Source organism: Caballeronia eucalypticola (assembly GCF_047608185.1).
Taxonomy (GTDB): domain Bacteria; phylum Pseudomonadota; class Gammaproteobacteria; order Burkholderiales; family Burkholderiaceae; genus Caballeronia.
This window is the reverse complement of record NZ_JBLKRU010000041.1, coordinates 1-57,671: the sequence shown is the minus strand read 5'-3', so window position 1 is coordinate 57,671 and position 57,671 is coordinate 1. Positions and strand designations below refer to the sequence as shown.

The following is a 57,671-nucleotide window of genomic DNA, read 5'->3' as shown; positions in this document are numbered from 1 at the left end:
TCGACATGGTCGGCATGACGCGCGCGCACATGACAGACCCGCACATTGTGCGCAAGATTATCGAGCGCCGCGAAGACGACATTCGACCGTGCGTTGGCGCGAACTATTGTCTCGATCGAATCTATCAGGGTGGCGCGGCGTACTGTATCCACAATGCCGCCACGGGCCGCGAAACCACCATGCCGCACGACATAAAACGTGCGCCGGTCAGGCGCAAAGTAGTGATTGTCGGGTCCGGTCCTGCGGGACTCGAGGCCGCCCGCGTGGCCGGTGAGCGAGGACATGAGGTCGTCGTGCTGGAGGCGACGAACCACCCCGGCGGCCAGATCCGCCTGACCGCGCAGAACGCGCGGCGCAAGGAGATGATCGGCATCATCGACTGGCGGATGTCCCAATGTGAGCGACTTGGCGTGACGTTCAAGTTCAACACGTGGGCGGAGTCGGCGACCGTGCAAGCTGAAAACCCGGATGTGGTGATCGTGGCAACCGGGGGAATGCCCCGCACCGACGTTTTGCGCGAAGGAAACGAGCTGGTGGTATCGACATGGGACATCATCTCCGGCGACGTCAAGCCCGGCGCGAACGTCCTGATCTTCGACGACGCCGGTGACCATGCAGCGCTGCAAGCTGCCGAGGTGATCGCGCAAGCCGGAGGGAAGGTCGAGATCATGACGCCGGATCGCTCGTTCTCGCCCGAAGTGATGAGCATGAACCTCGTTCCATATATGCGATCGCTTCAGACGCTGGACGTGACGTTCACTGTGACCTACAGGCTCGCTTCGGTGCATCGTGACGATAACGGCCTTGTCGCGGTCGTGGGCAGCGATTATGGCGGCGTCCGCAAGGAGCGACGTCACGATCAGGTCGTGGTGAATCACGGAACGATTCCCATGGACGATTTGTATTTCGAACTAAAGCCGATGTCGAGCAACCTCGGCGCCCTCGACTACGACGATCTTATTGGTGGGACGAAACAGTCACGCAAGTCCAACCCGGAAGGCGCCTTCCAGCTTTTCCGTATAGGCGATGCGGTGTCCGCACGCAACACGCATGCGGCCATCTACGACGCGCTTCGTCTGGTCAAGGACCTGTAGCTGAGACGGCGGTTTCGTCAAGGTTTTAACCGGCTTTTATAGTGATATGGATAACTAATGAAGATTGGTTATCGTGGAGTCGTGCGTAAGCTGCGGGCGCGTCAAGCTATTACGCAAACGCTTCAAAACCCGGCTAGTCACACCGCGCTAAATCGGCGTTTTTGATACCTTGACATATGGTTCCACGTGGGACTAATCTGAAATCATCGGTGATCGGACAACAAGTCGATAGAGGATGGACGTAACCATGGATCGTGATGCGAGCCTTCCCGGCCGGACCTTGCAACGTCCTCGCGATGGTCGTGAGTATCGAGAGGATCAGGCCGTCAAGGGGCATCGGATCGCGCCTGTCGACCGGACGCTGATTGAACGGTTTGAGGGCATCGACCGGCGCTCGCTTCGCGCATATCGTCTCGAAAGAATTCGCGCGCAACTGCGTTCGAATGATTACGGCGGGATACTTCTGGCGGATCCGTTGAACATCCGTTACGCCACCGACACGAACAATCTAGGGCTTTGGGTCATGCATTCCCCGAGTCGTTATGTGTATATCGCTACAGACGGACCGGTGATCCTGTTTGACTTCACTAGCAGCCAACACAACAGCGAAGGCATTGAAACCATCGACGAGATACGTCCAGCCATTCCTTGGCTGTATTTTCTTGCCGGTCCGAGAGTCGAGGAAAAGGCTACGTTATGGGCCAGGGAAGTGGCCGATCTGGTTTTCACCTATGGCGCCGGTAATCGAAGGTTAGCGGTTGATCGCTGCGATCCCTGGGGCGCGGAGCGCCTCAAGGCACATGGCATCGAATTGTTCGACGCGCAGCCGCTTACGGAGCAAGCGCGGCTGATCAAGTCGCCGGAGGAGATCGCGCAGCACGAGGTGTCCATGGCCGTATGCGATCTGGGTATATCGCGCATGGTCGAGTCGCTTCATGCCGGTGTGACCGAGAACCAGTTGTGGAGCATCCTGCATGAGACGAACATCGCACATGGTGGGGAGTGGGCCGAAAGCCGCTTGCTGAATTCGGGGCCGCGCACCAACCCATGGTTCCAGGATGCAACGAACAGGGTGATCGAAGCGGGTGACATGGTTTGCTTCGACACGGATATGGTCGGGCCGGGCGGCTACCTGTCCGACATCTCCCGAAGTTTTGTTTGTCCAGGTCGGACCATGTCAGCAAGGCAGGGAAATCTTCTTGGCTTCGCGGAAGACCAGATCATGCACAACGTGGGTCTGCTTCGCGCGGGACTGTCGTTCCGCGAATTCGCCGAACAATGCTGGCCGGTTCCGGAGCGTTATGTGCATAACCGATACATGATGATGCTTCACGGCGTCGGGCTGGTGGATGAATATCCGAGTGTCGCCTATGCCGTCGACTTCGATGCATGGGGATACGACGGAACCTTCCAGGAAAACATGGTTGTGTCGGTGGAGAGTTATATCGGCGAGCAGGGCGGTAAAGAGGGCGTCAAGCTTGAAGAGCAAGTGCTGATAACAGCGAACGGGTCAGTTGTCCTCTCGCAAAGTCCGCTTCTTGGTCGTCAATACTCGTCATGAGCGAAGCCCTTCCTCGCGTGATTGATGCCGACGCGGTGCTGGCCCGGGCTTCCCCAATTGCACTGATCGATGCAATGGAAATGAAGCATCTGGAGGGATACGAAACCGTTGGGCGACTTCATACGGCAAGCTTGAGGGATGATCGGCCGAGTGCCGAGTTGCTCGTCTGGGTAGGGGCACGACCGGACGGATCGATGGGCGCAAAACTCGTCTCGATCTCCCCCGATAACGGTCAATTGAATGAGCCTTCGCCTACGTATCATTCGGCGTTCGCATTGGTCGACCGGCTGGATGGGCGCTTCAGGTCTTTCATAGTGGGTGAAAGCTTTACCCGATGCAAGACTGCGGCTGATTCGGCACTCGCGGCGCGGTACCTCGCTCCGGTCAGCCCGATGAAACTGGTCGTGCTCGGCGCTGGCGCTCAGGCCAGGACTCATCTGACTTACCTGCACGCGGTTTGCCCGACCATCGAACGGATTGCCGTATGGAACCGGAACCGAGATCGCGCAGAACAGTTGATAGCGGAGCGTTTTCTGCCCGTCGATTTTCATGTGTCGAATGACCTCGAGGCAAGTGTTGCGGACGCTGACATCGTGGTGTGTCTAACCTCGTCCTCTACACCCGTGCTCGATGGCAAGTGGCTTAAGCCCGGGTGCCATGTCGATCTTGTCGGCGGTTTCACCCCGGACATGCGCGAGACGAACGACACCGCCATTCTCCGGTCGAGCATATTTGTGGACCATCTGGGGCTCACGGCCGAGCATTGTGGCGACATAGTTCAACCGCTGAAGAATGGAACCATCACGCTGTCGGACATACGAGGAGACCTCTTTGATTTGTGCAGGAAGGAGATTCCGGGACGGCACGACCCGCAGGAAATTACCCTGTTCAAAAATGGTGGCGGCGGTCATCTGGATCTAATGGTGGCGGAATGGTTGACTGACTCCTTTCATTGAGAGTCGGGAGCGCATGGCCCGCTGTCAGTCTAGATGGGGCCTGTATATGGCTTCGCCCGGTTGTTGAATTGAAGGATAAGAAAATATGGTTAGTACAGTTGAGGATAGTCAGGAAACGGAACTGAAGGCATCCGATAGCGCGATTAATACTCAAGACGTGTTCGCCGCGGTCGTCACGAACGGGCCGATCAGCGACGCATGGCGCTTCACGCTCTGGTCGAACTACTACACCGAGCCATGCTTTACAGCGATGAGTCGTGACTTCGACGTCGGCCGTGACGAGTTTAATGTGCTGAGCTGCCTGAGTTCCTATGGTCCGATGGCAGCCAAGACAATTTGCGACGTGACCGGCCGTCCAAAAAACAGTATCAGCCGTGCGGTGACGCGACTCAGCGAAAGAAAAATGATTCGGCGCAAGATCAATCCGCTTGACCGGCGTGAGAGCTCACTCATCCTGAACGAGAGCGGGCGGAAGCTCTACGAACGTGTGGTGCCGGTTGCTATCGAGAGGCAGTCGGCCATGCTGAGCGGGTTGAGCTCATCGGAGCGCGCATTGCTCGATCAAGTGCTGAACAAGCTGATGCAGTTTCGCCATGAGTGGTGAAGGCGTGGAGCGAAGCCCACGAAGAGCCCACGAACAGTTGATTCAATTTGTGCACTACATGGTGCGAAAGCATCACTTGAGGTCTGTTTTTTGGCTTAGTCAAATGGTCTGGCCGTGCATCTATATAAGCCCCAGGCGACCGCGACCGGTTTCGCACGAAGTTCACGGAGTGAGTTCCATGAATAGTATTGCTTCTCCCTTTCTAGAGTCCGGGCCGGCCGCCTCGCAGCGCGCGGGGCTAACGGGCGAGCCGATACTTTGCGTTGAATCGGTGAGCAAGACATACGGCACGCACAGGGTCCTTGCGAACATCAGCTTTCAGATGCAAGTCGGCGAGGTCATCGCGATCATTGGCCCCAGCGGTTCCGGAAAAAGCACATTGCTTCGGTGTATCAATCAACTCGAGCCGCCGAACGAAGGCAAGGTGACAATCGGAGGCGTAACGATCGACGCTGGGAGCCCAGTCTCCCGACGGGACCTAGTCGCATTGCGCCGGAAGATCGGCATGGTTTTTCAGTCCTTCAACCTGTTTCCCCACCTCTCCGTGCTGCGCAACGTCAGTCTTGCGCAGGAACGCACCATGGGCCGCTCCAGAAAAGAGGCGGACGCAAGATCAATGGACCTTCTCGCCCGCGTTGGTCTGGCAGGCAAAGCGGGCCAGTATCCCGCGCGGTGTTCCGGCGGGCAGCAACAGCGGATCGCGATTGCGCGCGCGTTGGCTCTGGAGCCGGAAATCATGTTGTTCGACGAACCCACTTCCGCACTGGACCCGGAGTTAGGCCTCGAGGTGCTGGCCGTCATGAAGGAGCTTGCTGTATCGGGCATGACGATGATCGTCGTCACTCACGAGATGCATTTTGCAGAGAACGTTTCGGATCGCGTGATCCTGATGGCTGAAGGTCACATACTCGAGGAAGGACCCAGTGCCGAGATCATGCGCGCTCCCAAGACCGAACGCGCGGCCAAATTCCTTAGCGCAGTGAGGGACCGGTAATGATCATGGATCTCACCGCAATCCTGAAGGGCGTGCCGTGGACAATCGCGCTCACCCTTGCGTCGTTCATTCTGGGCGCGCTGCTCGGATTGCCGCTTTGCGCAATGCGCCTTTCGACTACCGGCTGGTTGCGGCTTACGTCGACGGCAATTGTTGTGTCCTGCCGGTCAATTCCACCCATCGTCTGGCTCTTCTTTGTGTTCTTTGGCATTGGCAACGGCCTCATAGCCATGAGCCCGTTTACTGCCGCGGTGGTGGGCCTCGGCTTGGTGACCGCCGCCAACATGTCCGAGATCTATCGAGGCGCGCTGACCGCTATTCACCCGGGACAATTCGAAGCGGCGAAGGTGTTGAACCTGACGCGGAGCCAGCAGTTTCGCGACGTCGTTCTGCCGCAGTTGACGAGGATCGCATTACCGTCCGGTGCTACCTATCTTATCGGCCTGCTAAAGGACTCAGCCGTCGCGTCGACCATCGGCGTGACTGATCTGGCCTACCAGTCGTATCACATTTCTCAACAGACTTTTCGCGGGCTGAGCGTCTACGCGGCCGCGGCGCTTCTTTACATCCTCCTGAGTTTGCCGATCGCGTGGCTGTCGCGCTGGGCCGATGTTCAATTGCGTTCGAGGGTATCGAGATGATGGAGCTTCTCAACCTTTGGAAGGGCTGGCTTCCGGAGCTCATTGACGGTTATGGCCTCTCGCTCGAAGTGACCGCCCTAAGCCTCGCGATAGGCATTCCGTTAGGGCTCGTACTCGCGCTTGCGGTGCCGGCCAAGTCGAAGGCGATCAGGTTCCCCGCGTTGACGTTCGTTGAAATCGGCAGAGGAGCGCCCGTTCTTATCCTGCTCCAGTTCGTCTATTTCGGCTTGCCGACGGCGGGCCTTACGTTGTCATCGTTCGCGTCGGCAGTGGTTGCGCTCGCGTGCTGCACCGGCGCCTATACCAGCGAGATCATCCGCGCGGGATTCGAAGCCGTCCCGTATGGGCAGAAAGAGGCTGCGTTAGTGATCGGACTCAACGGCCTCGACGCACTGCGCTTCGTGATCGTTCCTCAAGGTCTTAGGGTTGCGCTTCCCGCGCTACTCGGGTTTTCGATAATGATGCTTCAGGCAACGTCGCTCTGCTTCACGATCGCGCTTCCTGAACTGGTCAGCCGGGCATCGAATATCGGGTCCACGACGTTTGAATACATGCCGGTCCTGATCCTTGCCGGCTTGATGTTCGCTGTCATCTGCATTCCCGCAACGCTGTTTGTTTCCGTACTTGAACGAAGATTGGGACGTCATGCCGTTCGATAGATTCGCTCCGTCTTTGCCGCTTAGCTGCCCGTGAATATCCCTCCACTGAAGCCACGATAGGAAAACGACATGAAAACGTCCGAACAATTCTTCAGGAGACTCTGCGCCGGCCTCCTTTTGTCCTGCGTCACCTATTCCGCCTTCGCGGATCAGTGCAAGCCCGCTCATACGTTTCCGACCATTACGTCCGGCACTTTATCGGTGGCAGCATGGGTATTTCCTCCGTATTCGATTCCGGCGGGCAGCACGGATATTGGTGGCGTTGACGGCGATATCGTCAAGCTCATCGCGGCGAAGGAATGCCTGAAGCTTTCGATCAGCACGGTGGATCCGGCTGCCGTCATTCAGTCGGTCGTGTCGGGGAAAGCGGATATAGGAATGGGCGACTGGTACCGGACGGCTGACCGCGCGAAGGTCCTTGGGCTTAGCGGCCCGATGTACCTCGATCAGATGGGCGTCATCTCCAAGGACGGTATCGACACCATCGCCGGTTTGCAGGGCAAGCGCGTGGGATCGGTTCAGGGTTATCTCTGGACGGGCGATCTCCAGAAGGTACTCGGCAGTTCGCTGACCCTCTATCCTAATCCGGTCGCCATGGCGCAGGATCTGGCGGCTGGCCGGATTGACGTCGGGACGGACAGCTTCGCTGTTGCGCAATACGATCAGAAGACGGGGGGTTATGTTTCCATCAAGATCATGCCGGTGAAGCCGGACCCCAGGGTCCCGGCATCGGTTCAGCCGGGCCAGACCGCATTTCCGTACACGAAGTCGAATCAGGCCCTGGGCGATGCGCTGAGCGCGGACATTGCTGAGCTGCACAAGTCTGGCGATATCGCGCGAATCCTGAAGGCGCATGGTCTGGAGCCCTCAGCAGCCGATGTCGGTCAACCGCGGCTGGTTCAGTGACCCATGCCCCGTACTGAGGAGAGGCAATGATCAACACAGGCATGCGAGTCGCGTTGGGTCCCGATGTGAAGGGCTCGCATTTTCTCGATGCGACTGCCCTTCAGTGGCAGCCATCGGATACGCCGGGATTCGATATTGTGACGTTGTTCGAGAATTCTTCGACCGGCGAGTCCACTGTTTTGATGCGGGTTGAAGCCGGTGCGAGAGCGGGGTTGCACAGTCATGATTTGCTAGAGGAGATCTACGTGCTCGACGGTGAATTTTCGGATGAAGACCGTACTTACTTGCGTGGGCAGTATTGCGTGCGTTCGCCGGGCACGCAGCATACCGCTGTTTCAGAACAGGGATGCATAGTTATGCTGATCTATCGGAATACTGCGGCAGCGTTGATCTAATCATGCCGATACCGGACTCATCCATGGCTGGTCTTGGCGTAATCGGAACGGGACAATTCGCTTCGTATTTTATTACGGCGCTGCGTCGAGGTGGGTACGACGGTAAGGTCTTGCTCTCGCCGCGCAATGCCGGGATCGCCAGCACGCTGGCGCGAAATCGGCATTGCGTGGTGGCTGCGTCAGCCGAAGAGGTGTTGGCGGGCGCCGACGTGATCCTCCTGAGCGTGAGGCCGGAACAGGCTAAGACGGCGTTGGCGAATTTGCGTTGGGAGCGTCGGCACATCGTCCTTTCCGCAATGGCAGGTATCCGCCTCGACGAGCTTCGCGCCATGCTGCCGGAAGTGGAGGGCGTGCATCTCATCATGCCGGGCAGTTACATCGAAATAGCGCCGGGTCCTATCCCGCTTTATCCGCTAGCGCCGCGACTCATGCCGTTGCTCTCTTGTGCTGGCAATGTCGTTGCGTTGCCAAGTGAGGCTGCGTTTAACGCGGCAATAATTTCCGTATGCGCGTCGACTTGGATATACGACCTTGCTCACGCGCTTGCGGTTGAACTCGAGCGGCATGGGCTTGAGCCCGACGCTGCTCGTGCGCTGACCCTCGGTAATATCGCGGGGCCGGCCAGCTTTGCCTTGGGCAAGCCGGAGAAGGGTCTTCTTGAACTCTCTGCGGGCATTGCGACCGAGCGGACATTTACCAAGACCGGACTCGATTATTTGAAGGCAGGTCACTTCGACGCCCCATGGAAAGAAGCCATTGCACAGCTTGCGGAAATGCTAAACCTACCCGCGTGACGGCTCTGGTGCTAGGGTATCAATCTGCAGCTGCTTGAGGGTATGTGAAGACGGCTTAAGGGAAATATGCAAAAGGAACGACTCGCAAACGCGAGTCGTCGGGTTACAACCATGTGGAGTGAGTCGTGAGTTCTAAGGTCGTTATAGTTGGCGGCGGGGTCATTGGAAGTTCCATCGCCTATTTTCTGCGTGCTTCGGATCCGACGGTTGACGTGACCGTCATCGAGCGCGACCCGAGCTATGCGAAGTCGTCGTCGGCACTGTCGGCCGCATCGATCCGGCAGCAATTCTCCACGCCGCTTTCCATTCAAATGTCGTTGTACGGCATCGATTTTCTTCGCGGTATTGGGGACATTCTTGAAGTCGACGGGTTCAAGCCGGCAATTGATCTTCACGAAGGAGGTTATCTTTTCCTTGCTAGCCAGGCAGGCGACGCAACGCTTCGTGAAAACCACGCGTTGCAGAGGAAGCTTGGCGCGGACATCACGCTGATGGCGCAAGACGCGTTGCGCGCGAAGTTTCCCTGGCTGAATGTCGAGGACCTCGTTGCCGGCGCGTTTGGCGAGAGCGGAGAAGGGTGGTTCGACGGCTATGGCCTTGTGCAGGCACTTCGCAAGAAGGCACAGTCGCTCGGCGCACGCTACGTGGCGGCGGACGTGACAGGACTGGTGCGGGACGGCCGGCGCGTCACGCATGCGGTGGCGAGCAATGGCGAGCGTTATGCCTGCGATACGGTGGTTAATGCAGCGGGTGCCTGGGCACGCAAGGTATCGGAAATGTTGGGTATCGACATCCCTGTTTTTGCGCGGCGGCGGAGCATCTTTAATGTGTCGTCGCCTGCGCGATTGGAACACTGCCCTTTGCTGATCGATCCGACCGGGGTCTATTTTCGCCCAGAGGGGAGGACCTATATTTGCGGTACGTCGCCGACCGCGGATAATGACCCGGATGACCTGCCGCTGGACGAAGTCGACCACGCGATCTTCGACGATGTCATCTGGCCGACGCTCGCACATCGTGTTCCGGAATTCGAAGCTCTGCGCGTTGAAAACTGCTGGTCGGGCTATTACGAGTACAACGTGCTCGACCAGAATGCGATTATTGGCTATCACCCGGACATCGAGAATTGTGTCTTCGCAAATGGCTTCAGCGGTCACGGACTACAGCAAGGACCGGCGACCGGGCGTGGCGTGAGCGAGTTGATCCTGTCCGGAAAATACACTTCGCTCGACCTGTCGTCGCTGAGCTGGGAGCGGGTACTGGAATGCCGTCCGATCGTTGAAAAGAACGTCGTTTAGCGCGATGCGTTTCGGATTTCAATGGATCGAATTAACGAAGCGAGTCGCGGCTAAATCTTTATTGTGACCAGCATAGAGGTTAATATTCAGTGGTCAGGCAGCGTTGGCCGCGTCAAACTCGACCTAATTGATTTCGGAAAATATGGAAACGGTAATGCCTGGTTTGAAGGAACTACTGGCGCAGCGCGAAGCGCTTCAGCGGGAATTGGAGCAGGCGCGGGAGCAGGAAGCAGATCGCGCGCTGCGCGAGATCGTCGCGAAAATGACGGAATATAAAATCTCCCTGCAGGAGCTGATCGGTACCAAGGCTCATGCCCGGTTGATCCCGCCGGTCCCGAACGCCAAGTACCGCGACCCGGCTACCGGGGCGACATGGAGCGGCCGGGGACGGACGCCGCAATGGATTGCAGACAAGAACCGCGACGATTTCCTGATTCAGCCGTCGCTGTTTCGGGGTCAGTGAGAGTTTTCAGCGACGATTTTCACTGAAGTTTCAGCGAAGGCCACGTCCGAAAAGACGCCGGCCTTCAGCTCTGCTTTGGCGGTGCGAAACATTGGTACAGGATGCCGTTAATCCAATGCAGGCGATTCCTGTCCTAACGGTGCAGCTACATCACGACGCGTCTCGTCCTTCTTTTCTCCTGCAACTTCTCCGTGGTCTGAGCGAACACGTCCAAGCAGTACAAATACCAATACCGCGGCACCCAAGGTCAGGATAATCGCAACCCAAAGCAGCTTCTTGAACGCGAGATCATAGGCGAGCAGCAAGTGCGCGTGATCGAAACCCGAAAGGATTGCCCCAGCTTTCGCCAGCGTTCCAGCGGCAAGTTGCGCCGCGCCTGACGCCAGGGTGTCCGGATTCTGATCCGGCCTGATGTCAGTCAGGGTTTGCCGGGCGAAGAACGCCAGCAACGAACCTACAATGGCCATGGCGGTGCTATCGATCGAAACGCGCAACGCGCCAAAGATACCAACGGCCATTCCGGCTTTATCGCTAGGGACGACGCTGACCGCGAGGTTATCCATCAAGCCCCACGGAATAGCAGCACCCAGGCCAATCAGAAGCAGATCCACTCGCATCAAAATGCCATGATCTCCTAGCGGCACCTGGGCGAGCAGAAAGAGCCCCCCGACCGAGATGAGCATGCCTATGCCCGAAAGAATGCCAACCGGAATAAATCGGGTGAGCATTGCCGAAAGGAACGGGACGATGAGCAGCGGCGCGGAAAAATACAGCATCAGTATCCCGGCATCGAGGGCATTGAGCCCTTCAATCCCGATAAAACGCAGCGGCAGAATCACGAGCAACGCAATATAGGAATATGCAGTCGCGAGCGGCAGAAGCTGCGCGCCCACGAAGCGCGGATAGCGGAAAAGGCTGAGATCAAGCATGGGATTCAAGACTTTCGTCTCGATCACAACAAAAACGACCAGTACCACACCGCTCGCCAAAAAGAGTCCCAGGACAAGCGGGCCAGTCCATCCATGCACCGGGGCTTCGACCACTGCAAAGGTGAAGAGCGTCAGCATGAGGGTGAAGGTGCCGGCGCCTGCCCAGTCGAGACCATGCGCCGATGGATTCTTGCTGTCCGTCATGTAGAAAATGCACAAGATCAGTGCGATAAAACTGATCACCGCGCTGCTGAGGAAGACCGCATGCCAGTTAAAGAGGGCGATCAGAATGCCGGCCAGCGTCGGGCCGAAGGCAAGGCCTGCGCCAAACGCGATGCCGATAAGGCTGAAAATCCTGACACGCGCCGCGCCTTCAAATTCCTGTGCCAGCATTGACACGCCACCGGCATAGGCACAAGCAGCCGCAAGGCCATGCGGGACGCGAAGGAAATCGAGCCACAAGACGCTTGGCGCGAGCGGCATCACAAGCGAAACGAGCGTCATGACGAACATGCCGATGAAGAAGATTTTCTTGCGGCCATAGTGATCGGCAAGCGCACCCGCCACCATCAGCGTGCTGCCGCAGGCGAGCATGAAGGCGTTGGTGATCCAGGACAGCGCAACGGTCCCGCCCGGAAGGTCCCGGCCGATGAAGGTTTGAGCGGCAGGTCCCGCCGACAGACTTAAAGGCAGGCTGATGCAGGCCAAAATCACCGCAAAGAGAACAAGGATTTTGGCGCGAGCCGTTCGCGGCACCGTTGGGGAAACATTCGCGGAGTGCATCGATAAGATTCCCTTAGGTTCATGCGATACAGGAGGAGCGCAACGGGCTGTCCTGATTCTGAGGATGGGGCAATGCTAGGGGTGTCTGAGTTATGGATAAAGAAAGACAATGCGAATTCATCTGTCGGGAATTGCGAATAATGAAAAGCGGGGTGCGAATAACCCTGTTGCAGGCTCTGATTTTGCCGGCGATGGTCGTGGCTGCTTTGATGGGTATGGATTGATCGCTTCCGTCGCTTCAATACATCCGCATTCCTAAGTTATTGTGCGAGGATGGAAGATGAGTGTCCCCCAAGCAGCGTTTTGATCGCAATAACGTCGGAGTGCGGGCAAAGCCTCTGGAAGTTTTCTTTCGCCGTGCGTGGGGTGGCGATATTTGAGCAGACAGGTTTTTGCCCGGTTCGGACGCGCGCGAAGTAAAAATCTCTGGCCGATCAGGAGGGGCGACGCTCCAGCGCAGTTTCGACGTTGCGCAATGCAATCTCCAACTCCGACTCGAACAGCAGCGCCTCGACACGCAAAAAACAAAAAACCCCGTCATCACAAGGATTGACGGGGTTTTCCGACTTCGGATTGCTCCGAATTTGAATCTTGGTGCCCAAGAGAGGACTCGAACCTCCACGCCTCGCGGCGCATGGACCTGAACCATGTGCGTCTACCAATTCCGCCACCTGGGCAAGGTGCGTGTGCAGCAAAGAACGCAATTATAGCCGGGCGTATCGCGCTGTCAAGCATTTTGAGACCGAAACTGAAACACGGCTCCGAGCCAGTACCCATATGGCTTGCGAGCCGATGTGCCCCGGTTGGCGGGTGTTAGAATGGTTCGCAAACTATTCGTGAACGAACCGGAACAACGTTAAGTGCAACGTCCCGGCAACGCGCCGATCCAGTCCCGGGCGGGGCTGGAAAGTAAAGCTGGGATGGGATTGCCGACGGGTAATCCCCCATTAACCGCGACATTCAGTTAGACGAGAAGAGATCATCGATAAGCCCTTGAACAAATATCCGTATCCGATTCCGAGCCGCGAAGAAATTCTCGGCGTGTTGCGCACGAGCGAAGCGCCGCTCGCTGCGAACGACATCGCCGAAGCTCTGTCGATCAAGCGCCAGGAGCGCGAAGGATTTTTCAAGCGATTGGGAGCCATGGAGCGCGACGGCCAGGTCCGTCTCGACAAACGCGGCTATTACCAACTCACGCATCCCTCGAACTTCGTTGCCGGCCGCGTTCAAGGCCATCGCGACGGCTTCGGCTTCCTGATTCGCGACGACGGCCAGGACGACCTGTTCCTGCCCAACGGCGAGATGCAGAAGGTCATGCACAACGACCGCGTGCTCGCGCGCATTGTCGGGTATGACCGGCGCGGGCGGCCTGAGGGCCATATCGTGGAAGTCACGGATCGTGCGAATAAACGCATCATCGGCCGGCTGATCAGCGAGAACGGCGCGCTGCTCCTCGTGCCCGAAGACAAGCGCATTGGCCACGACATCCTGATCACGCAGAATCCGAAGAAGGCGAAAGTGGGGCAAGTGGTCTCGGTCGATCTCACCGACTTCCCGAGCCGCCATTCGCAGCCGCTCGGACGCGTGGCGGAAGTGATCGGCGACATTGACGATCCGGGCATGGAAATCGAAATCGCGGTGCGCAAATACGGCGTGCCGCACGAGTTCAGCGACCGCGCGCTCGAGCAGGCCTCGAAGTTGCCGGACGAAGTACGCCCCGTCGATATCCGGCATCGCGTGGATTTGCGTGATGTGCCGCTGGTCACTATCGATGGTGAAGACGCACGCGACTTCGACGACGCCGTCTATTGCGAACCCATGACGGTCGGTCGCGGTACGGGCTTCCGTTTGTTGGTCGCGATTGCCGACGTCTCGCATTACGTGCGTCCTAACGAAGCGCTGGATGTCGATGCGCTCGATCGCAGCACGTCGGTGTATTTTCCGCGGCGCGTGATTCCCATGCTGCCGGAGAAGTTATCGAATGGCCTGTGTTCGCTGAATCCGCACGTGGATCGTTGTGTGCTCGTATGCGACATGGTGATCACCGCGCGCGGCGAGATCAAGGCGTACCAGTTCTATCCCGCCGTGATGCATTCGGCAGCGCGCCTGACGTACACGGAAGTTGCTTCAGTCCTGACCAACACGAAGGGTCCGGAAGCAGCGAAGCGCGCCGACCTGTTGCCGCAATTGCAGAACCTGTACGGCGTGTATAAGTCGCTGCACGCAGCGCGCCAGAAACGTGGTGCGATCGATTTCGATACGACCGAGACGTACATCGTCTGCAATGCGCAGGGCAAGATCGAGCAGATCGTGCCGCGCCATCGCAACGACGCGCATCGGCTGATCGAGGAATGCATGCTGGCCGCGAACGTTTGTGCGGCTGACTTCCTCAAGCGCCACAAACACCCGGGCTTGTATCGCGTGCATGCCGGGCCGACGCCCGAAAAGCTCGAAAACCTGCGCGCGTTCCTGCGTGGCGTGGGCTTGTCGCTGGGTGGCGGCGAGAAGCCGCATGCAAGCGATTACGCCGCGCTCATGGCCATGGTGCGCGATCGGCCGGACGCACAGATGCTGCAGAGCATGGTGCTGCGTTCCATGCAGCAGGCAGTCTACAGTCCTGACAACATTGGTCACTTCGGGCTCGCGTACGAAGCGTATGCGCACTTCACGAGCCCGATTCGCCGATACCCCGACTTGCTTACGCATCGCTCGATCTACGCCATTCTGCAGGGCAAGAAGTATCAGCCCGAAGTGGGTCACGACGTCACGCTCAGCACGGGCCTGACGAAGGCCGCACGGGCCATGCAGAAATCCGATGACGAATCGCGCAGCCGTCAGCGCAACAATGTCGCGATCTGGGAAGAGCTCGGACTGCATTGTTCGTCGAATGAACGCCGTGCCGACGAAGCGTCGCGCGACGTGGAAGCCTGGCTCAAGTGCTATTTCATGCGCGACAAGCTCGGCGAAGAATACGGCGGCATGGTGAACGGCGTGACGACGTTCGGGATCTTCGTGCAACTGGATTCGCTGTTTATTGAAGGACTGGTGCATATCACCGAGCTCGGCGCCGATTACTTCCAGTACGACGAGATCAAGAACGAACTGCGCGGCGAACGCACAGGCATTCGCTACCGCATGTCGGATCGGGTGCGCGTGCAGGTCAGCCGCGTTGATCTGGATTCACGCAAGATCGACTTCCGGCTGGTCCGCGATACCCCCGTCAAGCCGCCAGGACGGACCTCGGCGCCTGCCGTCGAACACTCCACCGCAAATGGTGCGGGCGTGGGCGCGGGACCGCGTGTGCGGCCGTTCCCGTCTGACGAAGGCAGCAGCGTGAATAGCCGGCGGCGCGACCGCGGCGGCAAGAAGGCGGCGGCTCAGGCCATGGGCAAGGCAGCCGCGGCGGCACTGCCGCCTACTATCGCCAAGGACGTGGCGGTGGCGAAGAAACGCGGCGCGGCGCCAAAGGTGGCGGCCAAGAGTCATCCGCCACGAAAGAAGCGCTGAGGCGCGCGGTAGCGACGAAGGCGACGCGCCTCAGTTTGAAATGCGCGGCCCGATGCATCACGCACCGGGCCGCGTTTCCATTTTATTTTGTTTGAATACGGTCTGGTCCAGTCATGTCACGTCTTAAAGTTTTGTATGGTTTTCACGCGGTGACCGCACGGGTTCGCGCGGACGCATCGACGATCGAAGAAATTCTCTACGATCCGACCCGCAAGGACCGGCGCATGACGGATTTCCTGCGCACAGCCAAGGAAGCGGGCATTCGCCTGATCGCCGCCGACGAAGCGCGCCTGTGGGGCCTGTCGGGCAACGTCGGCCATCAAGGCGTGGTCGCGCGGGCGACCGACATGCCGCTCGCGCAGAACCTGGCGGAACTGCTCGATGGCGTCAGCGGTACGCCGTTGCTGCTGGTGCTGGACGGCGTGACCGACCCGCATAACCTCGGCGCGTGTTTGCGTGTAGCCGATGCCGCCGGCGCGCATGCCGTGATCGCTCCGCGCGATCGTTCGGCCGGATTGAACGCAACGGCCGCGAAGGTCGCGAGCGGCGCCGCTGAAACCGTGCCGTACATCACCGTGACGAATCTCGCGCGTGCATTGCGTGAATTGAAGGACGCGGGCGTGTGGGTGATCGGCACATCGGGCGATGCCACGGCGAGCGTCTATGAGACGAAGCTCGATGGTCCGGTGGCGATCGTTGTCGGCGCGGAAGGCGAGGGCATGCGGCGTCTCACCGGCGAGACCTGTGACGAGATCATGAAGATCCCGATGGCGGGCAGCGTCGAAAGTCTGAATGTGTCGGTGGCGAGCGGGATTTGTTTGTTCGAAGCCGTGCGGCAACGGTCGGTGAAGAAGAAGTAAGCGCACGTCATGCGATTCAGTTTGGCTGTCATTTGCGGTGTGTGCTGCGCGCTGCTCGCGGCGTGCTCCAGCACTGAGATCAATCGTGGCGCCTACATTGCCGATACGCGATATCACGCGCCTAGCGCCGACTCGCGTGTGCGCTTTCTCGTCATGCATTACACGCAAGGCAACGAAGCGAGATCGCTCGCAGTCCTGACGGGCGATGATGTCAGCGTCCACTATGTCGTGCCCGACAATCCGCCTGTGAGTAATGGCGAACCGGTCGTCTATCAGCTCGTACCGGAATCGGAGCGGGCGTGGCATGCGGGCCAAAGCGAATGGCAGGGAACGACGGAGCTGAACGCGGCATCCATCGGCATTGAGAACGTCAACGTGGGTCCTATCGATACACCGCAGGGACGCACCTGGCAACCGTATCCGCCGGCACAAGTCGATGCGCTCGTGAAGCTCGCGAAGGACATTGTCACGCGCTACAAGATTCCACCTACGCGCGTGGTAGGTCATAGCGACATCGCGCCCCAACGCAAGACCGATCCGGGCCCCGCGTTCCCCTGGCGCACGCTTTACGACAACGGTATTGGCGCATGGCCGGATGACGCTACGGTGACTCAACGCCTCGCCGGACGCGATCCCAAGTCGCTTGTCGAAGTGGCTGCCTTGCAGCAAAAACTCCATCGATACGGCTATGACGTCGCGACAGACGGCGTGCTCGACGACAAGACGCGCCGTGTGATCGCCGCATTCCAGATGCACTTTCGCCCCGCCGATTACGCGGGCAACCCCGATGCAGAAACCGATGCAATCGCGGCCGCGTTGCTCGATAAATACTTCCCTTAAAGGTTCTTCGCGCCCATGTCTGATCTCTATTTGCCGCTGCGCTCCGTGCATATGACCTGCGCTGCGCTCAGCATTTTGGCTTTTATCATCCGCTATGTCAGGATGCTGAGGGAATCGACACTGCTGCAAAAACGCGCGGTGAAGATCGTGCCGCATATCGTGGATACGTTGCTGCTGTTGAGCGCTATCGGGCTGGTGGGAATCATCGGCTTTGGGCCGAATGCGGCGTGGCTGTCGGCGAAGATTGTCGGGCTGATCGTGTATATCGTGCTGGGTACGTTTGCGCTCAAACGCGGCCGCACGAAAGGCGCGCGAGCGGTGTTCGGCCTGCTGGCAATCATCGTGTTCGCGTTTATTGCATCGGTAGCGCGGACGCATAATCCACTCGGGTTTTTCATGCACGTTTGGGTGGACGGCTGCAGCTGACACAGCCCCGAAACGCTGCGCCGCCGCGCTCGGCTAGAATTGAGCTTTTCCCCTCTGCGCTGTCACCCTCGCCATGACCCAAGACGAACTGAAGCAACTGGTCGCTGCCGAAGCGGCCGCTTATGTCCACGCCAACGTACCCGAAGGCGCGGTGATCGGCGTCGGTACGGGCACGACGGCGAATTGTTTTATCGATGCCATCGCCAGCACGAAGTCGCGGTATCGCGGAGCGGTATCGAGCTCGCTTGCCTCTACGGCCCGGCTCGAAGCGCATGGTTTCAAGGTGCTGGAGTTGAACGAGATCGAATCGTTGCCGGTGTACGTGGATGGTGCCGACGAAATCGACCCGCATGGCGCGATGATCAAGGGCGGCGGCGGGGCGCTGACGCGCGAGAAGATCGTGGCGTCGGTGGCGGACGTGTTTGTCTGTATCGCGGACGCAAGCAAACGCGTCGAGGTGCTTGGGACGTTTCCGTTGCCCATTGAAGTCGTGCCGATGGCACGCACGGCGATCGGCCGGCGCATCACGGCATTGGGCGGTGTTCCGGTGCTGCGCGTGACGCAAGACGGTTCGCCGTTTATCACCGACAACGGCAATGAGATCATCGACGTGAAGACGTTGAAGATCGACGATCCGCTCGCGCTTGAAGCGCAGCTCAATGCATGGCCGGGCGTGGTGACGGTTGGATTGTTCGCGGCGCGTGGCGCGAACGTATGTCTGCTAGGAGCGCCTGGCGGCGTGGAACGGATCGATTACACGCAGCGCTAAGGCTTGCGACAAGCTCTAACCCTGCGCGGAGGCTCCAGGCTGGCCGCGCTTTTTTTGCGCTTTGCAATTTGCTGCAATCCAGGAAGGGCGATCTGAACGCGGCCTCAAGCCCGGATGCGCGAAACAAAGCGCTTCAATGTTGTATGTGGTTAGTAAGATATCTCTGATCGAGAAGAACAGGCAGTCAGTCAAAATAAGCCAGTCCCCAGAGCAACACGCTCCAAGCCCACTTATTGCGCGACCGCGAACATTCTGTCTGCGTTAAAAAGCGTAATAGATTGTATAGCGGCTGATGCGTGGGCGTGAAGTCAAAGGTCTAAACAATAAAGGGAGTTCGGCGATGCAAACCAATCTTCGCAAGACGCTCGATGCGTCTTACTCGCGGCTCAAGCACGTAGAGCCATCACCTACTGCATTCGCAGGCAACTATGCGTTGTGCCTTGGCATGATCATGGGCGGGCAGACCTGCAAGGGAATGTCGCTTGAGGAGGCAGAAAGCGAACGTGCTTACCTGGCTATGCTTGCCGCCCTGTACGAGATTCAACTCGCCATGCCACGCAATCTAAGCAAGCGTTAAAGCAGTCACGTAAGCAGGTTATTGAAAGAGCTCGGCATATCATGGATCGGGGGTTTCTAATCTTTAACTGTTTTACTTATTTTTTCTTTGAGTGTGTTTTGGTCTTTGCATTAGCATCAGCACTGAGTGATGCTTTGCCAGCTTCACGTCGCCATACGCGTGGACGCATGCACGACCACTTCTATCGACGACGCCAAGTGAACTTGCGATGTAGTTCTCGTTTCAATGCTCCAGGAATAAAGCCCCTTTATGAAATTGATAAGCTGGCTGCGGATTTTATGAGCATCGATAACAGCGCGTCGCGGATAGTCGAATAAACGATCGGCGAACCGAAGCCGATAAATGCATCAACCGTGGGCAAGCGGGCACCGCGCTCAATATTCGTAACACGATGGTTGATCTGTGTGGGCGTACGAACGTAAGCATGTAGTGACTATCTCTAAACTCGTTTCATTGGCAGCAAACGCTGCGGCAAACGGGTTTCATCATGAAAGTGGCTATTGTTCACGACTGGCTGGTGACGACGGGCGGCGCAGAGAAGGTGCTGGAGCAAATGATTGCATGCTTTCCGCAGGCAGATATTTTCAGTCTCGTAGACTTCCTCGAAGATCGCTCTATCGTTCATAACAAGCCGGTAAAGACCTCCTTCATTCAGCGGCTTCCCTACGCAAAGAAAAAGTATCGGGGTTATTTACCGCTGATGCCGCTTGCTATCGAACAATTTGACTTGTCTGGTTATGACCTTGTTCTCTCGAGTTCGCATGCGGTAGCGAAGGGTGTGCTGGTCGGGCCCGACCAGACCCATGTGAGCTACGTGCATTCACCCATTCGTTATGCGTGGGATTTGCAACATCAGTATTTGCGTGAAGCGCGTCTCGATCATGGACCGCGATCATGGGCGGCTCGCATGCTGCTGCATTACCTGCGTAACTGGGATTCGCGTTCAGCTAATGGCGTCGACCGCCTGATTGCAAATTCGCAGTTCGTGGCGCGCCGTATCTTGAAGACCTACCGACGAGAAGCGGCTGTGATTCCGCCGCCCGTTGATGTCCAGGCATTCGAGGTGGGGAACGAGAAGGGCGACTTTTATTTGACCGCTTCGCGGATGGTGCCTTACAAGCGTATCGATATGATCGTGGAAGCGTTTGCTTCCATGCCCGATCGTAAGCTGGTAGTGATTGGCGATGGACCGCAGATGGATTTGGTACGTTCGAAGGCGACACCCAATGTGAGCATCTTGGGTTATCAGTCATTCGATGTCTTGAAGGACCATATGCAGCGTGCCAAGGCCTTTGTGTATGCCGCGGAAGAGGATTTTGGCATTGCCATCGTGGAAGCGCAGGCGTGTGGCACGCCAGTGATTGCTTATGGCAAGGGTGGGGCGCTGGAGTCGGTGGTTCCGCTCGGATCTCCCGGCGCGACGGGTTTGCATTTCATGACTCAGACATCGGCGTCGTTGTGTGATGCCGTCGAGCGGTTCGAGGATTCCTCGCATGCCTTTACGATTGCCGCGTGCCGCAAGAATGCTGAACGGTTCGGCGCTGCCGACTTTCGCCGCCGGTTTGTCGTTGAGGTATTGAACGCAATGGCCAAGGCCGGTCCTAGCCGGGAAAGCGAGCTGACAAGCGTTATGCCGCCGGTGTATGTCAAGGTCATATAGAGCGACGGTTATTCGTTCGCGCCGGCGGGCTGATTCGGGTGCTGCCGGTTTTGGGAGTGGTGGTCTGGGTTACTGCTTTCGGTCTTGGCGGTCTGCGTGAGTCGGCTATTTTCTTTATCGCTATCCGAGGCACATAGCGGCCATCCATTGCACTGCCTTGGCGTTCGTCCGTCTCCGTCCGCCACTGCAGCCTGCGTCAACGTACACAACAGTCCCTTGCCGTTCAGCACCGCGTGCCGGTTCATACATGGGTAAGCGCGAAGCCCTTCGATCGATGTCTCGAAAGGTGCGTTGTTGAAAGCCAAGGATGCACGGCATTGCGTGAGGCCGGCAGACAGATGTGTTCTCAAGCACCATTGTCATGGGCTTTTTCGCGGGAAGACCCAAGCGTCGAACAGAGTCCATCTCTCACAGACTGCGTACGCGATCGCTCAATGGTGTTCGCCATCCCTTTCGCTAAGGGGAACGCAATCGGACGATCACCCCGGGATACTCTCTAGCGGCGATGATCGACACGGTCTTGCGCTTGGGCAGGCTGCAAAGGGACTAAGCGCCGAACACTTGAGGCCATGCTCTGGCTCCTTCGCTCCTGCTCCTTTCCCGCGGTCAGTGAACCGCTTCAACCTGATGCAGGCGCGGCAGCAACCGGTCGAATTCACGCTTGACGATGCCGTAGCATTCGCATGCACGCGACTCCAGGCCTTCACGATCCAGGACCTTGATGCAGCCACGGCTGTGATGGATCAGCCCGGCGTCATGCAGCTTGCCTGCGGCTTCTGTCACGCCTTCACGACGCACGCCAAGCATGTCGGCGATCAACTGTTGCGTGACTTGCAACTGGTTCGACGTGGTGCGATCGATTTCGATGAGAAGCCAGCGGCACAGTTGCTTGTTGAGCGAGTGATGACGATTGCATGCTGCCGTTTGCGCAACTTGCGTGAGGAGTGCTTGCATGTACAAAAGCATCAGGCGACGCAGGAAGTCAGAGCGGCCAAACTGTTCACGCAATGCCGATGCGCTCATGCGATAAGCGAAGCCCGGGCATTGCACCTGGACGCGCGTCGGCATGGTTTCACCGCCAGTCAGTACCGGTACGCCGGTCATGCCTTCGCGGCCGACTGCTGCGATTTCTACTGAACCGCCGTCTTCCATCGTATGCAGCAACGAGATGATGGCGGTGGTGGGGAAATACACGTGATGAATTCGTTGTCCCGAATCGCACAGCAATTGGTCGGTGCGAAGTTGAACCAGTTCAAGGTGCGGCGTGAGGGCTTGCCATTCGTGTGCGGGAAGCGCACCCAACAAATGATTGCCATGCAGGTCGGACTGAAGGGTCAGCATGATGTTCTTCTCTCGTAACTTTGCGCGTTGCGCCTTACTTGTTATTTACCGGTCAGCGATTCGTTTCGCGGATGCATCTGACGGCATCCATCGAAACGTGTCGCGACCAGCCCCGTAAGCAGTCCGGCATCGTCATTTAGTTAAATTCGTTTTGGACAATGCCAGTGCTGCGAGACTCATTTAGCGAGGACCGTGCCAGCGATGCGCATTCTCAATGCCATCATGGGGTCGTGTATCAAGCACGAAGAGCGCAAATCAGCAGATGGATATTTTTGTTTCACTCTTGAACATGGCGTCGTTAGACGGCCACTATTGATGCGATTGATGCAGCGCATGCTTTTGTCTGCGCAATGCCTTGCTGGTGGCCCATTTGAGTTTTTTCTGAACGCGCGAAGCGACCCTGCGAGCTGATGAGCCGGGGGCTTGAGCCACCAATCATCGGTTGTTTGATAATTGATTCAGAACTGTTCCATCAACTTGGTGCGCTAGCGAACGCAGTTGCTTTCGAGCACCGCTTGACACGCTTGCACCGCCTGATGGGAGGCAACTCGCCTTGTTTCGGTTGGCCTTTTCGTTACGCGAGCCGTGTATTGAAAACGTTGCGTTGAGTGCACGAACCTCGCCTTTTGGCGGATGAGAAGTGTTGCGTCGGCGAGCAGCTAGCGGGATATGGCGATCACGGCCGGGTGAAAGAGGGAACCCGTCGAGCATCAAAAGGTAGCGTGGATCAACAACGTGAGCTCAGCGTGCCAAACGTTTGGCATGCACTAACAGCCCGCAACTTTCTTCGCTGCTTGCTCGACGAAAACCGCGAATCGAACCTTGAGGCTCCGGGCAAGGTATCGCAGATGCAAGACCCGTCGTCATGTGTATGCGGTCATCAGCGTGTCACATCGGAGCTCGCAAGCGTTTGCGTATTGCAAGGCGAACGCGGAGGTGGAACGTGCTGTGACCATCGCGATGAAGTTCGCGATCGTGCGCGACAAACATCGAATTGAAATCGAGCAGTTATGTGTCGTCGAGCCGGGCTTCGCAAAGTGTTGCAAGTCTGTGCATGTAGTCCGCGCGGCCTTTTTCTGCATAGGACCAGTCGATACCAGTGGTCATCAAAAGCGCACGGCGACGGAGTGTCAGATTGGACTTTGCCGGTCTCTTATCGCGCACGATGAAACGTGCTTGGCACGGGCGCTGAAAGCGATCCGACGAGCTGTCCACGAGCTGTCCATTAGCACTCAACGCAGTGGCCTGGCATAGCCTTCGGTACGCGTGGTGACGAACTCTCGAAATGCGAGCCGGACGCCAAAGGACTGGCCCGGGCCACTCATGACGATTTCGTCGACAGGGGATGTAGTCCGCCCGAGTAACGGCGGATGACAAAGGCCAGCGATTGATGACGGGCCCTTAGCTGATCAGCGCCGCAAGCGGCTCCACGATTTTGGCGTAGGACTCTTCCAGTACATCGAAACACTCGTGACAGGGGTCGCGCCGGCCGCGGGCAACGGCCCGTACCAGCCGGAACTGCATCACCATCGACTCGGTCGCGATACGTTGCGCGGCCGTCGGCATCGACTCAGGGATAGCGAAACCGCGCTCGCGCATCCAGACGAGATATCTCGACATGAATTCGAAGTTCGAGCCGAGTTGGCGCATGACGTTGAATGTGTACTGGTTGAAGTGATCGGCGCCGCGCTCGAACAACATCTCCAGGTGCTCGGGAAAAGCCGCGCGCCATTGCGTGATCGGATTGCGCGCCGGACGCCGTTGCAAATGCGCGACCAGCAGATCCGCCGATGCTTCCGCCAGTTCCGTGCCGCTCAGCGGCGCCCGGACGCGCTTGCAGAACTCCACGTAGGGAAACAGCAGCTCGGGACGGCCATCGAGTTCCGGCAGCCGTCGAAACACGCCTTCATAGTCCTCGCCGTCGAGCACGAAGTAACCCGTGTTGTGGAAATAACCAAGCCGGCGCGCGCGCGGATCGATGTAATCCACGCCGATAGTCGTCTTCGTGTGTTCGTTCCGGTATGACGTGGCGCGCGTATCGGGCAAGTAAAACGCATCGACTTGAGCCAGAACCGTATGGCCGCGCTGGGTCTGCGTACGCACCCGGTCTTCAAGCGAATCGTAGATGGCCAGTTCCTGGACCTGCAAACCGTACAGCTTGTCGAGGTCCTCCAGCGGAAACTTGACGAACGTGAACTGGTCCCCTTCGAAGTCTTGCGTCACCGTAAAGGCAAGCGCTGCGCGTGGATCGAGTCCATAGCCGTGCAGCAGCTCGATCCACAGATCCACGTAGCAATTCGTTTCCGCCCAGACCCGTTCGCCCTGGTGCAGCGAATGCGACTGGTGTTTGCGCACACGCGTGTGGAGCGGGTGCAATTGCACGACCCGGGCGCGCTCGCGGCTTGCACCCGTGGCGCCGCTGCCATGGACGGCAGTCATGACAGTACCTCGAGTCCGGCGCGGATAGGCGAACAGGTGGGAACGTCTCGCCGGGCGAATTCGGTAAGGATGCGACGCAGTGCGGATTTCATGTAATAGCCCCAAAAAAGCGTCACTAAAGGTGTTTCACCCAGGATCAGTTGCAGCCGCTTGATATCGGCTCGGTCGCGTGACCGGGGCATGGCCGGAACGGGCTGGTCGTGCAATCGGCAACCTGGCGCACATTTGTTTTGAAACCTGGAAGCTCATCCCGCGCAGGCGGTGTGGGACTTTTGTTTCAGGCTCTTGTTCCAGGCTCTTTATCGCGGCAGTTCGTCATTCACCGATTGCGGTTCGGATACCCGTATTTGACGGATTGACAAGGGGTTGCGTCGGTGCGATGCCGCACGGAAGTTAAGCGGTCTACGACTTAAGGTATGAACATCGAATAAGCCGGCGCTGCCGGCTTCATCTGGACCGGGACCGGAACATGAACTGGAAAGCACTCGACTTCGAGCAAATAACCGCACGGGAGCTGTATTTGATCCTGCGGGCGCGAAGCGCTGTGTTCGTTGTCGAACAGTCCCATGTGCATCTGGACCCGGACGGACGCGATGAAACATCGCTTCATGTCTTTGCAGTCGACGACATCTCGCGGCCGATGCCGGTGATGGCCTACGCGCGCTTGCACGAGGGCAGCATGGGGCCGGACGCGTCGAACGTGGTGTTGGTGGACAAGATCCTTGCGAGCCCGCTACGGCGCGGCGACGGCACGGCTGCGGCGCTGATTACACGTGTCCTTGCGGCAGCGGGCGAACGGTGGCCCGGACACGGTGTGCGCTTGCTGGCGCCGGTGAGTCTGCGCGGATTTTACGAGGCATTCGGATTTCGCAAGGATCAGGGCCCATTCGTCGAGCGCGGGGTTCGCTTGATCGGGCTGATACGCAAGAGCCGATATAACGCCCGGACGAACCAGCGGGCCGGCGAAGCGGATTTCATCGATGTGGTCGAAGAAGTTTGAAGTTGTACAGAACGCAGCCGCCGTCACCGATCGGCCCGATCAGGCTGGCGGATTTAGCTGGATGCCAGCCGGGTACCGGACAAGCACGACAGAACACTCAGTATCCAACGAGGGCCGTTTGAATCTACTTATCGTCACCCATACCGTCGGCCGCAACGACGGCCAAGGGCGCGTCAACTACGAGGTCGTCCAGGCGGCGCTGGCAGCGGGACATTGCGTCACGCTGCTCAGCACTGGTGTCGACGAAACCTTGAGCCAGCATTCGCGCGTGACCGTGGTTCGCATAGCCGCGAGCCGGGTGCCCACGCGCTTGCTGCAATACCAGATGTTCGCATTGCGCGCCGCTGCGTGGATTCGCGCTCATCGTCACGCGTTCGATGTGGTGCAGGTCAATGGCTTTATCGCGTGGACGGATTCCGATGTGAACGTCATCCACTTCGTCCACAACGCTTGGTACAAGAGCGGCTATTACCCGTTTCAGCTGACCGGCGGACTGCATGCCGCGTATCAACTGTTGTTCACGCGGCTCAATGCGTGGTGCGAACGCTGGGCGTTCAGTCGTGCACGCGTGCTGGTGCCGGTGTCGGAGAAGGTGAGTTCGGAACTCGTATCGCTTGGCATGTCGCGTGACAAGATCCGCGTGATCCATAACGGCGTGGATAACGTCGAGTTCTCGCCGGACTTGTCGCAGACATCGCAGCGCGAGCGTTTCAAGTTGCCCGAAGACCCGTTCATGGTGCTGTTCACGGGCGACCTGCGCAACGCGCGCAAGAACCTCGACACCGTGCTGCGCGCACTCGTGAAGTGTCCTTCCAATGTTCATCTTGCCGTGGCCGGCGGCGTGGCGAACAGTCCGTATCCGGCAATGGCCGCGGCGCTCGGTGTGGCGGATCGCGTGCATTTCGTCGGGATGATCCGCGATATGCCCACGCTGATGCGTTGCGTCGATGCATCTGTGTTCCCGTCGCGTTACGAAGGCATGAGCGTCGTGCTGCTCGAGGCGCTTGCCTGCGCGTTGCCGGTGATCACCGTGCACACGACCGGCGGCGCGGAAGTGGTCACGAAGGAGTGCGGCATCGTGCTGGACGATCCCGACAACGAAACGTCGATGGCCGAAGCCATCTCGCTGATTGCATCCGACCCGCTGCGTACGCGCGAAATGGGACAAGCAGCTCAGGCGCTGGCCGCGACGCTGTCATGGCAGACCATGGCAGCCCGCTATCTCGCGCTGTTCGAAGACATTGCGAGAACGAAAACGCGCAAGGCCGCTGGCCGCAACGCGCGGACTCGCCAAGAGGCTGTATCGATGAAGAGATGAACTGATCGACGCGTGTTGAAGCGCTGTAGCCACAAGTACCCCGCAGTCACCAGCATAAGAAAGAAGGGCCCCAGCGCGCCAGGCGCCGCTTAACCTCGAACCAGACCTAGTTATGAAAATCGTTCACCTGGCCTCGCATGCGCAATGCAACGGCAACGGCGCCGTCAACGCGATGGTCGATCTGGCGTGCATGCAGGCGCGCGCCGGACACGACGTCGTGGTTGCTTCAGCAGGCGGTACCTTTGAGCCGCTGCTGCGTCGCCATGGCGTCACGCATTCGCTGCTGCATCAGTCGCGCCAGCCTTGGCGTGTGCCGGCCATGATCGCGGGGTTTGGCCGGTTGATCGAACGCTTCAATCCCGACGTCGTGCACGCACACATGATGACCGGCGCATTGATCTCGCGCTTCGGCAGCATGCGCCGCCGCTTCGCGCTGGTCACCACCGTTCATCACGATATTCAGAAAGGCGCTTCGATGGTGCGGTTCGGTGATCGCGTGATCGTGATGAGCCACGCGGCCCGCGACGCGATGCTGGAGCGTGGCGTGCTCGCGAACACCTTGAGCGTGGTGGCAAGCGGCACGATCGGTTCGCCGCGTTTCCCCGCACGGCAGCCATCACCATTGCAGTTGCAGCATCCGAACGTGGTGTGCGTGGCAGCGATGTTCGAGCGTAACGGCGTTGCCGATCTGCTGCACGCGTTTGCGCATGTGCTGCAGACCCAAGAGCAGGCGCAAGACGCGCAGCTTTATCTGGTAGGAGAGGGAGCTGATCGCGGGATGATGGAAAGTCTGGCCGAACAACTTGGCATTGCGAATCATGTCAGGTTCACAGGGTTCGTCGCTGATCCCCGGGCGTATCTGAACGAAGCGGATCTCTTCGTGTTCGCGGCTCACCAGGCGCCCGGGCCGCTGGCGATCAGCGAAGCGCGGGAGGCGGGTTGTGCGATCCTCGCGACCAAAGTAGGCGGTGTGCCGGAGATGCTGGAAAACGGCGGTGCAGGCGTGCTCGTTGCTCCACAGGAGCCGATGCAACTGGCCGCCAAGATGGGATGGCTGCTGATGGATTCACCGATACGTGCGCAATATGCCGCGCGTGCGAAGCTGAATCTGGAGCGCTTTTCGGTTGAGCGCGTGTACACGGAGCATCTGGCGGTCTATGAGCAAGCGATCGCGCGGTGCGAACGGAAGAACCGTCCGTCGACACGGCGTGCGCCGGCTGCGTGAGTGACGTGACGGGCAGCGCTGCACGGCCACACCGGTGCGCATTGCTCATTACGCATTACGCATTGCGCTGCAGCGCGGTTGCCCCACGATGGCGGAAATATCAGGGTGTGCTTGTGCAGTGTGTGCGGGCGCACTGAATCATCGGTCTAGTGAAAGTGTAATGGGCGCACTCGGCGCGACTCATCGAATAGGTCAGGCGCGCATCCCGGTCACGCGAGCCGGCCGGGTGCCTTGAACGGCGGATCGACCGAATAGCGTGCGGGCGTTCGCACGCGCACACAACGAAATAAATTTACCTGCTTAAATAGCGCATCAATCGATGCGTGTTCTTCACGCGTCCGTACCTGTATGACGCGTTCGGCCCTCAATCAGCTTCAATGCTTCAGGAGTCACCGTGGACGTGTCCCACTATCCGCTTACCGGTACCCCCAAGACGGGTGCTGCGAGTCTTCGCGTGCAGCCGGTCATTCTCGCCGGCGGTTCCGGCACGCGTCTGTGGCCGTTATCGCGGCAGCAGTTCCCCAAGCAACTCATCGAACTCATGGGCGCGGAATCGTTGCTCGAAGCCACGCTCCGCCGTCTTGACGGTCTGGATGTGGCGACCCACGACCGCGACACGGTGCACTTTGCGACCAGCGAAGAAATGATCGTGGTCTGCGGCAGTGAGCACAAGTTGCTGATTGCCCAGCAGATCGAGCGTAATGGCCGTCGAGCACGCATTGTGCTCGAGCCCTGCGCCCGCAATACTGCACCGGCGCTTACGCTCGCTGCGTTGGCGGCAGTGGCTGCCGGATCGGGCGATGACGCGGTCATGGTGGCCATGCCCGCCGATCACGCCGTGACCGACCTCGATGCGTTCCGTCGAACGATCGCCAAGGCGATCGAACACGCGGCAAGCGGCGCGCTCGTTACGCTGGGTGTCGTGCCCGACAAGGTCGAGACAGGCTACGGCTATATCAAGGCCGGCGCCGCTCTGGGGATGGCTGATGATGGCGCCCCTCAAGCGCGGGTGCTCGAACGGTTCGTCGAAAAGCCGCGCCGGGAAATTGCCGAGCAATACCTCGCGTCCGGCGAGTACTGGTGGAACAGCGGCATTTTCGTATGTCGGGCGTCGGTCTGGCTTGCCGCCATCGAGCACTTTCAGCCCGCTATCTACGCCGCGTGCGTGAGCGCGTCTGAACGTGGCTTGCATCAGGACGGCTTCACACAACTCGATCTCGGCGCGTTCGAAGCGTGCCCCTCCGATTCAATCGATTTCGCCGTCATGGAGCGAATAACTCAGACACCTCAGTTTCCAGGCGTCGTGGTGCCGCTCACCGCCGGCTGGTCCGATGTCGGTGCGTGGGACGCCGTATGGGACCTGTCTAACAAGGACGACGACGGCAACGTTGCTCGCGGCCGTGTGATCTTCGAAGGGTCAACAGACAGTTTCGCGCATTCCGACGGCCGCCTGGTCGCGTGCGTCGGCGTGACCGGTGTCGTCGTCGTGGAAACGGCGGATGCGATCCTTGTTGCATCGAAGGACCGCGTGCAGGAAGTGAAGGCGATGGTAGGGCGCCTGAAAGCCGCCAAAGGCGCCGAGGCGCATGATCATCGTAAGGTTCAGCGGCCTTGGGGTTTCTATGATTCCATCGATCATGGCGAGCGTTTCCAGGTAAAGCGCATTGTGGTGAAACCGGGCGCGCGGCTCTCGCTGCAGATGCACCACCATCGTGCGGAACACTGGATCGTCGTCCGCGGCACCGCTCTCGTCACCCGCGGGACAGAGACCTTTCTGGTCAGCGAAAATCAGTCCACGTACATTCCCCTCGGTACCACGCACAGGCTCGAAAACCCGGGCAAGACGCCGCTCGAAATGATCGAGGTGCAATCGGGGACGTATCTGGGCGAAGACGACATCGTGCGTTTCGACGATCAGTACGGACGCGCAACCGAGAAGGCGGCAGCAGGCTGAACACTGATGAGGGTATGGCATGAAGATGGGGCGTTACGAAGCACTTAAATCACAGGTATCAAGAAGTACTTAATACAGCGATTGCCGAGGCAGTATCGCGAGACGCGAGGACCATAGGAAAGGGATAACCCTTGAGAGGGACATTCCGACTGGCGCTGGCGGTATTGAAGACGCAATTTATCGTGCACGGCCAGGGCTGCTGATTGGTCTGATCGATTTGATTGACCTGATGAATCAGCAGGACTCACCGGGCCTTCCGGCAAGCTTGGGGAAGCCCGCCGGACGCGCAGGGACACAATGCAGGGCAAGGGGAGAGGGGTGATGGACGAAAACAAAGAGCGATCACTGGTGGCTAAGGTGATGGACGGGCTCGTATCGGGCATCGTCGAACAGAAGTACGGCGCGATCCTGCCGCCGCAGGACGTCTTGTCGAAGGAGTTCGACGTGAGTCGGACCGTGATGCGAGAGGCCTTGAGCATGCTGCTCGCGCGTCACATGCTGGATGTGCGTCCCAAGACGGGCACGCGGATCCGGCCGATGAGCGACTGGCGGCTGATCGATGAGGACGTGGTGAGCTGGCGCTTCCGTGCGACGCCGGATCAGGCGTTCTTGCGCGACGTGATCGAGTTCCGCATGTTGATCGAGCCGCGTGCGGCCGCGTTGGCAGCAACCCGTGCGACGCCGGACGAAGTGAGCGGGATTCGCGATGCGTTCGACGCGCTTGCGTCGCTCAATGGCAGCGAGCCCGAGTATCAGGCCGCCGATGTCGCGTTGCATACGCGTATTGTGGCCGCGAGCGGCAACCAGTTTTTCCAGCAGATGACGGCTATCGTGCGGGGCGCGCTGGTGACGGTCTATCCGATCGTGGCGGGGATCGCGACCATGCGTGACGCGACGCTTGAAGCGCAGCGCCGCGTGGTGGAAGCAATCGAGGCTCACGATGCCGGGTTGTCCGAGCGCGCGATGAGCACGCTGATCGATGTCACCGCGGAGGAAGTCGGAAGAGCCTTTTCGCTTGAACGCCGCGAGGACAGTTCGTCGCCACCGGTCGGCGAATCCGAGTCGGCCGGCGCCTGACGCCTGGTCGAAGCTTCGCGTCCGGGAGGGTTCCGGCGTGTCGAAGCTGGCCCGATGTTTCTGGTCACGTTTATCGTGGCCGGGCGCGAGCAGCGCCCTAATCGGGTTTTTACGCACGCAAACGTTTCACTCAATTTTCCTGCCTGACCTTGAAGCCTGATGGTCCGCGCGTCGAACGATACCCCCCCCAACCTATTCTCTTGAGCTTGGCGTTCCAAACGCGACGCGTTGTGCATGGTCGTGCATTCATCGTCCAGTCTTCACGCAGATCACTTGCGCGGCAGACAATGGGACAATGTGCGCATCGCCGGCCTTGGCCGACTATTCACATTGCTTGCGGGGAGCAGGACAGATGAACGCACAGAGCACGATCCGCTGGGGCATCGTTGGCGCGGGAAACATTGCACACAGATTCGCTCAGGGGCTGGCTTTTGTGCCCGGCACGACGCTGGGCGGAGTCTGGTCGCGACGCCCCGAAACGGCGCAAGCGTTCGCCTCGCAGTTTCATACCAAGGCATACGAGAGCTTCGACGCGCTGCTCGAGAACATCGACGCGCTCTACATTGCGACGATGCAGGACAGCCATCCCCAGTACGCGCTGCGTGCTTTCCAGGCGGGACTTGCCGTGCTTTGCGAGAAGCCGGCGGCCGTCAACGCGCGGGCGTTGCAGGAAATGATCGACGTCGCGCGGTCATCGAAGCTGCTGTTCATGGAAGCGATGAAACCGCCGTTCTATCCGCTTTACACGCAGTTGCGCGACCGTCTTGCGGCTGACCCTATTGGTGAAATTGGTCTGGTTCGAGCCGGTTGTTCGATCGCGAACGTACCGCTTTCGCACCCCTCGTATTCGATGGAAATGGGTGGCGGCGCGTTGCTCGACATCGGTATCTATGAAGCGTTTCTCGCCGTGGACTGGCTGGGCGAACCGCTTGAGGTGCAGACTTTCGGGCGCGTCGGACAGACCGGCGTGGACACCTTCGCGAGCTTGAACGTGCGGCATGAACGGGGCGTTGCGCAGTTGTTCTGCGGGCTGGATCTGCAAGGCAAGGGCGACGCATTGCTGGCCGGCACCGGCGGCACGGTGACCATCCATGAAAACTGGTGGAATCCTGCACGCGCGACGATCCGCTATCTGGATGGCCGCACCGTTGAGCTGGATGCGCCGTTCGAAGGCGGTGGCTTGAACTACGAGACTGCGCATTTTTGCGAACTGCTGCGCAGCGGCGAGACCGAGAGCCCGATCATGCGGCACGCCGTCTCCATGCAGATGATTTCGATCACCGACGCGGCTCGCCGCGACCTAGGCGTGCGGTTTCCTTTCGAAACGGAATAGGCACGGGTCCATTTAATTTAAGCGCCATTTCAGGTTTAGACGTTAAGCTGCGTCGTCCTCACCCGCCGGCATTCTCCACCATGCGACTGTTACCCCGACTCTGGCGCGAATATCGGAACCTGATTGCGTTTCTCGTGTTAATGGCGCTGTTTCGCAGCGCTATCGCCGACTGGAACGTGGTGCCAAGCGGTTCCATGCTGCCCACCATTCGCGAAGGTGACCGGATTGTTGTCGACAAGATGGCGTACGACCTGCGCATTCCATTCACGCACGTCGCGCTTGCGCGCCTCCACGATCCGCAGCGCGGCGACATTGTGACGGTGGATTCATCGGCGGCACATGAACTGATCGTCAAGCGGTTGATCGGGCTTCCCGGCGATGTGGTCGCGATGCGGGACAACGTGCTTTATATCGACGGCAAGCGGGCGGGTTATCAGCCAGTCGATATCACCGGAGTGGAGGGCGATGCGTCTTCGCCCGGCGAGTATCTTGACGAGAAGCTTGGGCACGTTACGCATGTGGTGAGGTTGTCGGTGCTGGCGCCCAGTCCGCGACGCTCATTTGGGCCGGTGACGGTGCCTAAAGGCGAGTATCTGATGCTTGGAGACAACCGCGACGACAGCGCGGACTCGCGGTATTTCGGGTTTTTCCCACGCAGTGAATTAATGGGAAGGGCAACACGGGTAGCGTATTCGCTGGATCCCGACCGGCATCATATGCCGAGACTGGACCGGTTCGGGGCGAGGCTGGATCCAAACGCTGCGCTCGCGCCAAAGGACAAATCCTGAGAGAGCAGTGCCGGCGAACGCTCCCTTCTTAATGTCTTCCCGGCAACGCCAGCCTTCGTTCGAACAACCGCTGCACGAATTCCAGGATGCTGCACAGCACCCAATACACCACGGCGGCAGCGAGATATAACGGCAACGGCTGATACGTCGCCGCGATTACTTCCTGCGCACTCCGTAGCAATTCAGTCACCGTGATCACGGAAACAAGCGAGGTATCCTTGATCAGGCTGATGAGGCTATTGGAAAGGCTGGGCACGGCAATCCGCAATGCCTGCGGTCCAATCACATACCGCAACGTCTGCATCCTCGACAAACCCAAGCTATAGGCCGCCAGCCACTGCCCACTCTGGATCCCGAGAATGGCGCCGCGCATGCTTTCGGAAAGATAAGCCGCCACATTCGCCGATAACGCGATCACCCCCGCCGGCGTGGGATCGAGCGAAATACCAAGGCTCGGCAGTCCGTAATAGATCACGAAGATCTGCACCAGCAGCGGCGTACCCCGCATGACACTCACATAAGCGCGCCCAATGCCGACCAGCGTGCGGCTTCGGCTGATGCCCATGGTCGCGAGTATCGTGCCCGCGATCAGGCCGAAGAACATCGAATAGACCGCGAACTTGATCGTCAGGACGGCGCCTTGTGCAAGGGCCGGTATGGATTGAACGAGCAGGGATGTCGTGGACATGGGGCAATAGAGTAGGCGTTACGTCGGAGGCGGGCATCAAATGCAAAGGGCGGCATCCCGAAGAAGCCGCCCCGATGCCGAACGCGTGAGGGTCCGGTTTTTAAAGCGCCGGCTTGCTTCACCGGCTTGCTTCGCTGGCTTATTTTGCTGGCTTCGTCACGTCGATACCGAACCACTTGTCCGAGATCTTCGTGAACGTACCGTCGGCTTCGAGCTGGGTCATTGCGTCATCAATGGCTTTCTCGAACTTCGGATTACCCTTCTTGAACGGAATCCCCGACGGATTGCCCGGGCCCACATTGGCGCCCGTGCGCAGCGGCAACTGCGAGTTCTTCATCAGGTACGCAAGCATCAGGCGGTCGTTCAATGCAGCGTCCAGACGGTTCGACGCCAGATCGCGCAGGTACTCAGGCGCGCCCGGATACGTCTTCACATCGATACCCGGAACGGCCTTCGCCATGTCCATGTAGTTTGTGCCCAAACCCACGCCAAGCTTCTTGCCCTTCAGGTCGTCAAGCGTCTTGAAGTCGCGCGTGTCGTCCTTGCGCTGAATCAGTTGCGCATTCGAATACGTGTAGGCAGGCGAGAAATCGAGCGTCTGCTTGCGGGCATCGGTAATGCCGACCTGGTTCACGATCACATCGAACTTGTCAGCCTGCAGGCCCGCGATGATCCCGCTCCATTCAGTCGTCACGAACACCGGCTTCACGCCGAGCTTCGCTGCAACCGCCTTCGCGATGTCGACGTCGAAGCCAACGAGTTCACCTTGCGGCGTCTTCGAGTTGAACGGGGGGAACGTACCTTCCAGGCCGATGCGCAACGTACCGCGTTGCTTGACCGAATCCAGCAGGTCTTCTGCGTGTGCGACGGCCGAGAGCGATGCGCCGATCAAGCCTGCCACGAGCACTTTTTTGAAGAGAGAGAGTTTCATGAGGTGGATTGCCTTTGTCCTGGTTTTTTGTCAGTAATCTGAAGTGCAGCGATGATAGCTAAAACGCAATGCGCTCTTCAGATCGTTTGCTCATGTGGGTATGAGCGTGTGTAGTCAAAAAAGACGCGGTCATGCAGCGGCACTCGCGCGGGCCAGCGCTTCGACGCATTCTGTCACGAGCGCCGGGCCCCGGTAGATCAAGCCCGTGTAGATCTGCACGAGCGATGCACCCGCTGCGAGTTTCTCGCGCGCGTCGTCGCCCGATATGATGCCGCCCACGCCAATGATCGGCACTTCGCTGCCCAATTCCGCACGCAACTTGCGGATCACTGCATTCGATGCTTCGAAAACAGGCTTGCCTGACAAACCACCGGCTTCATCGCCGTGTTTCATGCCCGTCACCGCAGTGCGCGACAGCGTTGTGTTGGTCGCGATCACGCCATCAATCTTGTGGCGTAGCAGGGTCGCGGCAATCTCCTTGACCTGCTCGTCGTCGAGATCGGGGGCGATCTTCAACGCGAGGGGGACGAGCTTGCCGTGCAGGTCGGACAGACGTTGTTGTTTGTCCTTCAGCGCGCCGAGCAGTGCGTCCAGCTCGCCCGCGCCTTGCAACTGGCGCAGGTTTTTCGTGTTCGGCGACGAGATGTTGATCGTCACGTAGCTCGCGAACGGATACACACGTTCGAGGCAATACAAGTAATCTTCGGCAGCGCGTTCTATGGGGGTATCGGCATTCTTGCCAATATTCAATCCCAGCACGCCGCGATACCGCGCGGCCTTGACGTTCTCGACAAACTGGTCGACGCCGCGGTTGTTGAATCCAAGCCGGTTGATCAGCGCCTGCGCCTCGGGCAGGCGAAACATGCGCGGGCGCGGATTGCCGGGTTGCGCGCGCGGTGTGACCGTTCCCACTTCGATAAATCCGAACCCGAGCGATGCCAGTCCGTCGATACAAGCACCGTCTTTGTCCAGCCCCGCCGCAAGTCCGACCGGATTGCGAAAGCTCAGGCCCATGACGGTACGCGGTGAATCAGCGGCGCGCTCGGCGAGCATGCCGGCCAGGCCGGTGCGGCCGGCGGCGCCCAGCATACGCAATGTCAGGTGATGGGCATCTTCCGCATCCATGCGAAAAAGTTGCGCGCGGGCGAGCGGGTAGAGGGAGCTGAACACGAGGAGGAAAGGCCGGAGCGGCGTAAATTGAGACGCGCCATTTTAACGGCTTTGCGCAGGCCCGCCGAAAAGCGATGACACGCCGATGAAAAGCGCCTTGGACAATGCCGGGGGAGAGAATGTCGCAGGAGCGCCGTCGAGGTCAGCGCCGCGCTTTGTCTGCGGGCATCTTGCCTGGCATGGGCGGTGTTCCGGCGGAGTGCATCGTAGTGGGATCGAGCAAGCCCCAGTGCCCGTCGATCAAGCCCTCCAGTGGCCGGAAATTCGCCTTGTACGCCATTTTGTCGCTCTCACGAATCCAGTAACCCAGATAGACGTGAGGCAAATCCAGGCTGCGCGCTTGCTCGATCTGCCACAGGATGTTGTAAGTGCCGAAGCTGGTGTGCGGCAGGCCGGGTTCGAAAAACGTGTAAACCGACGAAAGTCCGTCGCCGAGAATGTCGATCATGCTGATCATGCGCAGCGTGCCGGGCTCCGGCGGATCATCGACGAGACTGTTGTGCAGGCTTGCATCCGGATCTGCAGAGTCTGCGGGGTTGCCGGCGCGCACAGGCTCGCGGAATTCCACGAGGCGCGAGTTGATCCGGCTTTGCAGCAAAAATTGCTCGTACTGGTCGCGGCTGTCGCGATCCATGCCGCCGCCCGCGTGCCGCGCCGACTGATATCGCATATAGAGCGCGTAGTGCTCTTCGTCGTAATGCAGCGGTGCGACGCTCGCCACCAGCCCGCCATGCTGCTTCCAGACGCGCCGCTGGGTGCGGTTCGGCTTGAAGTGTTCAATAGGCACGCGCACCGGCACGCAGGCGCGGCAGCCGTCGCAATATGGGCGATAGGTGAACACCCCGGAGCGCCGGAAACCCGCCTTGACGAGTTCAGTGTAGACGTCGGAGTTGATCAGGTGACTGGGCGTCGCGACCTGAGAGCGCGCAATGCGCCCGTCCAGATAGCTGCAGGGGTACGGCGCCGTTGCATAGAATTGCAACGCCGAAAGGGGAGAAAGCGGCAGCTCATTGGGGTGAGTCACGTTGGCAGCTCTCGTTCTAAACGTATATCTTACTTACCGTCCCAACCGTGCCGTAGCGGTTCGATGCAGGGCGGAAATCCTCGGTCGTTTCGCTATCTTGCCTGCGACGCATGACGTCTGATCGTCACGTTCGACCATGGCGGATGTCTTCGAAACCGGTCTCATTCATTCAGGTGGCAACACGGGAGGCCGAAGCGTTTCAAGCAGCGCATATTTGTCGAACCGCCAGGGCACCGGCGGCTCGCCGACCGCCCCGCGCAGATGTCTCACAAATACCTTGCGGGAGATCTCCCGGCCGCCCAGGGAGGCCAGATGCGACGTATTCTGCTGGCAGTCTATCATCTCTATTTTATGGTGGCGCAAGTGTCCGATGAGCGCCGCGAGCGCAATTTTCGAGGCATCGGTGCGATGCGCGAACATCGATTCGCCGAAAAACATCCGCCCGAACGACACGCCATAAAGACCACCCACGCGCTTGCCCTCGAACCACGTTTCAATGCTGTGCGCCCGTCCCTCGCGATGCAGCGAGGAATACGCTTCCACGATATCCGCCGTGATCCACGTGCCGCGCTGGCCTTCGCGCGGCGTCTGGGCGCACGCACGCATCACGCCGGCGAAATCTTCGTCCACGCGAATTTCCCACGATGCCTCGCGCAACACCCGCCGCAGCGTTTTACGCAATGAATCGGAGACTTTGAATTCGTCGGGAATCAGCACCATGCGCGGATCGGGACTCCACCAGAGCACCGGCTGGCCATCGGAATACCACGGGAAAATGCCGCGCTGATACGCATCCACAAGACGGCTGCTCTGCAATTCAGCGCTGGCCGCAAGTAATCCGGGCGCGCCGCTTGCCTCGCCGAGCGCTCGCTCGACAGGGGGGAACGGATCGTCGGAGGCGAGCCAGGGAACCATGATTCTCGGGAGTGATCAGCGCGGGGCGCTCAGCCTTCGCGCAGCGAGCGGAAGATGTCGCCGGTATGCAGCGCGTAATTGCCGGCGGCGCGGTCGGCGAAGAAGAAACGCAGCGTCTGCCCGACTGTCGGGAAGGCGATTTCGTCCCAGGGGATGTCGCTCTCGTCGAAGAGCTTCACTTCGAGACTTTCCTCTCCGGCGTCGATGTCCAGATCCAGCAGCCGTGCCAGATAGAAGAGATGCACCTGGTGCACGTGAGGCACGTTCAGCAGCGTGAAGAGACTCTGGATTTCGACGCGTGCGCCGGCTTCCTCTAGCGTTTCGCGCGAGGCACCTTCGCTGGTGGTTTCGCCCATTTCCATGAAACCCGCCGGCAAGGTCCAGAAGCCGTAGCGCGGTTCGATCGCGCGCCGGCACAGCAGCACCTTGTCGTCCCAGACCGGCACGGTCCCGACCACATTGCGCGGATTCTGATAATGCACCGTGCCGCAATTGCCGCAGACGTAGCGCTGGCGGTTATCGCCAGGCGGAATGCTCAGGCCGACCTCGTGGCCGCAGACGGAACAGAATTTCATAGGGGAGAAGTCTGAAAGTGTCGTGCGAGTGTATCACCGAGCCCGTGTCGCGCAGCAGCACGGGCGGCAGTCGAAAAAGCCGCCGCCAAGCCGGAGTGGGTGCCTGGGCGCAGCATTGTCCAGCACTTGTCCAGATGGCCGATGAGCCCGGATCGGACACAACCGGGCGGACGCTAGCTGCCGGCTTCTCGTTACAATAAGTGCTTCGGACGCGACGCTTTTGGCGCTGCCCCTGCTCATTTACGGCCTATACGAATCCCGACAATGTCCACCACGCCCGCCGCTCCACGCCCGCCAATGCTGTCCACTGCCGACGCACTCGCTACCTTGCTGGCGGCTGCGCGCCAAGTGGACGGCGCGCAAACCATCGATACCTTCGACGCACTCGGTCGCGTGCTGGCTGCGGCCGTCGTATCGCCGCTCGACGTGCCGCCCATGCGTACCAGTTCCATGGACGGCTACGCGGTGCGGGCCGCGGATCTCGCCGGCGCGTCCGATGCGAACGCCGTGACGCTACCCGTGTCGCAGCGTGTGCCGGCTGGCCAGACTGCCGAGCCGCTGGCTGCCGGGACGGTCGCGCGCATCTTCACCGGGGCCACCGTGCCGCCGGGCGCGGACTCCATCGTGATGCAGGAAATGGTTCGCTCCGATAACGCCGGCGCGACCTTCTCCCAGGTGCCGGCGGAGGGCGAATGGATCACGCAGCAAGGCGCCGACATCCGTCGCGGCTCCGTGATCCTGCCAGCAGGCACGCGGCTGACGCCGCAGGCGCTGGGGCTCGCGGCATCGGTGGGAAGCGCTGCGCTCGACGTGGTGCGCAAAGTGCGCGTGGCCGTGTTTTTTACCGGCGACGAACTCACCATGCCGGGCGAGCCGTTGCGCCCCGGTGCAATCTACAACTCGAATCGTTTTATGCTGCGCGCGTTGCTCGAAAAGTTGGGTTGCGACGTGACCGACCTCGGTATCGTGCCTGACCGTCTGGACGCCACTCGCGAAACCCTGCGGCAGGCGGCGCGTGATCATGACCTGATCCTCACGTGCGGGGGGGTGTCGGTTGGTGAGGAAGATCATGTGAAACCGGCTGTGGAAGCCGAAGGCCGCATTTCCATGTGGCAGATTGCGATGAAACCCGGCAAACCGCTCGCGTTCGGCGCGGTGCGGCGCGAGTCGGTCGATCAAAGCGGCGGAGAGGCATTTTTTATTGGATTGCCGGGCAATCCGGTCTCCAGTTTCTGCACGTTCCTGCTGTTCGTGCGGCCGTTCATCCTGCGGTTGGCGGGCGCTGAAGCGGTTGAGCCGCGCGTGTACTCCATGCGGGCCGACTTCATGCAAAAGAAGGGCGACCGGCGCAACGAATTCCTGCGTGCCCGCGTGAACGAATCCGGCGGCCTGGAGGTGTTCGGGAATCAAAGCTCGGCTGTGTTGACATCCACGGTATGGGGCGACGGCCTGATCGACAACCCGCCGAATCACGCTATCCAGGCCGGTGAGACCGTGCGTTTTATCCCGTTTTCAGAACTGATGCGTTGAGTTGCGTCGAAGGCAATCATGAAAGTTGAATTAAGGTTTTTTGCGGGCGTGCGTGAAGCGCTGGGCGTGGCGAACGAGAGCGTGGATGTGCCGGACAGCGTATCCAGCGTCGGCGACGTGCGCGCCTGGCTGCGCATGCGCGGCGGTGCATGGGCGGAAACGCTTGCCGAGGGCCGCTCGCTGCGCATGGCGTGCAATCACGAGATGACGGACCCGTCGCGGCGCATCACGGAAGGCTGCGAAGTCGCGTTTTTCCCGCCCGTCACGGGAGGCTGAGATGACGCGAGTACGCGTGCAGGAAGCCGATTTCGATCTCAGCACGGAAGTCGCCGCGTTGCGCGCGGATAACCCCAAGGTGGGCGCGGTGGCGTGTTTTGTCGGTACGGTGAGGGATTTGAACGAGGGCCAAACGGTCCAGGCGATGGAGTTGGAACACTATCCGGGCATGACCGAAAAGGCGCTGGAGGCCATCGCCGAGCAGGCTCGGGACCGCTGGCCGGGATCGGACGTGCTGATCGTGCATCGCGTGGGAAAACTCTTGCCGCTCGACCAGATTGTGCTGGTCGTGACAACCGCCGTGCACCGGGCGCAAGCGTTCGAATCGTGTGCGTTCGTGATGGATTATCTGAAAACGCAGGCGCCGTTCTGGAAGAAGGAAACGACGGAACACGGCGAGAAATGGGTCGATGCCCGTGAATCCGACGACGCTGCGTTGACGCGATGGAATCTGGGTGCGCAAAAAGAGGCGGGGGCGTAAGCAATCCGCGGCCAGCGCTGCTTTCCGCTGTGTCGCTGGCGACCTGGGCGGGTGCGCCCCAGGCGTAAGTAATTATGTTTCGTTCGATTCGTCGCGTTGTTCGGTATCTTCAACACTCGACAGCCCGACTGGAAAGGGTCCACCGCGGCTCCGGTCGGGCAACTCCGTTGAAGGCTCGTTTTCGCCGCGACCCGTGCGCAGACGCTTGAGCGATGCCATCAAAGCGAGTTGTTCGTCCGGAATGGCGTAATCCCAGCCGAATTTGCTCAGTTGCAGGCTTTGCGCAATACGCAGCGCCGGCTCCATGAACTGCACGGCAGCGGCAGGCTCGTAGCGGGTGTTGACGGTATCGAGGAAAAGCGTGAGCCAGCGGGCGAAGTGCTGGGGTTCAATATCGCCGAGTGGCCGGTGCGCCTCTTGAACGTTGCCCCTGTATCCCTTCGTTCCAAGCACCAGACTCGACCAGAAGGTCGTCATCTTCGCCAAATGCGCGTCCCAACGCCCAGCGAGTTCGCGGGCGAAGATGGGTCCAAGCAGGACGTCATCGTCCACACGCCGGTAGAACGCGTGGACCAGTTCCCGGATATTGTTTTCGTCGGGTTCCGCGATTCGGACAAATGGCGTCGGCAATGGCGCCGGCTGGCTGGACGGTTCAATCAGGGGCTTGCTCATAAGGTTCGATAACAGGATTCAGTGGAGACTTATTCTGGCAGGCGAAATGCAGATCAGTGACTCTTGAAAACGGAGAGCGCATTCCGACTGGCCGGATATTAGTAAATACCAATTACAGCAGACGATTGACGGGAACAGAATAAACTACGAACCTATCGCCAAATGGGCTCATGAAGCGCGTCGACGAAGCGGGCGCACAAGGCCGGCTTATGGAATCAACGTCATACGCGCCATCTGTAAATGGGGCCAGAAAATGCTGGCCGTTGATTTAAGCAAATGAGCCGTGCGAATGAGTCAGGTCAAAAACTGCGACTAATACGCGCGGCAATTAAGCGAAAATGAGGTTGATTGACACCCTGCTGACTGTGGTCATGATAATCGACGTTTAATCGTGACGTAGTGGATGACGCCAAGCGGCGATTGGCCGCAGCGGTTGTGGCGAGGTGGCCGACGGCACGCTGAACGGTTCGTCTCAGGCGCGGCCGATCACGGTCACGTGTAGCGTCTGCTTGGCTACTCGTGCCGCGCGATGGCGTACCCTTACCCTTATCCGTGCAATTGAAGCTTTGCTACGCTCCGGACCGACGTGAACATGCGATCGGCTCATTCGACAGATTCCGCGACTGATACGCGACTAATTACGCGAAAAACGCAATCCACCCATGCGACTGACCGATTACACCGACTATTCGTTGCGCGTCATGCTCTATCTGGCCGTCCGGCCCGAGGGGCTGTCGACCATTCAGGAGATCTCCGATGCCTACGGGATCTCCAAGAACCATCTGATGAAGGTGGTGCAGCGGCTTGGAGAGCTGGGCTGGGTGGAAACCGTACGCGGCCGTAACGGCGGTCTGAGGCTCGACCCGCGCACGCGCTCGCTGAGCGTAGGCGAGGTCGTGCGCAAGACAGAGAACGATTTTTCGATAGTCGGTTGCTTCGCCGATGAAAGCGAACCCCATCGGCATTGCGTGATCCAGTCCCATTGCAAGTTGCGAGGGCTGTTCGCGGCTGCACGCGATGCGTTTCTCGCGGAACTCGACCAGCATACGGTTGGCGATCTGGCGTCGCCGGCTGATGAACTCGCGGGCGCGCTCGGCATCGTGCGATTCATGCCGGCCGCGGCGGGCCTCAATCGTATCGCCGGGCATGGCTGACTGAGTGAGTGGCTGAGTGAGTGACTGAGCGCAATTTGCCCGCAGACTTGCCTGACCCGCGCTGATTCTTCGATCTGGATCAGCCCATCGCCGTCACGATCCGATCACAATAGACCCTGACCGGTCCCTGACACCCACGCTCGACGAACGCCAACGTACGGTGCGGTTCCCGACTCGACGTTTTTGCACATCACGACCAGGATCAACCGTTAACAACCGCTATTAGCCGCCCGGCACCACCCAAGCGCGTCAATCGGCATTTCGCAGAAAAATGCGGTTTTTGGGCAGCGGAACGCTTGAAAGTGCCGGATCACGCCTCATTTTGAACACATCCCGATTTGGAGGTCTCAATATGAGAATCGACAAGCTAACTACGAAGTTCCAGGAAGCACTCGCTGACGCGCAGAGTCTCGCCGTCGGCAATGACAATCAATACATCGAACCAATTCACCTGCTTTCCGCGCTGATCGCGCAGCAAGACGGTTCGGCGCGCTCGCTGTTGTCGCAGGCAGGCGTGCAGGTTCAGGCGCTGCAAACCGCGCTCAAGGACGCCATGACGCGTCTGCCGCAAGTCCAGGGCACGGACGGCAATGTCCAGGTCAGCCGCGATCTCGCCGGCTTGCTGAACAGCGCCGACAAAGAAGCGCAGAAGCTCAACGACACGTTTATCGCGAGCGAGATGTACCTGCTTGCCATCGCCGACGACAAAGGCGAAGCCGGCCGTATCGCCAAGCAACACGGCCTCACGCGCAAGGCGCTCGAAGCGGCGATCAATTCGGTTCGCGGCGGTGCGCAGGTGAATAGCCAGGACGCCGAGAGCCAACGCGGCGCGCTGAAGAAATACACCGTCGACCTGACCGAGCGCGCACGCGCCGGCAAGCTCGATCCGGTCATCGGCCGGGACGACGAAATTCGCCGTTCCATCCAGATCCTGCAACGCCGGACGAAGAACAATCCGGTGCTGATCGGCGAGCCGGGCGTGGGCAAGACGGCGATTGTGGAAGGTCTCGCGCAGCGGATCGTGAACGGCGAAGTGCCGGAATCGCTGAAGAGCAAACGCGTGCTGTCGCTTGATATGGCGGCGTTGCTGGCCGGCGCCAAGTATCGCGGGGAATTCGAAGAGCGGCTCAAATCCGTGCTCAGCGATATTGCCAAGGACGAAGGCCAGACCATCGTTTTCATCGATGAAATTCATACCATGGTGGGTGCCGGCAAAGCCGAGGGTGCCATGGACGCCGGCAACATGCTCAAGCCGGCGCTCTCGCGCGGCGAGCTGCATTGCATCGGTGCAACGACGCTCGACGAGTATCGGAAATACATCGAAAAGGACGCAGCGCTCGAGCGCCGGTTCCAGAAGGTGCTGGTCGATGAACCGTCGGTGGAAGCGACCATCGCGATCCTGCGCGGGTTAAAGGAACGGTACGAGCTGCATCACGGCGTTGAAATCACCGATCCGGCGATTGTCGCGGCGGCGGAACTGTCGCATCGCTATATCACGGACCGTTTTCTCCCCGATAAAGCCATCGACCTGATCGACGAAGCAGCGTCAAGGGTCAAGATGGAAATCGATTCGAAGCCCGAAGAGATGGACCGGCTCGATCGGCGGTTGATCCAGCTGAAGATCGAGCGCGAAGCGGTGAAGAAGGAAAAGGACGAGGCGTCGCAGAAGCGCTTGCAGTTGATCGAGGCTGAAATCGAGCGGCTGGGTCGCGAGTATTCCGATCTAGAGGAAATCTGGATGGCGGAGAAAGCGGCCGTGCAAGGCAGCGCGACGCTGAAGGAAGAGATCGAAAAAGTGCGTGCGGACATCGTGCGGTTGCAGCGCGAGGGCAAGTTGGAGAAGGTTGCCGAATTGCAGTATGGCAAGTTGCCCGGGCTCGAGGCGCAACTGAAGCAGGTGACGCAGTCCGAGACCGCGGAGCAGAGCAACCCCACACGGCCGCGCCTGTTGCGCACGCAAGTGGGCGCCGAGGAAATCGCGGAAGTGGTGTCGCGTTCCACCGGCATTCCCGTGTCGCGGATGATGCAAGGCGAGCGCGAGAAACTGCTGCAGATCGAAGACAAGCTGCATGACCGCGTGGTGGGTCAGGACGAAGCGATTGGTGCAGTGGCCGATGCGATCCGCCGTTCGCGCGCTGGGTTGTCGGACCCGAACCGTCCGTATGGTTCGTTCCTGTTCCTCGGGCCGACGGGTGTGGGCAAGACCGAGTTGTGCAAGGCGCTCGCAGCGTTCCTGTTCGATTCGGAAGATCACATGATCCGTATCGACATGAGTGAGTTCATGGAGAAGCACAGCGTCGCGCGGTTGATTGGCGCGCCGCCGGGTTATGTCGGTTATGAGGAAGGCGGTTACCTGACCGAGCTGGTGCGTCGCAAGCCGTACAGCGTGATCCTGCTCGATGAAATCGAGAAGGCGCATCCGGACGTATTCAACGTGCTGCTGCAAGTGCTCGACGACGGACGCATGACTGACGGGCAAGGGCGCACCGTGGACTTCAAGAACACGGTGATCGTGATGACATCGAATCTTGGATCGCACGTGATCCAGTCGATGGTCGGTGAGCCGCACGAAGCGGTGAAGGAAGCCGTCTGGGAAGAGGTCAAGCTGCACTTCCGGCCGGAATTTCTGAACCGGATTGACGACGTCGTGGTGTTCCATTCGCTCGACCGCGAGAACATCCAGATGATCGCGAAGATCCAGTTGCAACGGCTGCACGAGCGGCTCGCGAAGCTGGAGATGCAACTCGACGTGTCGGAGGCGGCGCTGGAGCATATCGGCAAGGTGGGTTACGACCCGGTGTTTGGTGCTCGGCCGTTGAAGCGCGCGATCCAGCAACAGATCGAGAACCCGGTCGCAAAGCTGATTCTGGCCGGCAAGTTCGGACCGAAGGACGTGATCCCCGTCGATATGCGGGATGGCGAGCTGGTGTTCGATCGCGTCGTGCATTAAGGGACGCGGGCTGGATCCACGTATTGCTGCTGTTGAAGAACGCCCGACGAAGTTTGTCGGGCGTTTTTTATTGGTCAGGCTGGCGCGGGTTTACCTGATTAGCAGTCAAGGTGCGTCGTGCTAATCTTCGAAAACTTATCTGACGTCTGATCTGAAACTACGCATAAATTCTATTTAGTCCGTGTAAATACGGAAATTTATTACCGGACGTCAGACTTCTTAATCAGCTCAACCTCCAAATTTCCATGACAAAACTCCAGATGCTGCTGGCGGCGGCCGTTGTGTGCGCCGTATCGGTCAACCTTCAGGCAAAGACCGGTGATCAGGCATCGCTAGACGCTGCCGTCCAGCGCCTGCACGCCGCAATGATCGCGGCCAACGGCGACGAACTGAAGGCACTCACCGCCAGCACCTTGAGCTACGGTCACTCCAACGGATCGGTCCAGAATCAGCAGGTGTACATCGATACGATGACGAGCGGCCAGACCCACTATCTGCGTATCGACCTGACAAAGCCGAGCACGACGCTAGCCGGCGATAACGCCATCGTGCGCGATCATTTCTCGACGACGGTCGAAAGCGGCGGCAAGAAGACCGACGTCGAGCTGGATCAACTGATGGTATGGAAGAAGTCCGGCAAGGGCTGGAAGCTACTCGCTCGCCAAGGCTACAAATATTGAATCCGGCTGCATGAGCGCCAGCGCTCGCCGCACCAACAAAAAGGGGCAACGGATCACTCCGTTGCCCCTTTTTGTTTCTTTTACTGCTGCCTAAAACCAGGCGAAAAACGCTTACGCCTTCGGTTCTTCGCTCTTGCCGAACAGGCCTGCCAGACCACCGAGGCCACCAAGAGACCCTAGCAGGCTTCCCACGTCCAGCTTGCCGTCTGCCGGCACCTGGCCGTCCGGCGTCGCGTGATTCACGAGATGCGGCAACACTGAAGCCAGGATGCCGGAAACCTGATCGCCGGACAGACCCGCTTTCTGTGCCAACTCGCTGACCGCATCCGAACCAAGCACATTCGTCACGGTGTCCGAACTGATGGGTTTGTTTTCGCCGTTGCCGACCCACGACGAGACGATATCGCCCGCGCCATTTTCGTGGAATCGCTGAATCAAGCCGTTCAGGCCGCCGGGCTGGTTGTTGACGAATTCCATCGCAATCGCGACTAGGCCGGACTGTGCGCCGCCACCTTGAGACGAGTTGCCGAAGGAGGAGGCGAGGGTATCGAGTAGGCTCATGGCTGTCTCACTTGAAAACGATGCTGGTTAAATGCCGTCCGGCATCATGCCGGTTTGCCAGTGCCGGACGGAAAACGTGCCGTTCGTTGAGGAACGGCCGGACTGTTTCTGCTGCAAGGCGAACTGGGCGGCATGAATTCGAGCTATGCGTTGCTGGCCATTCCACTCTCTGGTTCATGCCGAACTGCTTCGCCGTCCTCAGGTTGCTGCCGCGTCGCTGGCGGCTTTCTTTTTCTTGGACTTCTTCGCCTTGGCGCCACTCGCTCCTGACGCCGCGTCGGCCGTCGCTGTGGGTGCCGTGCTGGTCGCCGCGCTCGAGCTAGCCGCCGCGCCGGCCTTGGCTTTCTTACCCTTCTTGCCCTTGGTGGTGGAAGCCGCGTCCGGCGTCGCTGCAGGTGTGACTGCCGGCGTCGTGGCCGTGGTCGCGGCGGGTGACGTAGCGGCGGTTGCGGCCGTGGACGATTTCACCGTCGACTTAGCGGGCGATGCGGTGTCCGCGTTGGTCACTGTCCGTGTCTTGCCGGCCTTCAACCCGGAGGGCGGCGCGGATGATCCGCCGATCGTCAGTCCGGCCTGCTCCAGATTCGTCACGGATTTCGCGCCGAGGCCTTTCACGCGGCTGGCGAGATCGTCTGCATCCTTGAACGGGCCGTTCTTCGTCCGTTCATCGATGATCGCTTTCGACTTCACCGGCCCCAGCCCCTTGACCGCTTCAAGGGAGGTTTGGTCCGCCGTATTGACATCGACGGCCGCGAACGCGGCGCCTATGGACAACGCGAGGGCCAGACAAAGCATCAACAGCTTTTTAAGCATGACAAGTGCTCCAGGTTGAAAAAATAAAAAGAGGAATCGATGCCAGCCTAACTGGAGCCGGGCCAGAAAGTCCAACAAGCATAGGACAAAATGCGGGTCAGGATAATGCCAGTGACCCCTGTCCGGTGTGAGCGGGATTAATTTTTACAACATCACTGGCTGTTATTTTGCCGGTTGTACCCAATCCGCTGACTAGTTTCAATTCGTTTAGCGATTATCACCAGACTCATGGCGGATGAAGTCGGGTCGGTCCAGATTTAACAATTCGGGATATAAGCTTGTCGGATTTGACGCTATCCGCATTCGATTCTTAATCCCGATCAACCCTTTGTCTTGATTTTGGCAAACGCGCCGCGTACTTCGAATTTCACGGAATCGACGACTACGCCCTGGCGGTCGACCAGTTCCAATGTGTGATGGCCTGGCCAAGGCAACCATGCCATTCGTGTCGAGCTGGTTGAGCGGGAAGGGCCGGCCAATTTGCCGTCCAGCCGCCACACGCTGCCCGCAGGGGCGCTTTGCGCGCTCTCGAACCAGACCCGCTGGCGTGCGGCGGGAATATCGGGATCGAGCGCGAAAATAGTGCCGTCGGTGGGAGACGCGATCCGGGCCGTGCCGTTGCGTACGGCCGCGCCTTCCGCATTCGACGACAACCCGATCCGCGACATTTGCGTGCCGCTCAGGAACCAGTCGTCGCGTGCCGGCTCGATATCGTTTTGATAAACAATCATGGTCTGAACCACGCCCGGCGGAGCGATGGGCGCGCGGCTTGGCGTGCGCCGGTGCAGGTAGTTCACCAGCGCAGCCCACACCGGCGCTGCACCCGTGACGCCGGAGACGTCCCACATCGGCTCACCGTCCGCGTTGCCCACCCATACGCCCACCGTATAGCGCGAAGTGTAGCCGACCGCCCAGTTATCGCGCATGTCCTTGCTCGTGCCGGTTTTCACGGCGCTGAAAAAGCGCGTGGCGAGGACGCTGTCGAAACCGAAAGTGCGTGTGCGCGCGTTGTTATCGGCGAGGATGTTCGTCACGATAAAACTGGCTTGCGGGCTGAAAACTCGCGTACCGGATGCAGCGGCGGCATGCGCCGGCAAGTCGGACATCGGCCCGGTAAGACCGCCGTTTGCGAGCGTCCGATACGCGTTCGTGAGGCTCGCGAGCGTCACGTCCGCGCTGCCGAGCGCGAGACTGAAGCCGTAGTAATCGCCGGCTTGCGTGAGCGGCAGGCCGAGTGACACCAGCGTTTTTGCGAACCGGTGCGGCGTGACCATCACGAGCGTGCGCACCGCTGGCACATTCAGCGACGACCCGAGCGCCGTGCGCATGCTCACCCAACCCTTGAAATCGTGATCGTAGTTTTGCGGGATATACAGGCCGCCGCCGGTGGCGAGATCGAGCGGGGCGTCGTCGAGTAAAGAGGCCGGGGTTAGACGTTTTTCGTCAATAGCCTGAGCGTACAAGAACGGCTTCAGCGTCGATCCGGCCTGGCGCAACGCGACGACGGCATCGACTTCCGGCGCGTTCGACAAGCCGCCCGTCGAGCCGACCCACGCGAGGATCTCGCCGCTGCGGTTATCGATGACGATCGCGGCGCCATCGTGCACATTGCGCTGATGCGCGCGCGAGTTGAGTTCGAGCAAGGTGCGCGCGAGCGAGTCGCGGGCAAAGCGCTGCAACGACGCATCGAGCGTGGACTGGACCCGCGCGCCGGCTGCGGGATGCACTTCGCCGGCCACGCGGCGCGCGAAGTGCGGCGCGAGCGCGTCGTCACCCGAGGACCTTGCAGAGGCTGAAGCGGTTCGCGTGAGCGTCAATTGCACGTAGCTATCGAGGTTCGCGCAAGGGTCGGTGGCAGCAGGTCGCGCCCGATCCATGTCACGCAAAATGCCGCACGTCCGCGCCGATACCTTCGCGTAATTCGCATTCGGCGCACGCACCAGCGCGGCGGTCAGCGCGGCTTCACGCTCGTTCAGCCCGGACGGAAGCTTGCCAAACAAGGTCTGCGATAAAGCCGACAAACCGACGATCTCACCGCGAAACGGCACGAGATTGAGGTATGCCTCGAGAATCTGGTCCTTGCGCCAGGCGTGGTCGAGCCATAACGCGCCGACCGTCTGCGTCGCTTTCTCGCCTATTGAACGGCGTCCCGGCCGGCGATCTTCATCGATCAAACCGGTCAGTTGCATGGTCACCGTCGATGCCCCGCGCGTACGGGTGTTCCAGAGATTGGCCCACGCCGCGGCCGCTGCGCCACGCCAATCCACGCCGCTGTGCTCGTAGAAACGCTTGTCCTCGGAGACAACAATCGCCTCGCGCAATGCCGGCGACACATCCTGCAAAGCGACCCAGTCGCCGCGCCGCTCGGTTGTATCGATACGTGTACGCTGCAGCGGTTCGCCATTGCGAGCGAGCAGCACCCAGTCGGAACTGCGCCAACCCGCGCGCACTTCGTCAAAGCTTGGCAGCGCATGCGCCGAGCTTGCAAGCATGCAACAGACTAGGGCGAGGGCGGCGCGTTTCATCGCGTTATTTGGCAGCGGCCAGTGGAGCAACGACCATTGTTGCGTTGGGAGTCGCGCCGAACACGGAGGGCGCGTAGAGCGCTTCTACGCGCGTAGGCGGCAGCCCAAATGTGCCCGCATTGTTCAGCCGGACCGTGTATTCCACCTGCAATTTCCCCTTCGGCAGATAGTCGTAATACGCGCGATATCCATCGAAACCCCGTTCGACAAACGTCGGCCAAGCGCCTTGCGGGCTCTTCTCGCCTTCGGTCGCGGCCTCCGAGTCGCGGCCGAGGCCCGAACCGAGGATCGTTGCACCTGCCGGAATCGGATCGTTGACGACGACCCATGTCATATCGCTTTGCGCATCGATGTCGATATGCACGCGCACGATGTCACCACGCGAAAGCGTGCCTTTGACAGCCGGATCGATTGGCGTGATGGTCTTCGTGATCCGATACCCCGCCGCGAACGGCGCTTTCAACGCGACGGCCGCGAGGCTTTCGATGGTCGCCCACGGTTTGCCCGTGCCGTCTTGCGTCAGGTTCAGCGTGCCGGAAGTCCAAGGCAAGGTCACGTTGCGCGGATTGGCGGGCGAGGCCGGTGCATTCCATGCCACGGCCTTCTCCGTCGTGCCGAGCGCAATGCGCGTTTGTCCGCTCACCGGCGTGTTTTCGAACACCTTTGAGAAGCGCTGCACGGCGAGCTTGCCCCATAGGTTCGACGTCGTGGTTTGCCAAGCGCCGTTTGTCTGCAACGCGAGCAAACCGCCGACCAGGCGCGGCATTTCGTCTTTCCACGCGGGGTTATCGGCGAAAAGCAGGGCTGTTCGCGCCGCGTTCGTTTCCGGGCCGGTCATGAGCCAGTAGAGATCGTCGTCGGCGGCGGTCGAGAAGGTGAGGCGCGTGCCCGAATACGTCAGGCGAGCGCGCAGGATCTGTTCGACTTGAGCACGCTGATCGTCGCGTTGTGCAATGCCGTCGACACGCGAAAGGATCGAGTAGTAGTCGAGCAGCGCGGACGTCGGCCATTGATTCGGCGCGATGGTGATCGAGTCGAGCATGCGCGGTGCGGCCAGTCCGTATCGGGACAATGCTTCAATTGCCGAGAGCTTCACGAAGTCCAGGTCTTGACGCGGTGCCCAGAATTTCCGCTCGATCTTGCCTTCCACGAAGTTGGTCAATGCGCCTGTGAGCTTGTCGCGAAGGTCGTCGGGCAATGCGAAGCGGGGATCGGCTTTCGATGCTTCATCGCTGACTGCGAGCAGATAAGCGGACAACGCCGGACTACCGTACGGCCGGGAATCGTCCGATGGCGGGAAGTAATTGGCGAGCCCGTCACTATCCAGATAGGAAGGCATCCTCGCGATCACCGTCTGCCATTGCGTGAGGTCATCGAGACCTAACGCGCGGGACGTTTGCTGCTCGAGGCAACTATAGGGATAACGTTCGAACCAGCGCCGCACACCCGGCAGGCCATCGGCGAGTTTCGGCTGCAGCGTCACGGCAATGCCACCGCGAATCTGTCCGTCAGCCGATGCCACCGCGGTCTCCGGCGGCGCAACAGGCAACGCGAACGACCCGTCAACCTGCGTGATCGTGGCTTGCTGCACGGTCACGGGAATGGCGGCCACCACGCGCTGCGTGAGCTTCACGGCATCGGCGGCTTTCGGACCGCCTTGTTCCGCGGCGCTTATCTCCCAGTTCAACGCGCCCGTTGCAGCCATGCCTATGGCATCCGGCGTCTTCACATCCCACGAGATTTCCTGCGATGACTCCGGCGCCAGCGTCACGTTCTGCGCGGCGAGATCGAGCGACGGAACACGGGGCGCCACGACGACCTGCATCGTCCGTGCGGTCGTATTGCGCAGCGTGAACAACGCACGGAACTGGTCGCCTACGCGGACGAGCGGCGGCAGGCCAGAGATCAACTGCAGATCCTGCGTGCTGCGTATCGATGCACTGCCGGTACCGAATTGACCCGCGCCCACAGCCCCGATCGCGACTATGCGGAAGCTCGTCAACGCGTCGTTGAGCGGCACATCTACAGTTGCTTCGCCGTTTGCATCGAGCGTCACGCGCGGGTTCCAGAGCAGGAGCGTATCGAACAGTTCGCGCGTCGAACTATGTCCACCGCCACCGCCGGCCGGCACGGCTTTACGCCCGAAGTGACGGCGTCCGATGATCTCCATTTGCGCCGTCGATGTCTCCACGCCATACGCGCGCCGCTGCAGCATGGCGTCGAGTACGTTCCAGCTTTGATTCGGCATCAGTTCGAGCAGGGCTTCATCGACGGCGGCCAACGCGATCTGCGTGCCGGCCGGTGCCGGCTTGCCGCCCGGCAGCGTCACGCGGACTTTCACATGCGCCTTTGTGCGTACGGCGTAGGATTTCGCATCCGGAGTGACCGTCACGCCGAGCTTGTGCGAGGCGGTCCCCACCTTGATCTCGCCGAGCCCGTAACGGAACGCAGGCTTCGACAAATCGACCAGCGGCGTAGGCGCCTCATATTGCCGCCCTTCGTACCAGAACGCGTGGACCCAATCGAGCGGCGCTTTCCAGCCCCACGTGAAGAATGAATACCACGGCACTTCGTGAATCCGACCGCGAATGGCGAGCACGGAGACGTAGACATTCGGTCCCCACGAATCCTGTACTTTCAACTCGACAGTCGGGTTCTTGCCATCCAGCTCAACGACCTTCGTTTCCACGATACCCTCGCGCTCCACCGCCACCAGCGCAGTCGCGAAGCGAAACGGCATGCGCACCTGGAAGCGCGCGGTTTCGCCGGGTTCGTAGCTGGTTTTTTCAGGCAGCACGTCGATGCGGTCCGTGTTTTCGCCGCCGAACCAGAGTTGATCTTCGCGCGTGACCCAGACCGAGGTGGTCGCATTCGCCACGCGTCCATCGCCGTCCTTGGCAGTGACAATGAGGTCGACGTTGCCCGCTTCCTTGAGTTTGGCCTCGCAGGAAAGCAGGCCGTGGTCGTCGCTCTTGCCGTTGCAAAGCGTGCCGAGATCCTTCGTTTCCGTGTGGTTGTCGTACGCGTAGAAGCCGCCGACCATGCGCTTGCGCGAGCTTGTCATGGTACGCGCCACGCCGCGGATTTCGAGCGCAACGCCCGCTCGCGGCTTGCCTTGCAAGTCGACGGCGAGTGCCTGCACCGGCACTGCGTTGCCGACAGATACCCAGTCGCCTGCCTTGATGCCGGCAGCAACAGCCGCAGGCCAAAGCGTGGCGCTGCCGCGCAGCGTCTGGATCTCGCCGTTCGGGTCGGCGAAGGTCGCTTCTAGTGCCAGCTGTTTCGGCGCTTCCACCACCGGCAGCGACTTGAGCGTGAGCGTTCCCGTGCCATTGCGGTCGAGCGTGAGCGCGGTTTTATCGGCGATAAGCTTGGCCGTGGACGTGTCTTCCTGCGCGTTGCTGTTGTCGTCGTCACCTTCGGTTGCGGGCGCGCTGGCGCCGTCATCGGCAGGCTTCTTGTACGGCGCGAAGCTGAACGATTCGAACTGCGAAGCAAATGACGGCGATGTATCTTTCATCAGCGCCGACACTTGCACCGGCAAGTTCGATGCCGGTCCACCCGACACATATTCAATCTGTACCGCCAGCGGCGCTGTAGTCGCGGCGACCAGTGCACCGGTCTTCTGATCGCGAATGCCGATCGATCCCTTGAACACCGGCAGACGAAATTCCTCCACGCGGAAATTGCCGGTTTCGATGCTCATGTGGCCCGATCCGGAATTGTCGCTGTTGTCGTCGTTGTTATCGTCCGAGTCCGAATTCGTCGAACCGTCATCCAGCGTCACGCTGTATTCGCCGAGCTTCGCGGCGGCGGGAATCGGGAAGGTGGAATCGGCGCTCTTGTCGGCCGCCCATTTGAGCGGCAGATGGTAGGTCTGGCCGCTGCCCTCATGACGGATCGTCACGCGCGACGGCAGATGGGAGGGGAATGCAAAACCGGTGAGCGTTTCCTCGCGCATCAAATGTTTCATCGATACCGTTTCGCCCGCGCGCAGCAGCGTGCGGTCGAATACGGTCGTGGCGCGCGTGGTTTGATCGCGGCTCATGTCGGTGGGCACGTTGAAGCGCCACGACTCGATCCCGCGATTCCAGTCCGACCGCACGAACGCCATGTCCGGGCCAGTCTTCGGATCATCGACGCGCGCCGAGACGAAAAAGCCCGAATAGTCGAGGCTGTTTTCATCGCAAGGGCGGGCTGACGCCAGCGGTTTGCTGATCGTCGCGATGCCACGCGCATCCGTTTTCCCGGCAGCAAGTTGTTCGCCGTTGCAATCCGTCACGCGCACTTGCGCGTTCGGAACGGGTTTGCCGCTATCGAGCGCGGTCACCCAGACAATGCTGTTTTCGCGGCCTTGCTTGAAATGCACGCCAAGGTTGGTGACGAGCACCGAGGTGCGCACGTACATGTCTTGCTGTTTGCCGAGCAACGATGCGCCCAGCGCCGGCGATGCCAGTTCGACTACATAGAAACCGGGTTTGGGAAGCGGAATGCCGACCACTTCAAAAGGCCGCAACGACTTGGGATCGGCTTGCGGCACGCTCAGGGTTTCAACGCCCGGTTGCTTTGTCAGCAAGGACAGCGAGCGGATATCGATTTGCGGATCTTTCGCCGTGCTGCCCTGGGCGTAGACCGGCTTGATGCCGTTGTTCAGCGCCAGCGGCATGTCTTTTTTGATCTGTGCGACGGACATCGAAAAGCCGTCGAAACGATCGACGGTTTTCATCCATCGACGGATTTCGCTATCAGCATCCACGCGCAGTTTCGTCACGCTCGATGACCCCGCGTTGAGCCCGTTCACCTTCAGGTCGGCTTCCACGTGGCGCAGCGTGACGGGCAACATGGCGGGCATGTTCGGCTCGGCGAAGCGCTCGATGATCCCGAATGTCGACGATGAAAACTTCGCAAGCGGCGGCATGGGCGCCGTCGATGTCTTCAGCGGAAAGAGGTCCGCGTTCGATAGCGTGCGGCCGCTGGAATCCTTGAGTCCTGCAGGCAGTTCTATCGATAAATCCGCGTGTTCGGGCAAGGGCGCCGCGAACTTGACACCGGTGATGTCGCTGTCTTTTTCATCGGGATCGAACTGGGGCGAGGTCTTGCCGCCTGGGCCGTGCAAGGTGATTTTCTCGGCGTCCGCGCGCGGCACCGGCGAGCTGAATCGAATGCTCAGCGGGCGCAACGGCGTGCAGGGCGCCTTGGCGTTCTCACGTTCGCACGAAAAACTCGCGGTGAAGGGTTCGCGTACATCGAAGTCGAAGCGCTTCTCCACGTCGTTGGCGAGGCCGCTCGGACCGGCGACGCCCGCACCGTACACGAGTTGCATCTTCGTGGCGGACGGCAAGGTTTGCTGGCACGCGAGCGTGAGCACGCGTGCGCTGTCTTTGTCGAGGCGGAAACGTTTGAGGAGCGCGGCGCGTGCGTTGGCGTCGACGTTCTTGACGGGAATCCGGTTACCCAATCCACTCGATTCGCACCAGATGTTTTGCAACGCCGACGCTTCTGTCGCGGGGCCGTTCAGGCGCAACACGAAGATCTGGTCTTCTTCTATCTCGCCGCCGCCGGGCATGACTTGCGTGACAAACGGGCCGCCCGTTTCGAAGCGGAACTGGCGTGGGCCGGTGAGCGCGTTGCCCGCAGTGGATTTGAGACCGTCGTTCAGCGCGACTGAGCAGCGCATGCCGGGCGTGAGGTCTTGTGCGAAGTCGAAGGCCCAGGTTTTATCGTCGATCCAATGCGCGGATCCCGCCGATGGTCCCCCGCTGCAATGGACCTGAGCCGGAGCTTTGGCCGCCGGGTCGCCGAACGCGATCATCGCTTCGTCGAACTTGACGACCACCTGGCGCACCTGCGTGACCTTGCCCTGTGGCGATACGCTCAGCGTGCGGGCGGCGTCGGCGCGATGCGTGGCGCCGAGCAAACCCGCGGCGAACATGGAAAGGGCGGCAAGCGACGCCATGGGCCAGCGTTGTTTTTTTATGACGCGGATCATCGCACTCGTTCCAGGGTGGCCAAAACGCTGGCGATTTTACCGGAGTGTTACGTCGTCCTTGCCAATTGTTTTCATTTTATGACACCGCGCGTGCGCTGATTGCATCGAGTGCGCGGTTTGGCGTGGTTGGTGCGGTTTTGAATCTAAACTGGCTTGGCCCCGGCGCCGACACGATCATCCGGGATGTGCCGCGTGCTGATCCGCCGCCAGTAGAGAAACAGTCCTACGCCCGCCACGCCCAGGCTTAACGAGTTCGCCACCCAGAACCCGCGCGCGCCCTGCAACCAGGCGGGCGTAAAACCGCCCACGTCGAACCCGAGCAAGTATCCGCCGCCCAGCCCGATGCCCCACAACGCGACCGCGTAGATCACCGTCGGCACGACCGCCACCTTGTAGGCGCGCAGTACGAACGCGGTGGTGATCTGGAGGGCATCGAAGAAATGATAGAACACGACAATCGCCAGCAACGGCATGGCTGCTGCGATCACCTGGCTGTCGGGCGTGTAGGCCGCGAGCAAGTGAGGCCGTAGCGCGAACAGCGCCGCGCCGTACACGCACGCGATACCGCACGACAACGCAATGCCGTGGCGGGCGAGCGAACGGGCGGCATCGAAACGTTCTGCGCCAAGTGCTTGCGAAACGAGGGTCGCGGACGCCACGCCAATGGACAGCGGCGTCATGTAGAGCACCGCGCCAATGTTGCCGGCGATCTGATGTCCAGCAAGCGTCGTCGTGCCGAAATGCGAGATGAACAGCGCCATGAACGTGTACGAGGTCACTTCGATCAGGTAGGACAGCCCCATCGGAATGCCGAGTTTCAGCAGCGCTTTCTGACGCTGCCAGACGGGCCAGCAAAAGCGCGAAAATATGCCGAACGGCCGGAAGAACTCGACACGCACCAGCACCGTTATTCCAACGATGGCGATCAGCCAGTTGATCATCGTGCTCGCGATTGCGCAGCCTGGACCACCCAGCGCCGGCACGCCGAATCCGCCGAAGATGAACCACAGGTTGAGCGGAACCTTCAGCATCAGCGCACCGACTTGCAGGAACATCACGAGGCGGGGTTTGCCTACCGCGTTCGCAAGCGAGCCATAGACGCGAAACGCGAGACTCGCCGGCAGGCCGAGCGACAGGATGCGCAAATAGGCGAGGGTGCGGTCGTGCAGGGCGGGAGGGGTATCGGCGATACTCAGGAGAGGCTGCGGGAAATACAAACAAACGAAGCCAATCACCGACAACACCGCCGCCAGCCATAGCGCCTGCCGGACTTCCTCGCCGATATCGGCTTCACGCCGCGCACCGAACAATTGCCCGGCAATGGGTTGCAATGCCGTCAGGATGCCCGTTAAACCAATATAGACAGAGATGTAGATCGATGAACCGAGGCCGAGCGCTGCAAGATCCGTGGCGGAATATCGGCCGACCATGGCCGTATCGATCACGCTGAACGCGATGATCGCCAGTTGGCCGATCAGCACCGGCCACGCCAGGGCCACGATCTTGCGGACATCGGGCCACATGGTCAGTTGCTTCCGCGATGCAG

At 59.9% G+C, this 57,671-nt stretch carries 48 protein-coding genes and 1 tRNA gene (1 of these 49 running past the window's edge); 32 read left to right on the top strand and 17 right to left on the bottom strand.

Going from position 1 to position 57,671, the window contains the following annotated elements; translation table 11 throughout:
• From ACMX25_RS32050 to ACMX25_RS31995, 12 genes are all read left to right on the top strand, one after another.
• Positions 1–1,094, top strand: the 3' portion of a protein-coding gene (locus tag ACMX25_RS32050; protein WP_414953926.1) for an oxidoreductase. Its footprint begins 946 nt before the window's first position; the window shows 1,094 of its 2,040 coding nt (coding positions 947–2,040); the start codon falls outside the window, past its left edge; the stop codon is at positions 1,092–1,094.
• A gap of 247 nt (positions 1,095–1,341) precedes the next feature.
• Positions 1,342–2,655 (top strand): M24 family metallopeptidase, encoded by a 1,314-nt coding sequence (locus ACMX25_RS32045; protein WP_414953925.1) that lies wholly within the window; start codon positions 1,342–1,344, stop codon positions 2,653–2,655.
• Positions 2,652–3,611, top strand: a complete 960-nt coding sequence (locus ACMX25_RS32040) for an ornithine cyclodeaminase family protein (protein WP_414953924.1) — start codon at positions 2,652–2,654, stop codon at positions 3,609–3,611. Before ACMX25_RS32045 ends, ACMX25_RS32040 begins: the two co-directional genes overlap by 4 nt.
• A gap of 85 nt (positions 3,612–3,696) precedes the next feature.
• Positions 3,697–4,215: a MarR family winged helix-turn-helix transcriptional regulator gene (locus ACMX25_RS32035; protein ID WP_414953923.1), complete on the top strand. Its 519-nt coding sequence runs from the start codon at positions 3,697–3,699 to the stop codon at positions 4,213–4,215.
• 178 nt (positions 4,216–4,393) lie between these two features.
• Positions 4,394–5,209, top strand: a complete 816-nt coding sequence (locus tag ACMX25_RS32030) for an amino acid ABC transporter ATP-binding protein (RefSeq protein WP_414953922.1) — start codon at positions 4,394–4,396, stop codon at positions 5,207–5,209.
• Between the two features lie 5 nt (positions 5,210–5,214).
• Positions 5,215–5,850 (top strand): amino acid ABC transporter permease, encoded by a 636-nt coding sequence (locus tag ACMX25_RS32025; RefSeq protein ID WP_414953921.1) that lies wholly within the window; start codon positions 5,215–5,217, stop codon positions 5,848–5,850.
• A complete protein-coding gene (locus ACMX25_RS32020) occupies positions 5,847–6,509 on the top strand; it encodes an amino acid ABC transporter permease (RefSeq protein ID WP_414953920.1) in 663 nt (220 codons plus the stop codon). The genes ACMX25_RS32025 and ACMX25_RS32020 overlap by 4 nt, the downstream gene beginning before the upstream one ends.
• A 69-nt stretch (positions 6,510–6,578) precedes the next feature.
• Positions 6,579–7,415, top strand: a complete 837-nt coding sequence (locus ACMX25_RS32015; RefSeq protein ID WP_414953919.1) for a substrate-binding periplasmic protein — start codon at positions 6,579–6,581, stop codon at positions 7,413–7,415.
• Positions 7,416–7,441: 26 nt separating this feature from the next.
• Positions 7,442–7,810 (top strand): cupin domain-containing protein, encoded by a 369-nt coding sequence (locus tag ACMX25_RS32010; protein ID WP_414953918.1) that lies wholly within the window; start codon positions 7,442–7,444, stop codon positions 7,808–7,810.
• Positions 7,811–7,833: 23 nt separating this feature from the next.
• The gene (locus tag ACMX25_RS32005; protein ID WP_414953917.1) at positions 7,834–8,604 is read left to right on the top strand and encodes an NAD(P)-binding domain-containing protein; all 771 of its coding nucleotides are present in this window, start codon (positions 7,834–7,836) and stop codon (positions 8,602–8,604) included.
• Between the two features lie 125 nt (positions 8,605–8,729).
• A complete protein-coding gene (locus ACMX25_RS32000; protein ID WP_414953916.1) occupies positions 8,730–9,902 on the top strand; it encodes an NAD(P)/FAD-dependent oxidoreductase in 1,173 nt (390 codons plus the stop codon).
• A 154-nt stretch (positions 9,903–10,056) separates the two neighbouring features.
• The gene (locus tag ACMX25_RS31995) at positions 10,057–10,365 is read left to right on the top strand and encodes an H-NS histone family protein (protein ID WP_414953915.1); all 309 of its coding nucleotides are present in this window, start codon (positions 10,057–10,059) and stop codon (positions 10,363–10,365) included.
• 107 nt (positions 10,366–10,472) lie between these two features.
• Here the strand turns inward: ACMX25_RS31995 and ACMX25_RS31990 are convergent, their stop codons facing one another.
• The 3 genes from ACMX25_RS31990 to ACMX25_RS31980 form a co-directional block, all read right to left on the bottom strand.
• Positions 10,473–12,077 (bottom strand): MFS transporter, encoded by a 1,605-nt coding sequence (locus tag ACMX25_RS31990; protein WP_414953914.1) that lies wholly within the window; start codon positions 12,075–12,077, stop codon positions 10,473–10,475.
• Between the two features lie 434 nt (positions 12,078–12,511).
• Positions 12,512–12,679 (bottom strand): hypothetical protein, encoded by a 168-nt coding sequence (locus ACMX25_RS31985; RefSeq protein ID WP_414953913.1) that lies wholly within the window; start codon positions 12,677–12,679, stop codon positions 12,512–12,514.
• Positions 12,670–12,754 (bottom strand) — tRNA-Leu (locus tag ACMX25_RS31980). The genes ACMX25_RS31985 and ACMX25_RS31980 overlap by 10 nt, the downstream gene beginning before the upstream one ends.
• A gap of 316 nt (positions 12,755–13,070) precedes the next feature.
• Here ACMX25_RS31980 and rnr point away from each other — a divergent pair.
• The 7 genes from rnr to ACMX25_RS31945 all read left to right on the top strand — a co-directional run bounded on the left by rnr (position 13,071) and on the right by ACMX25_RS31945 (position 20,716).
• Positions 13,071–15,584: a ribonuclease R gene (gene rnr / locus ACMX25_RS31975; RefSeq protein ID WP_414953912.1), complete on the top strand. Its 2,514-nt coding sequence runs from the start codon at positions 13,071–13,073 to the stop codon at positions 15,582–15,584.
• A gap of 113 nt (positions 15,585–15,697) precedes the next feature.
• On the top strand, positions 15,698–16,444 hold the full coding sequence (gene rlmB / locus ACMX25_RS31970) for a 23S rRNA (guanosine(2251)-2'-O)-methyltransferase RlmB (protein WP_299719165.1): 747 nt from the start codon (positions 15,698–15,700) through the stop codon (positions 16,442–16,444).
• A gap of 9 nt (positions 16,445–16,453) precedes the next feature.
• Positions 16,454–17,284, top strand: a complete 831-nt coding sequence (locus tag ACMX25_RS31965) for an N-acetylmuramoyl-L-alanine amidase (protein WP_414953911.1) — start codon at positions 16,454–16,456, stop codon at positions 17,282–17,284.
• Positions 17,285–17,299: 15 nt separating this feature from the next.
• On the top strand, positions 17,300–17,710 hold the full coding sequence (locus tag ACMX25_RS31960; protein WP_414953910.1) for a SirB2 family protein: 411 nt from the start codon (positions 17,300–17,302) through the stop codon (positions 17,708–17,710).
• 73 nt (positions 17,711–17,783) lie between these two features.
• Complete coding sequence (gene rpiA, locus ACMX25_RS31955) at positions 17,784–18,479, top strand: ribose-5-phosphate isomerase RpiA (protein WP_414953909.1); 696 nt, start codon at positions 17,784–17,786, stop codon at positions 18,477–18,479.
• Positions 18,480–18,819: 340 nt separating this feature from the next.
• The gene (locus ACMX25_RS31950; RefSeq protein ID WP_414953908.1) at positions 18,820–19,056 is read left to right on the top strand and encodes a hypothetical protein; all 237 of its coding nucleotides are present in this window, start codon (positions 18,820–18,822) and stop codon (positions 19,054–19,056) included.
• Positions 19,057–19,543: 487 nt separating this feature from the next.
• Positions 19,544–20,716, top strand: a complete 1,173-nt coding sequence (locus ACMX25_RS31945; RefSeq protein ID WP_414953907.1) for a glycosyltransferase family 4 protein — start codon at positions 19,544–19,546, stop codon at positions 20,714–20,716.
• 606 nt (positions 20,717–21,322) lie between these two features.
• On the opposite strand, the gene ACMX25_RS31940 is transcribed toward ACMX25_RS31945, so the two are convergent.
• Positions 21,323–22,057, bottom strand: coding sequence for a Crp/Fnr family transcriptional regulator (locus tag ACMX25_RS31940; protein ID WP_047897701.1), 735 nt, complete (start codon positions 22,055–22,057; stop codon positions 21,323–21,325).
• Between the two features lie 1,401 nt (positions 22,058–23,458).
• Entirely contained in the window at positions 23,459–24,496 is a 1,038-nt protein-coding gene (locus ACMX25_RS31935; protein ID WP_414953906.1) for a DUF1839 family protein, read from the bottom strand.
• Between the two features lie 469 nt (positions 24,497–24,965).
• On the opposite strand from ACMX25_RS31935, the gene ACMX25_RS31930 reads away from it, so the two are divergent.
• The 7 genes from ACMX25_RS31930 (at position 24,966) to lepB (ending at position 33,191) form a co-directional block, all read left to right on the top strand.
• Entirely contained in the window at positions 24,966–25,496 is a 531-nt protein-coding gene (locus tag ACMX25_RS31930) for a GNAT family N-acetyltransferase (protein WP_414953905.1), read from the top strand.
• Positions 25,497–25,614: 118 nt separating this feature from the next.
• Positions 25,615–26,814, top strand: coding sequence for a glycosyltransferase family 4 protein (locus ACMX25_RS31925; protein ID WP_414953904.1), 1,200 nt, complete (start codon positions 25,615–25,617; stop codon positions 26,812–26,814).
• A 112-nt stretch (positions 26,815–26,926) separates the two neighbouring features.
• Entirely contained in the window at positions 26,927–28,039 is a 1,113-nt protein-coding gene (locus ACMX25_RS31920; RefSeq protein WP_414953903.1) for a glycosyltransferase family 4 protein, read from the top strand.
• Between the two features lie 394 nt (positions 28,040–28,433).
• A complete protein-coding gene (locus ACMX25_RS31915; RefSeq protein WP_414953902.1) occupies positions 28,434–29,993 on the top strand; it encodes a mannose-1-phosphate guanylyltransferase/mannose-6-phosphate isomerase in 1,560 nt (519 codons plus the stop codon).
• Between the two features lie 321 nt (positions 29,994–30,314).
• On the top strand, positions 30,315–31,070 hold the full coding sequence (locus ACMX25_RS31910) for a FadR/GntR family transcriptional regulator (protein WP_414953901.1): 756 nt from the start codon (positions 30,315–30,317) through the stop codon (positions 31,068–31,070).
• A gap of 352 nt (positions 31,071–31,422) precedes the next feature.
• Complete coding sequence (locus ACMX25_RS31905) at positions 31,423–32,403, top strand: Gfo/Idh/MocA family protein (protein WP_414953900.1); 981 nt, start codon at positions 31,423–31,425, stop codon at positions 32,401–32,403.
• Positions 32,404–32,483: 80 nt separating this feature from the next.
• Entirely contained in the window at positions 32,484–33,191 is a 708-nt protein-coding gene (lepB, locus tag ACMX25_RS31900; protein WP_414953899.1) for a signal peptidase I, read from the top strand.
• Between the two features lie 28 nt (positions 33,192–33,219).
• Here the strand turns inward: lepB and ACMX25_RS31895 are convergent, their stop codons facing one another.
• The 6 genes from ACMX25_RS31895 to ACMX25_RS31870 all read right to left on the bottom strand — a co-directional run bounded on the left by ACMX25_RS31895 (position 33,220) and on the right by ACMX25_RS31870 (position 38,494).
• The gene (locus ACMX25_RS31895; RefSeq protein WP_414953898.1) at positions 33,220–33,879 is read right to left on the bottom strand and encodes an amino acid ABC transporter permease; all 660 of its coding nucleotides are present in this window, start codon (positions 33,877–33,879) and stop codon (positions 33,220–33,222) included.
• A 139-nt stretch (positions 33,880–34,018) separates the two neighbouring features.
• Positions 34,019–34,810 (bottom strand): transporter substrate-binding domain-containing protein, encoded by a 792-nt coding sequence (locus ACMX25_RS31890; protein WP_414953897.1) that lies wholly within the window; start codon positions 34,808–34,810, stop codon positions 34,019–34,021.
• 129 nt (positions 34,811–34,939) lie between these two features.
• Positions 34,940–35,980: a quinone-dependent dihydroorotate dehydrogenase gene (locus ACMX25_RS31885; RefSeq protein ID WP_414953896.1), complete on the bottom strand. Its 1,041-nt coding sequence runs from the start codon at positions 35,978–35,980 to the stop codon at positions 34,940–34,942.
• A 142-nt stretch (positions 35,981–36,122) separates the two neighbouring features.
• Positions 36,123–37,004 carry an arginyltransferase gene (locus tag ACMX25_RS31880; protein WP_414953895.1) on the bottom strand — a complete coding sequence of 294 codons (882 nt, stop codon included), beginning with the start codon at positions 37,002–37,004 and terminating at the stop codon, positions 36,123–36,125.
• A 165-nt stretch (positions 37,005–37,169) separates the two neighbouring features.
• Positions 37,170–37,919: a leucyl/phenylalanyl-tRNA--protein transferase gene (aat, locus tag ACMX25_RS31875; RefSeq protein WP_414953894.1), complete on the bottom strand. Its 750-nt coding sequence runs from the start codon at positions 37,917–37,919 to the stop codon at positions 37,170–37,172.
• Positions 37,920–37,948: 29 nt separating this feature from the next.
• Entirely contained in the window at positions 37,949–38,494 is a 546-nt protein-coding gene (locus ACMX25_RS31870) for an NUDIX hydrolase (protein ID WP_414953893.1), read from the bottom strand.
• Between the two features lie 297 nt (positions 38,495–38,791).
• Here ACMX25_RS31870 and ACMX25_RS31865 point away from each other — a divergent pair, with 297 nt between their 5' ends.
• Genes ACMX25_RS31865 through moaE form a run of 3 tightly spaced genes read left to right on the top strand, consistent with a single transcriptional unit; the run spans position 38,792 to position 40,781 of the window.
• Complete coding sequence (locus tag ACMX25_RS31865) at positions 38,792–40,024, top strand: molybdopterin molybdotransferase MoeA (protein ID WP_414953930.1); 1,233 nt, start codon at positions 38,792–38,794, stop codon at positions 40,022–40,024.
• Between the two features lie 18 nt (positions 40,025–40,042).
• Positions 40,043–40,300, top strand: a complete 258-nt coding sequence (gene moaD, locus ACMX25_RS31860; RefSeq protein ID WP_414953892.1) for a molybdopterin converting factor subunit 1 — start codon at positions 40,043–40,045, stop codon at positions 40,298–40,300.
• Between the two features lies 1 nt (position 40,301).
• Positions 40,302–40,781 carry a molybdopterin synthase catalytic subunit MoaE gene (gene moaE, locus ACMX25_RS31855; protein ID WP_414953891.1) on the top strand — a complete coding sequence of 160 codons (480 nt, stop codon included), beginning with the start codon at positions 40,302–40,304 and terminating at the stop codon, positions 40,779–40,781.
• Between the two features lie 72 nt (positions 40,782–40,853).
• Here moaE and ACMX25_RS31850 read toward each other — a convergent pair whose 3' ends face one another.
• Positions 40,854–41,453 carry a group III truncated hemoglobin gene (locus ACMX25_RS31850; RefSeq protein WP_414953890.1) on the bottom strand — a complete coding sequence of 200 codons (600 nt, stop codon included), beginning with the start codon at positions 41,451–41,453 and terminating at the stop codon, positions 40,854–40,856.
• A 662-nt stretch (positions 41,454–42,115) separates the two neighbouring features.
• On the opposite strand from ACMX25_RS31850, the gene ACMX25_RS31845 reads away from it, so the two are divergent.
• The 3 genes from ACMX25_RS31845 (at position 42,116) to ACMX25_RS31835 (ending at position 46,237) form a co-directional block, all read left to right on the top strand.
• Positions 42,116–42,607: an Rrf2 family transcriptional regulator gene (locus ACMX25_RS31845; protein WP_414953889.1), complete on the top strand. Its 492-nt coding sequence runs from the start codon at positions 42,116–42,118 to the stop codon at positions 42,605–42,607.
• 352 nt (positions 42,608–42,959) lie between these two features.
• Positions 42,960–45,557, top strand: a complete 2,598-nt coding sequence (gene clpB / locus ACMX25_RS31840) for an ATP-dependent chaperone ClpB (RefSeq protein ID WP_414953888.1) — start codon at positions 42,960–42,962, stop codon at positions 45,555–45,557.
• 245 nt (positions 45,558–45,802) lie between these two features.
• Positions 45,803–46,237, top strand: a complete 435-nt coding sequence (locus tag ACMX25_RS31835) for a nuclear transport factor 2 family protein (RefSeq protein WP_414953887.1) — start codon at positions 45,803–45,805, stop codon at positions 46,235–46,237.
• A 111-nt stretch (positions 46,238–46,348) separates the two neighbouring features.
• Here ACMX25_RS31835 and ACMX25_RS31830 read toward each other — a convergent pair whose 3' ends face one another.
• The 5 genes from ACMX25_RS31830 to ACMX25_RS31810 all read right to left on the bottom strand — a co-directional run bounded on the left by ACMX25_RS31830 (position 46,349) and on the right by ACMX25_RS31810 (position 57,648).
• Positions 46,349–46,798: a YidB family protein gene (locus ACMX25_RS31830; RefSeq protein ID WP_414953886.1), complete on the bottom strand. Its 450-nt coding sequence runs from the start codon at positions 46,796–46,798 to the stop codon at positions 46,349–46,351.
• Between the two features lie 198 nt (positions 46,799–46,996).
• On the bottom strand, positions 46,997–47,611 hold the full coding sequence (locus tag ACMX25_RS31825) for a ComEA family DNA-binding protein (protein WP_414953885.1): 615 nt from the start codon (positions 47,609–47,611) through the stop codon (positions 46,997–46,999).
• A 320-nt stretch (positions 47,612–47,931) separates the two neighbouring features.
• Positions 47,932–50,136, bottom strand: a complete 2,205-nt coding sequence (gene pbpC, locus ACMX25_RS31820) for a penicillin-binding protein 1C (protein ID WP_414953884.1) — start codon at positions 50,134–50,136, stop codon at positions 47,932–47,934.
• A gap of 4 nt (positions 50,137–50,140) precedes the next feature.
• A complete protein-coding gene (locus tag ACMX25_RS31815) occupies positions 50,141–56,092 on the bottom strand; it encodes an alpha-2-macroglobulin family protein (RefSeq protein ID WP_462686303.1) in 5,952 nt (1,983 codons plus the stop codon).
• A 176-nt stretch (positions 56,093–56,268) separates the two neighbouring features.
• Entirely contained in the window at positions 56,269–57,648 is a 1,380-nt protein-coding gene (locus ACMX25_RS31810; protein ID WP_414952088.1) for an MATE family efflux transporter, read from the bottom strand.
• Positions 57,649–57,671 lie beyond the last annotated feature (23 nt).

Excerpts from the sequence above, each read along its gene's own strand:
- ACMX25_RS32045 (WP_414953925.1), top strand. The coding sequence starts at position 1,342 with ATGGATCGTGATGCGAGCCTTCCCGGCCGGACCTTGCAACGTCCTCGC.
- ACMX25_RS32040 (WP_414953924.1), top strand. The coding sequence starts at position 2,652 with ATGAGCGAAGCCCTTCCTCGCGTGATTGATGCCGACGCGGTGCTGGCC.
- ACMX25_RS32035 (WP_414953923.1), top strand. The coding sequence starts at position 3,697 with ATGGTTAGTACAGTTGAGGATAGTCAGGAAACGGAACTGAAGGCATCC.
- ACMX25_RS32030 (WP_414953922.1), top strand. The coding sequence starts at position 4,394 with ATGAATAGTATTGCTTCTCCCTTTCTAGAGTCCGGGCCGGCCGCCTCG.
- ACMX25_RS32025 (WP_414953921.1), top strand. The coding sequence starts at position 5,215 with ATGGATCTCACCGCAATCCTGAAGGGCGTGCCGTGGACAATCGCGCTC.
- ACMX25_RS32020 (WP_414953920.1), top strand. The coding sequence starts at position 5,847 with ATGATGGAGCTTCTCAACCTTTGGAAGGGCTGGCTTCCGGAGCTCATT.
- ACMX25_RS32015 (WP_414953919.1), top strand. The coding sequence starts at position 6,579 with ATGAAAACGTCCGAACAATTCTTCAGGAGACTCTGCGCCGGCCTCCTT.
- ACMX25_RS32010 (WP_414953918.1), top strand. The coding sequence starts at position 7,442 with ATGATCAACACAGGCATGCGAGTCGCGTTGGGTCCCGATGTGAAGGGC.
- ACMX25_RS32005 (WP_414953917.1), top strand. The coding sequence starts at position 7,834 with ATGGCTGGTCTTGGCGTAATCGGAACGGGACAATTCGCTTCGTATTTT.
- ACMX25_RS31995 (WP_414953915.1), top strand. The coding sequence starts at position 10,057 with ATGCCTGGTTTGAAGGAACTACTGGCGCAGCGCGAAGCGCTTCAGCGG.
- ACMX25_RS31990 (WP_414953914.1), bottom strand. The coding sequence starts at position 12,077 with ATGCACTCCGCGAATGTTTCCCCAACGGTGCCGCGAACGGCTCGCGCC.
- rlmB (WP_299719165.1), top strand. The coding sequence starts at position 15,698 with ATGTCACGTCTTAAAGTTTTGTATGGTTTTCACGCGGTGACCGCACGG.
- ACMX25_RS31965 (WP_414953911.1), top strand. The coding sequence starts at position 16,454 with ATGCGATTCAGTTTGGCTGTCATTTGCGGTGTGTGCTGCGCGCTGCTC.
- ACMX25_RS31960 (WP_414953910.1), top strand. The coding sequence starts at position 17,300 with ATGTCTGATCTCTATTTGCCGCTGCGCTCCGTGCATATGACCTGCGCT.
- rpiA (WP_414953909.1), top strand. The coding sequence starts at position 17,784 with ATGACCCAAGACGAACTGAAGCAACTGGTCGCTGCCGAAGCGGCCGCT.
- ACMX25_RS31950 (WP_414953908.1), top strand. The coding sequence starts at position 18,820 with ATGCAAACCAATCTTCGCAAGACGCTCGATGCGTCTTACTCGCGGCTC.
- ACMX25_RS31945 (WP_414953907.1), top strand. The coding sequence starts at position 19,544 with ATGAAAGTGGCTATTGTTCACGACTGGCTGGTGACGACGGGCGGCGCA.
- ACMX25_RS31940 (WP_047897701.1), bottom strand. The coding sequence starts at position 22,057 with ATGCTGACCCTTCAGTCCGACCTGCATGGCAATCATTTGTTGGGTGCG.
- ACMX25_RS31935 (WP_414953906.1), bottom strand. The coding sequence starts at position 24,496 with ATGACTGCCGTCCATGGCAGCGGCGCCACGGGTGCAAGCCGCGAGCGC.
- ACMX25_RS31930 (WP_414953905.1), top strand. The coding sequence starts at position 24,966 with ATGAACTGGAAAGCACTCGACTTCGAGCAAATAACCGCACGGGAGCTG.
- ACMX25_RS31920 (WP_414953903.1), top strand. The coding sequence starts at position 26,927 with ATGAAAATCGTTCACCTGGCCTCGCATGCGCAATGCAACGGCAACGGC.
- ACMX25_RS31910 (WP_414953901.1), top strand. The coding sequence starts at position 30,315 with ATGGACGAAAACAAAGAGCGATCACTGGTGGCTAAGGTGATGGACGGG.
- ACMX25_RS31905 (WP_414953900.1), top strand. The coding sequence starts at position 31,423 with ATGAACGCACAGAGCACGATCCGCTGGGGCATCGTTGGCGCGGGAAAC.
- lepB (WP_414953899.1), top strand. The coding sequence starts at position 32,484 with ATGCGACTGTTACCCCGACTCTGGCGCGAATATCGGAACCTGATTGCG.
- ACMX25_RS31895 (WP_414953898.1), bottom strand. The coding sequence starts at position 33,879 with ATGTCCACGACATCCCTGCTCGTTCAATCCATACCGGCCCTTGCACAA.
- ACMX25_RS31890 (WP_414953897.1), bottom strand. The coding sequence starts at position 34,810 with ATGAAACTCTCTCTCTTCAAAAAAGTGCTCGTGGCAGGCTTGATCGGC.
- aat (WP_414953894.1), bottom strand. The coding sequence starts at position 37,919 with ATGGTTCCCTGGCTCGCCTCCGACGATCCGTTCCCCCCTGTCGAGCGA.
- ACMX25_RS31870 (WP_414953893.1), bottom strand. The coding sequence starts at position 38,494 with ATGAAATTCTGTTCCGTCTGCGGCCACGAGGTCGGCCTGAGCATTCCG.
- ACMX25_RS31865 (WP_414953930.1), top strand. The coding sequence starts at position 38,792 with ATGCTGTCCACTGCCGACGCACTCGCTACCTTGCTGGCGGCTGCGCGC.
- moaD (WP_414953892.1), top strand. The coding sequence starts at position 40,043 with ATGAAAGTTGAATTAAGGTTTTTTGCGGGCGTGCGTGAAGCGCTGGGC.
- moaE (WP_414953891.1), top strand. The coding sequence starts at position 40,302 with ATGACGCGAGTACGCGTGCAGGAAGCCGATTTCGATCTCAGCACGGAA.
- ACMX25_RS31850 (WP_414953890.1), bottom strand. The coding sequence starts at position 41,453 with ATGAGCAAGCCCCTGATTGAACCGTCCAGCCAGCCGGCGCCATTGCCG.
- ACMX25_RS31845 (WP_414953889.1), top strand. The coding sequence starts at position 42,116 with ATGCGACTGACCGATTACACCGACTATTCGTTGCGCGTCATGCTCTAT.
- clpB (WP_414953888.1), top strand. The coding sequence starts at position 42,960 with ATGAGAATCGACAAGCTAACTACGAAGTTCCAGGAAGCACTCGCTGAC.
- ACMX25_RS31835 (WP_414953887.1), top strand. The coding sequence starts at position 45,803 with ATGACAAAACTCCAGATGCTGCTGGCGGCGGCCGTTGTGTGCGCCGTA.
- ACMX25_RS31830 (WP_414953886.1), bottom strand. The coding sequence starts at position 46,798 with ATGAGCCTACTCGATACCCTCGCCTCCTCCTTCGGCAACTCGTCTCAA.
- ACMX25_RS31825 (WP_414953885.1), bottom strand. The coding sequence starts at position 47,611 with ATGCTTAAAAAGCTGTTGATGCTTTGTCTGGCCCTCGCGTTGTCCATA.
- pbpC (WP_414953884.1), bottom strand. The coding sequence starts at position 50,136 with ATGAAACGCGCCGCCCTCGCCCTAGTCTGTTGCATGCTTGCAAGCTCG.
- ACMX25_RS31815 (WP_462686303.1), bottom strand. The coding sequence starts at position 56,092 with ATGGCGTCGCTTGCCGCCCTTTCCATGTTCGCCGCGGGTTTGCTCGGC.
- ACMX25_RS31810 (WP_414952088.1), bottom strand. The coding sequence starts at position 57,648 with ATGTGGCCCGATGTCCGCAAGATCGTGGCCCTGGCGTGGCCGGTGCTG.